The organism is Phormidesmis priestleyi ULC007 (assembly GCF_003003695.1).
Lineage (GTDB): Bacteria > Cyanobacteriota > Cyanobacteriia > Leptolyngbyales > Leptolyngbyaceae > Phormidesmis_A > Phormidesmis_A priestleyi_A.
The window spans coordinates 1-57,006 of record NZ_PVWG01000014.1 but is presented as its reverse complement, the minus strand read 5'-3'; the positions used below and the strand labels follow the sequence as shown (position 1 = coordinate 57,006).

The window sequence follows — 57,006 nt, the reverse complement described above, 5'->3', positions numbered from 1 at the left end:
CGAGATTAGTTTCGACTGAAAATCCTCAAGTTTTACTAGTGGTATTTACGGTGAGTAAATACAATTACTGAGACTCTGCGAATCGGGAAAATGGGTTTCTGTTTATGGATACATCAGTGAAAATGCCAAGAAGACTATTAAAAGCATATAAATTTCTCTTACCCTGTCTCCATCCTGGTTTGCTTGAGGATTGAGTCAATGTTCCGGTTTCGCTGACTGTTCAGCACTTGTCAAAGTCCTCACATTGTTCTCGACTAAACTTATGTACTCAGTATCTCCCCAACAAAATTCTGAAGCGTCCCGTCCTTTTCTAACCTGGCAACGGATTATCGATTGGGCACAAGAACATTATCGGGTGCGCTCTTTCAGCAAAGATGAAAAAATTCCAACCCGTCCAGGGTTGCTTTACCTGGTTCAAAAAGGTGCTGTTCGATTGGTCGGCACTGCCCAAGTCAATGCAACCAGTGCTACGCGGTTGGCTCGCATCAGTCCAGAGGAAGCCTTCTTGGGCTTTGTGGGCACAGGTCAACCCTTTGAGATTGTGGCACAGTCTCCATTTACTTTGCAGAGCTATGCTCACGTCGATCAAACCTCAGTAGTGTGGATGTATTGGCACGATTTAGACAACTGGCCTCACTTCCGCCGCGAAGTGTTAGATGCATTCCGCTATCAGCACCAGCGTAAACTCCTTTGGTTAAGCACTCTGGGGCAGCGTCGCACGATCGACCGTCTCCTGGGCTTCCTCACCTTGCTGATCGAAGAGTATGGTGAGCCAACCGATGAAGGCTATTGTTTACCCTTTCCGCTCACCCACGCTCAGATTGGCAGCGCGATCGGGTCTACGCGAGTTACGGTAACTCGACTGATGGGCAAACTGCGTCAAAAAGGCATGATTCGCACTCAGGGCGATAATTTGCTCTGCTTGCCCACTGACTCGGTTTTAACCACTGGGAATGCTTAGAAAACAGGGGCACGGCGTGCCATGCCCCTACGGGAATTTATGATCAACAAAGAAGGCAGGAGGTAAATGAATACTTCCTGCCTTCTTTGTTGGGATTTTGTTAAGGTCTAGCGAATGGCTGGTGCCTGAACAGGTTCGCTGAAATTCATTGCAACAGGTTTCTGGCTTTGCTGAAGCGCCAGTGTGGGCACCTGATCTCGAAGCCGAGCGGTTAATTGGATCGTTTTAGAATCGTAGATCTGAGTTAATAGCTTAGGATATAAGCCGATTCCGATGATAGGAATCAGCAAACTAGCGATGATGAAGACCTCACGCGGCTCTGCGTCTACTAAAACTTCGTGAGAAGTCAGTTCTTTGTTTTCAGGTCCGTAGAAGATTTCTCGCAGCATTGAGAGCAGATAAATCGGGGTTAGAATCACGCCGATCGCCGCTAAACAAACAATGATGATGCGGAAAGTAAGGCTATAAGCATCACTGGTTGCGAAGCCTACAAACACCATTAATTCAGCTACAAATCCGCTCATTCCCGGCAGTGCCAGAGACGCGAGAGAACAGGCCGTAAACATCGAGAAAATTTTGGGCATTTGTTTGCCGACTCCGCCCATTTCATCCAGCATTAGGGTGTGAGTGCGATCGTAAGTCGCGCCGACTAAGAAGAATAGACTCGCTCCAATCAAGCCATGAGAAACCATTTGCAGCACCGCACCGCTCAAGCCTAAATCGGTAAATGAAGCGATCCCAATCAGCACAAATCCCATATGAGAGATTGAAGAGTAGGCAATTTTACGCTTCAGATTACGTTGAGCAAAAGAGGTTAGCGCGGCATAAATAATGTTCACAACGCCTAAAACCACCAGGGCTGGGGCAAAGGTTGCATGAGCCGCCGGAAGCATTTCGGCATTCATCCGAATCAGGGCATAACCGCCCATTTTGAGCAAAATTCCCGCCAGCAACATATGAACGGGTGCCGTTGCCTCTCCATGAGCATCAGGAAGCCAGGTGTGTAGGGGAATGATCGGCAACTTGACCGCATAGGCAATTAAGAACGCGGCGTAGATCCAAAGCTGGAAAACCAGGGGATAGTCTTTTGCGGCGAGCGATCGAAAGTCAAACGTCACCTCTCCGCCATAGAATGCCATTGCCAGTCCAGCAACTAAAATAAACAGCGATCCCCCCGCTGTGTAGAGAATAAACTTTGTGGCGGCATAGAGACGCTTTTTCCCGCCCCAAATCGACAGCAAAAAGTAGATCGGAACTAGCTCCAACTCCCATGACAGAAAGAACAGCAGCATATCTTGCACCGCGAACACCGCAATTTGTCCGCCATACATAACCAGCATCAAAAAATAGAACAGCTTTGACTTAAAAGTCACGGGCCAAGCCGCCAAAATTGCCAGCGTAGTGATAAACCCCGTCAAAATAATCAGAGGCATCGATAAACCATCTGCCCCGACTGACCAGTTCAAATCGAGTGGCGGCACCCAAGGGTAGCTCTCAACAAGCTGCAAATCTGGGTTAGAAAAATCGTATTGGGTATAGAACGCATAGACGATCAGGGCAAAGTCGAGCAACCCTACCGTTAAGGCGTACCAGCGAACAGTTTTGCCGTCTTTATCTGGAATGATCGGAATCAAGAGAGAGGCTGCGATCGGAAACAAAATGATCGTGGTCAGCCAGGGAAAATCTGCCGTTAGCATTCTAGTTTTTAAGGTTTAGTGATGACTGGTTCAAGAATTTCGCTAATTGTTCTTTGATATAGGTTGAGGGATCAGCGAACCGTTATCGATCGCCGATCCCTCAATCCGTCTTTAAGTTATGCCAGAGAAGACGACCAAACCCAGCACCGCAACGAAGATAATCAGCGCATAAAATTGGGCGCGACCATTTTCAAGATACTTTAGACCTTCACCCGTCAGCAGTGTAGCCAGACCTGCCAAATTGACCACTCCATCTACCACCTTGGAATCGACTTCTAAAACTTGGCGGGCCAAGCGACGACTGCCCTTGACAAAGAGTTCGTTGTAGATCTCGTCGATATACCACTTGTTCTTTGAGAGCTGATAGAGAGAGGGAATTTTCGCAGCGATCGCGCCAGGGTCAATCTTGTGCCGCAAGTACATTAGCGTGGCGATCGAGATCCCAATCAGCGAAATGCCGACTGAGCTACCTGCCATCACATAAAACTCAGATAGCGTTTCTTGTCCGGCTTCTGCGGCAAGCTGCACGGTCTCACCCGGCGCGTGAATAAACGCCTCAAAATAATTGTGGAATGGGGTGCCAACCAGACCAATCAAGGTTGAAGGAACTGCCAAAATCAACAACGGCAGCGTCATGGTCAGGGGTGATTCGTGAGGGTCATGACCGTGATGATCGTCACTGTGAACCTCCTCCTCGTGAGCAGCTTCCATTGTCAACTCTCTAGGGTCCATCGCTCCGGGACCGAATGCCAACCCCATCGCCTGAAGTTGCTCGTTGCGAATCGTCTGCTTGACTGCGGCATCATTGCCCCGAAACTTGCCTTCAAAGGTCATGAAGTACATTCGGAACATATAAAAGGCGGTGATCCCAGCCGTTAGATAGCCAATCAGCCAAAGCACTGGGTTTGCGGCGAATGTGGCTCCTAAAACCTCGTCTTTAGACCAAAAGCCTGCAAACGGCGGAATTCCAGAAATTGCCAGAGTTCCCACTAAAAAGGTTAGAGAGGTGATCGGCATATACTTTCGCAATCCGCCCATCATTCTCATGTCTTGAGCATAAGCAGCATCATGACCTACGGCGCTTTCCATGCCGTGGATCACAGAGCCAGAACCCAAGAACAGCATAGCTTTGAAGTAAGCGTGAGTCATCAGGTGAAATAAACCCGCACTGTAAGCGCCCACGCCCATTGCCATCACCATATAGCCCAGTTGGGACATGGTGGAGTAGGCCAAGCCTTTCTTGATGTCATTTTGGGTGATGGCGATCGAGGCTCCCAAAAATGCCGTAAACGCTCCCGTCCAGGCAATCACCGTCATTGAAGACGGAATGCCTTCAAACATCGGGAACATTCGAGCAATCAGGAAGACTCCAGCCGCCACCATCGTTGCAGCGTGAATCAGAGCCGAAATGGGGGTCGGACCTTCCATCGCATCAGGAAGCCAGACGTGCAAGGGAAACTGCGCCGATTTTGCGACCGGGCCCAAAAAGACCAAAATTGCGAGTAGGGCGGCGATCGCTCCAGGAATGGCACCAGATGCCACCAGATCTTGGAGCCGCGTTCCGACTACATCAAACTCAAAGCTGCGGGTTGCCCAATAAAGTCCCAAAATGCCGAGCAGTAGACCAAAGTCACCGACTCGGTTTGTGACGAACGCTTTTTGACAGGCATCTGCCGCAGCTTTGCGGTTAAACCAGAAGCCAATCAGCAAATAAGAACACATGCCCACCAGTTCCCAGAAGATGTAAACCTGCACCAGATTTGGACTGATCACCAACCCTAGCATTGAGGAACTAAATAGGCTCAGATACGCATAAAAACGAACATAACCGGGATCATGCGCCATGTAGCCATCGGTGTAGACCATCACCAAAAACGCTACAGTTGTCACGATCACGAGCATTAGCGATGCCAAGGGGTCAATGACATAACCCATTGACAAATGAAAATCTCCGGCGGCTGCCCACTCAAACATCTGAGTGTAGGGTTCGTGCCCGTGGAGTTGGCTCCAAAACAAGGCAAAAGAGAGGGTCATCGCGGCACCCAAAAGCGACACGATGAAAATGGAGTTTGCCTGTCGGAGACGGTTGGTGTCTTTGTTAAATGAGATCAGCCCAAGACCAACAATCATCGCGCCTGCTAGGGGCAAGGCGGGAATTAGCCAGGCATACTGATAAATCGGTTCCATCACTCACGCCTAGTTTAAGGTTCTTTACTATCCAGGGTAGTCAATTTAGGAGAAAATGATAAACCCTTCGCCCAAACTTGTAAGGCTGGGTTATGACTCAAGCCTTTACGGGATAGTATTTCCAATTTGTTTATAGACACATCTACAGGAAGACAGGCAAAAGAGTCGGGTTGTCTTAAGAATCTAAAGCGAATTGAACAGAAAAATCTCTGCCGATCGTCGCAGAGTCCCCATAAAAGAGAAGGGAGATCGCGGGTGATCTCCCTTCTCTTTAAAAAATAGTCATCCAATCGACTCAAGTATTGGCTTGTGTCGGAATGACCTCCTGAAGGACGGTTCGCAACTCTTCACGGTTTTGATAGCTGTCTAGCCGATGTAAAAGCTTACCTCCCTGAAACAGTAAAACAGTTGGCAGGGTGGTAATTCTATAGCTGCTTGCTAATTTTAGATTCTCATCTGCATTGATTCCGATGAGCTTAACCTGCTCACCCGAATCCGATCGCAGTTTTGCTAACGCTGGCTCAATTAAACGACACACGCTGCACCAAGGTGCCCAAAAATGAACGAGGACAGGCGATGAGGATTCCAGAACTTCCTCTACAAATACCTGCTCACCAATGACAGATCGCATCATTGTTTAATTAAATAAGTGTTTACTATTGCTTTGGGATCAATCCTACCAGGCTACACGGCTAGTTGCATCAATTAAAGTTGGGTGCGCCCACCAAAGTAGAAAAATAAATGCGGTGACTCCTAAATAAGAAGGGCGAAAAAATTCCTTCCCCTCAAAAGTTTGACGTTTTTGCAGAATTGCCAAGAAAGGAATCGTTGATGTCCGTTCTTTTGCCGCTTCAAAGGCATCACCATAACGGAGCTGCAACCGCCGATCGCCGTGCCAAACCCCAAATAAATGATGCAGGATTAGTCCGATCGAAGTCACGAGTGTAAAAGTCGTTCCCAACCATAGAGTGTGAGCAACGCACCAAATCACCTGCCCAACCATTTGGGGATGTCGAGTCACGCGAATGATTCCCGACTCATAAAGATGGACTTCGGGCTTTTGAATCGCGGCAATTTCTAAAAGGTTGAACGTCGCCGGATAGAGGAAAAAGAACGAGATCGCCGAGAGAACCCACACGATCGCTTCAACACCCGGAACGCCTTTCACATTCCAGAGCGTTAACCCGTCATAGCGATGATTAAAGAAGTAGATAATCATGGGAACGGCGATGCCCAGGCTAACCACAGCAAACACCACTCGATAGAGGCGGGCACCGATGCGTTTTTCAGCCCAGGGACGCAACGCTGCTAGACCACTGTGGGCGATCGCAAACCCAGCTAGCAGCCCAAAGATAATAAAGTGGCTAGGAGTAAGCCAGTCGTAAAACATGGGAAGACAATAGAAACTAGAGTGCTCACTATCAGCTTACAGGCTGCTTAGAGAGGTTTCGGGCTTCAGGAAATCCTTCGATCTCAGAGATTGGTTGAAAATCGATGGTGCAGAGATTTCCTAGCTCTAAAGAACCTGGCTTTCCAGCCTATTCACTAATCTCGCGATCGCACAATATGAAAGGCTTCCTGCAACTAAGTAGACGTTATATTGCATAATTGCGTAGTTTACGTTCCGCATTACTAGGCAAATGCCCAAAGCAATCCAGCCATATTGATGCAGCTTACTGATTCGTTGTCTGAATCTTGGGTTAAAACCTCCGAGGTTTGCGTAAGTCCTAAAAGTATGGTTTTGGCTTTAATGCGATCGTTCGAGCCAAGTTGAAGCTGTTAAATCGACTGAAACAAAGAGAAAATCTCAAGATGAATAGTAGGTCTGAGGAAAGAACTGACGAGATTGTCAGTCACATGATCCAATATTTAGAATCCGTTCTAGAGAAACCCCACTCAATATTTGGAGGACTGCCCATTTGCCCTTTCGCCAAAAGAGCTAGGCTCCAGAACAAAATCCTCTATCAAGTGCTGCCGCTTCGAGCCGTTGAACTAGCGTTTAACGCTGAACTGATGTACATAATTGAAGAATTTTATACTAAAGATTGCCATGAAGTAATGCTGGTTATCTCCCCAGACGTTGCAGCGTTGAGTGTTAATCAGGTTGCTCAGTTGGTTGCAAATCTCAATGAGAGGCTTGCTCCCTTAAAGCTAGTCGTGTTTGGTGGGCATCCCGCAGATGATTTCAACGTTCAGGGAGTTCGGACGCGGCAAGAACCTTACATCAATTTAACGGTGCAGCCAATTAAAGGGTTGAGGGTTGCCTCCAGGCAGTTGAAAGAAACAAACTACTACCAGAACTGGTCTTTAGAAAATCTACAACACGTTGGGTTTGAGAACCGAGATTAGGATTTCCGCAACCGCATTCTAAATATTCACTTTACCGAAAATTAAAGCGCAACGGATGTCACTCAGGAAAGATCGCGATCGCCCATCCATTAGGGCAACGCCCGCAATTCCTGGTAAATTCAGGAAGTATCTGATTTCCTGCTGTTTCATAAATTCTTCACGTTACGTTTTTGTACGATCTGGGTCACATCTTGCATTTAAGGAGATTCTATAAATCGTAACGGTCTGTGCCGTGTACTGACCGCTTCCACGTTCTCTTGACAGTTTGCTCTCTAATCGTTTGCTTTACTGAGCTAATTTTTACTTGAAGCTCTTACACATTTTAGGTTTAGCCGTATGTCTGACCTTCCGTTTACTTTGGATCAGTTACGCATTCTTAAAGCGATTTCCAGCGAAGGAAGCTTTAAGCGTGCGGCTGATAGCCTCTACGTCTCGCAGCCTGCCGTGAGCTTGCAAGTTCAAAATCTAGAACGGCAGCTAGATGTGCCGCTGTTCGATCGTGGCGGACGACGAGCGCAATTGACCGAAGCTGGACATCTGCTCCTCAATTATGGAGAGAAGATTCTCACCCTCTGTCAAGAAACGTGCCGAGCGTTAGAAGATTTGCAAAACCTTCAGGGTGGCTCTCTGATCGTCGGCGCAAGTCAGACGACCGGAACCTATTTGCTGCCGCGCATGATTGGCATGTTCCGGCAACAATATCCTGACGTAGCCGTGCAGTTGCATGTGCATTCGACGCGGCGCACCTCTTGGAGCGTGGCAAATGGTCAGATTGATCTGGCAATCATCGGCGGCGAGATTTCTCCCGAACTGCAAGATTCCTTAGAGATTATTCCTTACGCGGAGGATGAACTCGCCCTGATTCTACCCACGTTGCATCCGTTAGCGCGAACTGAAGTGATTCAAAAAGATGATTTATATCGGCTGCAATTCATCGCTTTAGATTCTCAATCAACGATCCGCAAGGTGATCGATCAGGTGCTGACTCGCTGTGGAATTGAAACCCGCCGCCTCAAGATTGAGATGGAACTCAACTCGATCGAAGCCATCAAAAATGCAGTGCAAGCCGGGTTAGGCGCGTCTTTTGTGTCGGTTTCAGCGATCGAGAAAGAGTTGCAAATGGGAATGCTGCATCGGGCAAAAATTAACGATGTGGTGGTGAAACGCATGCTGTCAGTGATCATTAACCCAAATCGCTATCGATCAAAGGCTGCTGAGGCGTTTTGTCGAGAGATCTTGCCTCGCTTTACCAATCAGCCCGTGAGTTTTGAGCGCAAACAGGCACCCAACCACGTCGAGCCACAAAACCTGAGAGCGCTGCTGCATGCGTCAAACAATCATCGAGTCACCCCTGAAGTTGAGTAGGAATCTCGAAAAATAGCCTGAGTCGGGTAATCATAGGCTAATTTAGATATTAAATGCCCCTCGATCGTATGTATGCAGCTTTATTGCACCCGTCCGGGTTGCTCAAAACCGACTAATTTCTTCACCGATCTAGATAACCTCACCACGCTAAAAACGATCAAGCAGAAGTTTTGCACAAACTGCGGCATGTCGTTAATTTTAGCTGACCGCTATTTGCCCACAAAACTGCTGGGTCAAGGCGGGTTTGGAGCCGCCTTTTTAGCTCGCGATCGCTACACTCCCGGTTTGCGGCAATGCGTAGTGAAGCAGTTTCAGCCGTCGGGTCGGCTCACGCCTGATCAGTTGCAGATGGCTCAAGATCTGTTTGAGCGGGAGGCAGAAGCACTCGAACAGTTGGGCAGACAGCATTCCCAAATTCCTGATTTGTTTGCCTTTTTTGAACTGTCGATTCCTAGCCCTCATCAAGCGACAGAAGACAAATTCTTTTATCTCGTTCAAGAATTTATTGATGGAGAGACGTTAGAAGAAAGGCTGATCCGTCAAGGCAAATTTTCTGAATCAGAGGTGCTAGAAGTGCTGAAAGAAGCGCTCAAGATTCTGCAATTTGTTCATGAAAACGGCTCGATTCATCGCGATATCAAGCCTTCTAACATCATGTGGAATCTCAATAGACGGCTTTATCTACTCGATTTTGGAGCAGTCAAATACGCCACCAAAGCCGCAGGCGGATCGAAAGTCTCCACGAGTATCTATTCGTTAGGGTTTGCTCCCCCAGAGCAGGTTTCGGGCGATGAAGTCTATCCGTCTACCGATTTGTATGCGTTGGCTGTCACCTGCATTATGCTACTGACTGGCAAGCAGCCCCCAGAGCTTTTTAACGCTTACAACAACTCTTGGAAATGGCAGAGCTATGTGCAGACGAGCCAGCTCCTAGCCGATGTGCTTGATAAAATGCTGCTGCCAGTTCCCGATCAACGATTTCAGTCTGCTACAGACGTGTTGGAGGCTCTCGTCGTTCGTTCACCGCTACCACAGCCGTCGTCTCAGCCATTACCCAGCAGCAATACGTCTCCTCCCCCGCCTGTCTCGGTTTCAGGCTCTCAACCGATTCGTCAACGGGCATCTGTGCAGCCGTTTTCTATTTTAGAACTATTGGGTAATGCGGCATTTACAGGATGTGAGGGGGCATTGTTGGCGATCGCGCTCTTCAGTCTACCGATTCCCTCCCCAATCAGTGCAGGGCTTTGGCTCGTGATTGCCTTGGGCTTAGTCGTGGCTCAGTCTCGCCGCATTATCGAGAAAGTTGATCTGGTAATTTTGGCAGGTATCACGTTCGTCGTGATTGGATTTCTTCCGGTGCTTCACGCAGTGGTTGTAGGGCTGTCTTTAGGAAACGGATTCTTGGCGGTTGCAATCTTGGCGGGTTTTGGGGCACTGAGCGCGATCGCCATTACGGCTTTGTTTCGTCTGATTTACAAACTCCTCACCAACCTTCTTTAGAGTCCGCAAATTCCGCAAACAGTCTTGAGGAATTTACGCATAAGCCCGTGAAGTCGTAGTCTATAAGCATTTAGTTAATGTGAGTTCGACAGAAGTGATTGGCTACGATTGTGAATTCGGGAAGCCCCCTAAATCCCCCATTCCGGGGGACTTTGAACCGGAAATCTTGGCTCAAAGTCCCCCAATTTTGGGGGATTTAGGGGGCTGAAGCCGCTCAAAACGAAACGAAAAGCCTCGTCGAACTCACGTTTAGTTAGCAAGGTTGCGATCGCAGCTAAAAACTCAAGTCATAGCTCGCTTCAAAAGGTGGCATCGGCTGTATGGCTAAACGAAATGAATTGCTCGTGCTGGTCTTGGCGCTCCTGATCACAGGGGCACTTTTATTTATGGGTCTGCATTGGGTAGTCGGACAATTTACACCGCAAAATCAAGGCGTTCAACCTGCACAGATGGCGATCGGCGATCGTATTAGTTCAGGCAATCGAGGACTGATCATCGCCAATGAAAGTCAGGCAAAACAAACTGGAATTGAGGCGTTTGCGGCTAAAGATTTTAATCGGGCGATCGAGCAATTCAAAGTGGCAATGCAAGGCAATCGCAACGATCCTGAAGCCTTGATTTATTTGAATAATGCTCAACTCATGCAGAACGCGCGATCGTCGGTGAAGATTGCAGTCAGCGTCCCGATCGGCAGCAATCTGAATGTGGCGCAAGAAATTTTGCGCGGTGTGGCACAAGCCCAAGATGAGGTTAATCGCCGCAGCAACGAAAAGCCTTTAGAAGTCACGATCGCCAATGATGACAACGATCCTGAAATTGCCAAACAAGTGGCGGCTGAATTTGTCAAAGACGGCAAAATTTTAGCGGTGGTTGGGCACAACGCTAGCGATGCCTCGATCGCGGCGGCTCCCATTTATCAAAAAGGGCAGTTGCCGATGATTACGCCAACCAGTTCGGCAGATACGCTGTCTAACGCGGGTAGCTATATCTATCGGGTCGTGCCTAGCACTCGATATACGGCAGATGTGCTGTCTCGCTATGTGGTTAAACGCCTGAATCAAAAGAGTATTGCGATTTGTTTAGACGCAAAATCTCCTGACAGTCAATCGTTTGCAAACAACTTTATCTCTGCTCTTTCATCCGAGGGCGGTCGGTTTATCAACATTGGGTGCGATTTTTCTGCTCCTGACTTTAACCCTGGCACCGTGATTTCTAAAGCGGTAAGCAGTGGGGCAGAGGGGTTGTTATTATCGCCGCAAGTAGACCGAGCAAATTCTGCGATCGACGTTGCCCGCACCAACCAAGGCAAGCTGCAATTGATGGGCAATCAAACGCTCTACACTATCAACACTCTCAAGCTGGGGCAAGCCGACGCAAATGGGTTACTGTTGCCTGTCGTGTGGCATCCGAGTGCGATCGCAAACAATCCTTTTGCCAACAATGCCTCTAACTATTGGGGCGGGCGAGTCAATTGGCGAACCGCGATGGCGTATGATGCGGTGCAGGCGATTTTGACCGGGTTGAAGCAAAACGAAAGCCGAGACGGACTGCAAAAAGCGTTTTCTAACCCAGAGTTTGCCGCAAAAGGGGCAACGGGCACCATCCAATTTTTGCCGTCGGGTGATCGCAATGGGTCAGCGATTCTCGTCCGGGTTCAGCCCAGTTCTCAAGCTGGAATCGGTTATGATTTTGTCCCCGTCTCTCCGTAAGTCTTTTCACCTGGCTGCTTTATGTCTCAGAAAAATGAAACTCCGGTTCTGATTCTGTCACTCTTGATCACGGCTGCACTATTGGGGACAGGCTTTTGGCTGCTGATGCCGCGATCGCCCGTCAAGCCTGATCCGTTAGCCACAACGAGCCAGAATTTATCGACCAACGATCGCCTCAGTCAAGGTGAACGAATTTTAGTTCCTGTAGAAAGTAGGGCAGACAATCCAGCGTTTGCTCAGGCAAAGCAGGCGGGAGTCGCGGCGATCGTGGCTCAACAATATGGTCAAGCTGTGACCCAGTTTGAGTCAGCCCTGCAAAAGTCTCGCAATTCGCCCGAAACGCTGATCTATCTCAACAACGCTCGAATTGGAAGTAACAAATCTTATACGATCGCCGTTGCCGTTCCAGTCAGCGCTGATCCTAACGGCAGCTTAGAGATTTTGCGAGGGGTGGCTCAGGCACAGAGCGAAGTCAATCAGGCAGGCGGCGTAAAAGGTCTTCCGTTAAAGGTGGCGATCGTCAGTGATGATAATAATCCTGAAATCGCTCAACAATTGGCGAATACATTGGTGCAAAAGCCTGAAGTGCTGGGAGTCGTGGGACACTATGCCAGCGATGTGACTCTTGCCGCCGGGAGTGTCTATAACACTGGCGGGCTGGTGTGCATCTCTCCGATTAGCACAACCGTCAAGCTCTCTGGCTTCGGGAAGTATATTTTTCGTACAGTGCCGAGTGACTATATCGCGGCGGGAGCTTTGGCAGACTACACCGTCAAAACCTTACAACAGAAGAATGTAGCGGTATTTTTCAATTCTCAAAGCGCTTACAGTCAATCGCTCAAATCGGAATTTAGTCGCGCGATCGCTCTAACCGGAGGACAGGTGTCAGGCGAATATGATTTGTCGGCCCCCGATTTTAGTGCAGCGACGGCGGTCGATCAGTCGTTAAAACAAGGCGTAAAAGCGCTGATGCTGGCACCTAACACAGGCACCCTCGATAAAGCGCTTCAGGTAGTGCAGGTTAATCAGCGACGGATGACTCTGTTGGCAGGTGATGATGTTTATGCGCCCAAGACTTTAGAGGTTGGCGGACAGCAAGCCGTCGATATGGTGATTTCGGTGCCATGGCATATTAATGGCAATCCCGGTTCTGTCTTTGCCAAGAAGTCGCGATCGCTGTGGGGCGGCGATGTCAACTGGCGCACGGCGATTTCTTACGATGCGGTTCAGGCGCTGGTGGCGGCGCTTCAGCGTGACCCGACTCGATCGGGCGTTCAGCAAGCGCTTTTGTCTCCAGATTTTTCGGCAATGGGTGCAGCAGAGACGGTGCGATTTTTGCCATCGGGCGATCGCAATGTGGGCATTCAGCTTGTGAAAGTGTCGCGGGGCGATCGATTCGGTTCAGGCTTTGATTTTGTTCCAGTCCAACGATGAGAATTATTTTATGTCTCAAAAAAACGAAACGCCCGCGCTGATTCTTTCGCTTTTGGTGACATCTGGATTGTTAGGCGGTGGGTTTTGGTGGTTTACTCAGCGGTCTGGTTTTGATGCAAGCAAGGTAGCTCTGCCCAATCCACAAAATAGCGCTACTCCTTCAGCCAATTCGTCAAGCCAGCCCAATCCGTCGGCAACTAATCTTACTCAACAACCGCTACCTTCTGGACGGTTTAGCTATGGAGGCAGCACGTCTTGGGCAACGATTCGGCTGTCGGTTGACCCAGTTTTGCAAGCGGCTCATCCAGAGTTTCAATTGCGCTATGTCAATCCGATCGGAAGTCCACCGAGTTCGGGTGCTGGCATCAAGATGCTGTTAGACGGGCAGATTGCCTTTGCTCAATCGTCGCGTCCGGTTTCGGATCAAGAATATCAACAAGCGCAGCAGCGAGGATTTAGCCTCAAGCAGATTGCAGTCGCGATCGATGGGTTGGCAGTGGCGGTCAATCCTGGTCTTAACGTTGCCGGGTTAACGATCGACCAGTTAAAAGCCATTTACAGTGGTCAAGTCAAAAATTGGCAAGAAGTCGGCGGATCTAATGTGCCGATCGTGCCGCTGTTTCGATCTTCAAGTACTCAGAATGTATTTGGCGAAACCGTTCTCGCGGGGCAGCAGCCAGGGGGAAACGTGCAAATTGTTTCGACGACGACTCAAGCGCTGCAAAAACTCGCTGCCACTCCTGGAGGAGTTTATTTTGCGTCCGCGCCAGAAGTGGTGCCTCAATGCACCGTCAAGCCGTTAGCGATCGGAAAATCGCCCGGTCAGTTTGTGCCTCCTTATCAAGCGCCTTTAGTGACGAATTGCCCGACTCAACGCAATCAGTTAAATATTCAGGCGTTTCAGAATGGCAGCTACCCGATCACCCGCAATTTGTTTGTAGTGGTGAAGCAAAACGGCGGCACTGAACAACAGGCAGGAGAGGCGTATGCGAATTTGCTGCTGTCAGATCAGGGGCAGGATGCGATCGCTAAAGCAGGGTTTGTGAGAGTTCGGTAAACGTAGGTTTAAGCTTTGTGCAAAGTGCTAATTGCATCAACGAGTTGCTCTAGATCAATCGGTTTTGACAGATGGAGTTGAAAGCCTGCTGCCAACGCCTGCTGCTGATTGGAGTCTCCCGCGTAAGCAGTCAGGGCGATCGCTGGAACATTCCCCCCTTGCTCTGATAACCGCGATCGAATCTGCTGCATCAGTTTATAGCCGTCCATTTCGGGCATACCAATGTCACTGATTAACACATCGGGTTGAAACGATTCCAGGCAGGCTAACCCTTCAGCAGCGGAGGCAGCGGCCAAAACCTCTGCGCCATATTGAGTCAGTACTGCTGTGAGCAATTCACGAGTATCCGGTTCATCATCCACAATCAGGACGTGAATGCCCGTCAGATCGAGTTCCGGCGCGGGTGATTTATCGGACTGGCTCCCTTCTGGCTCAGCATCCAGCAAAGGCAACCAAACGGTAAACGTTGCTCCTTGCCCTTCACCCTGGCTATCAGCAGCGATCGTGCCACCGTGCGCCTCAACCAACTGACGAACGATCGCTAACCCTAACCCCAGTCCGCCATACTGACGAGTTGTTGAAGCATCTTCCTGGCGAAATGAGTCAAAGACATGCGGCAGAAAGTCGGGGTTGATGCCTTTGCCCGTATCGCTGACTGTTATTTGTGCCTGGTTAGCGCTGCGCTCTAGCCGAATGTCTACCCGTCCATGATTAGAAGTGAATTTGATCGCGTTAGACAGTAGATTCCAAACAATTTGCTGGAGCCGCCCTGAATCGCCCGACACTCGCCCAATCTGAGGTAGCACCGAATGTAACAAAATTGATTTGGCAACGGCGGCGGTTCTAACCGTCTCGATCGCCGACTCAATGACAAACACCAGATCGACGGGAGCGACATTCATATTGAGCTTGCCGCGAAGGATTTTTGCGATATCAAGCAGGTCATCAATCAGTTGACACTGCAATTTGGCATTGCGTTCAATGGTTGCCAGAGCCTCAGATGTTCTAGCCGCATCCCATTTTCGGCTTTGCATCAGTTTTGCCCAGCCCAAAATCGGGTTGAGGGGCGATCGCAACTCATGCGAGAGAACTGCCAGGAATTCATCTTTGAGCCGATTGGCACGTTCAGCTTCGACTCTGGCGAAGCGCTCTTGTTCTAGCAAGCGTTTGCGATCGGTGATGTCTTGCACGTTGCCCAGCATTCGGACTGCATTACCCGCCGCATCATAAAACACCTGACCTCTAGACGCGATCCAGCGATCGCCCTCCGGATGCAGAATTCGATAATCCGACTCATAGTAACCTTGCTGCTGCTGGACAGCACAACTCACTGCTTCGGTAGCGGCGGCGAGATCGTCCGGGTGCAAATAAGTTTTCCACTGCTCATAGCTGGCTTCTGGGGTGGCTGGGTCAAGTCCAAACAGTTGGCAGTACTCTTCCGATACCTGTGCCTTATTTTGGATCATGTCCCAATCCCACAGACCTGAGCGCGTTGCTTTGTGCGCTAACCTCAAGCGGTTAGTACTCTCCTGCAAGGCTTGTTCTGCCTGTTTGCGATCGGTAATGTCTTCGGCAATCCCAGCAAACCGATAGATCTCACCAGCTTCATTTTGCAAGGGAAAACACCGATCGTGCACCCAGCAAATGCGACCGTCGTCTAAAACAATCCGGTACTCTTCGTCAAATTGCCCCGCCGCCGCTTTTGCTGCAAACGCTTTGTCAACCCATTCGCGATCAGCGGGATGAATATAACTGACCCAGACTTGTTGATCGGCGTATATCGCTTGCGGGTTAAGCCCCCACAGGCGATCATAGGCAGGGCTGACGTAAGAAACTCGGTTAGCGGGCATCTCTTTGATCCAGAAGACTGCATCAATATTTTCGGCAAGCTGGCGGAAGCGGGTTTCACTCTCTTGCAACGCTTCCACGTCTCGTTTACGTTCGGTGATATCGAGATCAATCCCCGCCATCCGCACGGGCTGACCGTTTAGATCATAAAAGACTCTGGCCTGAGTCAAGGCCCAGCGCACCCCCCCCTGCGGATGCAGTGCCCGAAATTCGAGGTTATAGTCTTCTCCGGTCGTGATTGCCCGATCGATCGCGGACAGCACTCGCTCACGATCGTCTGGGTGCAGGAGGGAGTTAAACATCTCAAAGGAGCCGTCAAACCCGCCGGGTTCTAACCCAAACAGGGCTTCCAGGTTATCAGACCAGGTAATTGTTCCAGTCTGAATATCCCAGTCCCAGGTGCCCATACACGAGGCTTGCATCGCCAACCGCAAGCGTTCTTCGCTCTTTCGCAGTTCCGCTTCGACCTGGTTGCGTTCCGCCAACTCATCTTGTGCCTGCTGATATAGTTCTGCCTGTCGCAAGGCAATGCTGACCTGAATTGCCAGTTCTTTGAGCAGATCGACTTCTAAGGCTTGCCACGATCGCGGTGCCGCACAGTGATGTGCAATCAGCAAGCCCCAAAAATGGTCGTCGTGCAAAATCGGCACTACCAAGTTTGCCTGCACTTGAAACTGAGCCAACAATCTAATGTGGCACGGGTCAATATTGCTGCTGTGAATATCTGGGATCGCCGTTACATTTCCTTGGCGATAGCGTTTGACGTAATCCTCGGCAAAGGCGACATCGTGAGTCACCGATTCGGGGCGGCTAAAGCGAAGGTAGTTTTCGGCAAGGCAGGGATCATATATGGACAAGTCCAGCAGCGATCGCCACTCTGCCACCACCGATTCGGCAACCACAGTGCCGTTGCCATCGGGTTGCAACTGAAAAATCAGCACGCGATCGGTATGCAGAAATTGCCGCACCGTGGCGGCCGTGGTTTGGAGGATCTCATCCAGATTGAGGGATTGATGAATTTTCTGGGTAATCTGCCAGACGACCTGTTCTCGTTCGATCCGCTGTTGCAGTTGGGTGTGTAGCCGCACCGTGGCGATCGCTCCATTCACCGCCAGATACAAGCCTTCGGGGGTAATTTGCTCCTTCACCAGATAATCTTGAGCGCCCGCTTTCATTGCTCGCACCGCGATCGCCTCATTCCCCTGCCCCGTCACTACAACCACTGGCAGACAAGGTTGGGGCGTGGGGGAGGGCAATTGCGCCAGAAACTCCAGCCCATCGAGATCGGGCAAGCGATAATCGAGCAATACCGCATCCGGTCGGTGCTGCCGCCAAAGCTCCAGCCCTTGCTGCCCTAGCGATGCTTCTAGAATGGTGTAGGAATAGTCCGGGTCGTGCAGCAAATAGCGCTGGTAGAGTTCTCGATCTTCCGGCGAGTCATCGACAATTAGAATCGTGCGCGAGATCACATTCATGGTTTAATCTTCAAATCAATTGGGGAGCGTGGTCACTTCAAACCAGTAATCAACCAGCAGTTGCACATCTCGCTTTAGTTGAGCAAAATTAATTGGCTTAACGATGTAGCTATTGACTCCAAATTGATAGCAGTCTTCAATGTCTTTTGGGTTGCTAGACGTGGTGAACACGACAACCGGAATGCTTTTCAGGTTTTTATTTTGTTTAATTTGGCGTAACACTTCTCGTCCATCGGTTCCCGGCAGATTCAAATCCAGCACAATTAGACCAGGACGGGGGGTAATTTGATCGATATAATCGCCTGTTCGATTGAGGAACGCAAGTGCCTGTTCGCCGCTGATACAGCGCTGAATGGAAATTGGAGTGGACGATCGGCGCAAAAATCGTTGCAGTGCCTCAAAATCTTCATTGCTGTCTTCCACAATTAACAACGGGGTGGGTCTGGCAATCATGCGTCTGCCTCCGCTGCCAGGGTGAAGTAAAACGTGCTGCCTTCAGCCGGAATTGATTTTACCCAAATTCTGCCGCCGTGCCGTTCCGCGATTTTGCGGGCGATCGTCAGCCCTGCCCCTGTGCCGCCGCCAAAGTCGTCCCGTCCATGCAGACGGCGAAAGATCTGGAAGATTTTGTCGAGGTGCTCTGGCGGAATGCCAATGCCGTTATCACCCACATAAAATGTGATCGGAGAAACGTTTCCTGCCCCTGCAATTTCTCCTTCCTGTCCTGCCAGATAGCCAATTTCTATCCATTTTTCTGCTTTGTTGTTGTATTTAATCGCGTTGCTAATCAAGTTGGTGAACAGTTCATTCACCTGAGCGCGATCGCATTTAACCTCCGGCAGGAAACGAGGAATGCGAAACTCGACTTCATTTTGCGGTCGGGCGATTGTCAGGGTGGCGATCGTTTGATGGACTAACTCATCGAGGTTCACCGTTTGGCGCATCAATTCGGCGCGTCCCAATCGAGAGAAATGCAGCAGCGAATTGATCAGGTCTTCCATACGTTGCGTCAGCCGCACCATCGTTTGCAGTTTTGCAACGCCATCGCCATCTAATGCCGTTGCATAATCTTCCATCAAGAAGTTGGCATAGTTGTGAATGCCCCGCAGTGGTTCTTTCAAATCGTGGGAGGCGATGTAAGCAAACGAATCGAGTTCTTCATTGCTCCGCTGCAATTCAAAATTCATTAGCGCCAATTCGTCTGCCTGCCGCAACACCACGCCCACCAGCAAACTTCGCAGTTCAATCACGGCTTCAATTTCGCAAGGTTTCCAGGGCAGCGCAGAAGCCCGCACTGTTTCCTGCCACAAATCAAACGATCGCCGCGGAGACATTCGCAAACTGTTGTCTGCTAAAACTTCGACGGGTTTGTTGGGGTTGCCGCCCCAATTTACGGTTTGAACCACCTCCGGGCGAAACCAGAGAATGTAGTTGTGGTGAACTTTGGAAATTTCCAGCGCTAGCACCCCACTGGCGATCGCCTTGAACGACTCGGCAGCGGGATAATTTTGGGAGAGCGATCGCGTTTCAAATAAGCTTTGATGAAAGTGAGGTTTCATCCAGTTGAGTAAGGCACGAACGTCCGCTTCAGCAGGGGTTTCACCCACGCAGATGCATTGGCTGGCGCTACAGATCACGGCTCCGGTTGCATTCACCAGTTGCAAAAGTTCAGGTTCCAGTTGCACCATGCCATCCAGGAAATACTCAGTCTGAGATAACGCTTCAATGAACTGGGCTTGTAATGTCTTTAACTGCACTTTGTAGGCTGTGTCTTCGTTGGTGACTTTATTTGCCAGTTCTGCCGACATCACCTGCCCAATAAACTCGCAAACTGTGCGGATATTGTAGGAAACATATTTGGGAGACAAATGATGGCAGGCAATCAATCCCCACAGCTTTTGATCCTGCATCAGCGAAATGGACATGGAAGCAGTCACGCCCATATTTTGCAGATATTCCAGGTGAAGGGGAGACACACTTCGCAACACGGACAAACTCAGATCAAGCGGTTGCTGAGTGACAGGATTGTTTGTCGGAGTTAACGCGACAGGCTGGTAGCTGACATCGGGAATTAGCCGCAGCCAGTTAAGGGTATACAGGTGTCGAGCTTGCTGGGGAATGTCGGAAGACGGATAGCGTAAGCCCAGAAGGCGTTTTCTGGTTGGTATCTTCTGCGATCACGCTGCCTGATTCCTCCGCATCAAACTGATAGACCATGACGCGATCGAAGCCAGTAATTCGCCGGACTTCTTTGACAACCTCTTGACACATTTCCAGCAGCGTCGGTGCTTTTTGAATGCGGGTAATCGTGCCTTTCACTTGATGATAAAAGTCGAAAAAGTTGGCATGACTCTCGATGGTATTCGGCTCTAATTCCAGCACAATGAACGAATCTAGGCGATGCACAATGCCATCAAACGCGATGGATTGATGCTGCCGCTCGATCGATAAATTGAGCGGATTAACGCTCTCAAAATCCTCTGTCAAACATTGCTGAATTAGCTTAACCTGCTCGTCACCCAATAAATCTGCCAACGGCTGACCTAGCAATTCCTCGGCAGAGCGATTGAGCAGTTCAAACGTGTTGCGGCTTACCTGAAGGATTTCTAGATTGGAACCGTGCAAAACTAGCAGCACCCCATGAGGTTGAACCAGTCCTGGAATGTGGATCGGTTCGCGATCGCAGTTAGTTAAATCGATTGTCAAATCCAGCGTTTCGTCAGACATTATTTAGATTCTTAAATTTCTCGTTGATTTGGCAGTGCTTCTGGAAAATGGCGATCGAGTAACTGTTGACACTGCTGCGATCGCTCTGCTTCAAGAGTGGTGCTTATCTCTTTCAGCATGGCTTTAATCTGTTTTAGTGCCAGGGGAGAGGGTTGCATATGGGTATTTTCCCATCGATTAACGGTGCTGTAAGTCACACCTAAAGCAGCGGCAAATTGTTCTTGGGTCAATCCAGTTAATTGCCGAAGTTCACGAATTAACCGACTAATTTCAGGTTGCTTCAGCATATTTACCTTCAGCACGAAATTCTAGTGTTTTTTGTGTAAAGCACTATGGCAAACGCTACAGAAAATTGTACCTTAGCCTATGAATTCACTTCTTTGTCTTCTAAAAGATTTAATAAGTTGGGTTTTAACGCAATGGTTGAAACTGAGATCGGAGCGGTTGGGTTGAATCGACATGATCAGTATTAGATGCTCATTTCTAGCATTCTTTGAATTGGACGTAGGGCAGCGAGGCGAGTCTGTTCAGGCAAGGTGATTTCTGGCGATCGAGTCTTCATTGCCAGATACAACTTTTCTAATGTGTTGAGTCGCATATGAGGACACTCGTTGCAAGCACAGTTGTTCACTGGCGGAGCGGCGATGAATTGCTTGTTAGGGGCAGCTTTCTGCATTTGATGAAGAATCCCCGCTTCGGTTGCCACAATAAAAGACTCGCTTGAGCTTTTCTGGCAATAGTTCAACAAAGCCGTTGTCGAACCGATGTAGTCGGCGTGGCGCAACACCGCAGGTTCACATTCTGGGTGAGCGATCACCTCAGCTTCAGGATGCTGAATCTTGAGTTGCACCATTTTCTTCTCAGAAAACGTTTCGTGCACCATGCAGCTTCCTTGCCAGAGCACCATTTCTCGCCCAGTTTGTTCGCTGACATACTTACCGAGGTTGCGATCGGGCGCAAAAATAATTGGCTGATCGGCAGGAATTTGACGGACGATCGACACTGCATTCGCGCTGGTGCAAATAATGTCACTCATTGCCTTAATGTCTGCTGTGCAATTTATGTAAGAAATTACCAAATGATCGGGATGTTTTGCCTTAAATTGGGCAAAGGCATCGGGCGGACAACTATCGGCAAGAGAACAACCCGCGTCTAAGTCTGGCAGCAACACCAGTTTGTTAGGATTGAGAATCTTCGCGGTTTCTGCCATAAAATGCACGCCTGCGAAAACAATTACGTCGGCCTCAGTTTTAGCAGCTTGTTGCGAAAGCCCCAAAGAGTCGCCTAAATAATCGGCAACGTCTTGAATATCAGGATCTTGGTAGTAGTGCGCCAAAACCACCGCATTGAGTTCGCGCTTGAGGTCAGCGATCGCACCAAACAAATCACGAGGCAAGCCGACTTTGGGAGAAGAAAGAGTAGTAAACACAATGGCAACCCGAAAACGATGAACCTCTATTCTAGTATTTATAGTTTAATTTACCAAAAATATCAAGACAAGTTTTAGCAGAAGCTACCACTTAAAAAATGAGATCTATCCCTTGTCAGATTCACTCCCCATTCTTCCTCCCGCATCCTTCTAGAATGGGATTAGTAGCCTTTACCGAAACTTTCAAGCTTTGATCCAATCGGAGACTTTAGAACTATTGGAGTGGTCGCGCCTTTGTCAGCACTTAGCGACATTTGCAGCGACGAAATTAGGTGCGATCGCCGCCCGTCGGCTCAAAATTCCGGCTCGTCAAGCAGACACGCTGACGCTGTTAGCGCAAACTCAAGAAGTCTATAGCTTAGAGAGTCGGTTGCCCAGTGGGTTGCGCTTTGACGGCATTGACGATATTGGTGAAGCGATCGAACGTGCCGCCCTGCAAGGCATTTTGTCAGGAGCCGAACTGCTGGCGATCGCCAAGACATTATCAGGTGCTAGAACGCTGCGACGGACGATCGACAACCAAGACGAGATTCCCGTCTTGAGTGTTCTCGTGTCTGAGCTACGAACCTATCCTGAAATTGAGCAGGAAATTTATCGCTGTATTAACGACGACGGTAAGGTGAGTGAGCGGGCGAGTCCTAAACTGGCTGAGATTCGGGCAAAGCAGAAACAACTGCGCGATCGCATTTACGATTTGCTGCAACGACTTATGCAGCGTCAGGCAAACGCCATTCAAGAGCAACTGATCACACAACGCGACGGGCGATATGTTGTTCCGGTGAAAGCGCCTCAAAAAGATGCCGTTCCGGGCATTGTTCACGATACGTCGATGAGCGGGGCAACGCTTTATGTCGAGCCAAACTCAACGATTCAGTTCAACAATCAACTTCGACAGCTCCAGCGTCAAGAACAGGTTGAAGAAGAAGCCGTTCGACGAGTCTTGACAGAACAGGTTGCTGCGGTTCAAGACGACTTAGAAAGACTGCTCGTGATCTGCACCACGCTGGATCTGGCGACGGCTCGGGCCCGCTATAGCCTTTGGTTAGAAGCCAATCCGCCGCGGTTTATCAACTATGTGGCTAGAGAAAATGTGTCTCCTGAAGTCGTGACGCTGCGTCAACTTCGCCATCCGCTGCTCGTTTGGCAACAGCGGCATGAACAGGGTCGATCGGTGATTCCGATCGATTTGTTCATTCAGCCTCAGATTAAAGTTGTGGCGATTACAGGGCCCAATACTGGAGGAAAAACCGTCACGCTCAAGACTTTCGGATTAGCGATTTTGATGGCAAAAGTCGGATTGTTTATCCCGGCTCGTGAGCCTGTAGAGTTGCCCTGGTTTGATCAAGTTCTTGCCGATATTGGCGATGAGCAATCGTTAGAGCAAAGCCTTTCAACGTTTTCGGGTCATATCCGGCGGATTAGTCGCATCTTGAATGCGCTGACAGTTGATGAAGACTCAACGCAGTCAGAGAATTCTGATTTAAAACTCGTCTCAAATTCTCTCGTTTTATTAGATGAAGTCGGAGCCGGAACCGATCCGACCGAAGGTAGTGCGCTTGCGATCGCGCTGCTCAAATATCTCGCCGATCACGCAGCACTGACGATCGCCACAACCCACTTTGGCGAACTTAAAGCGCTTAAATATGAAGACGATCGCTTTGAGAATGCCTCGGTTGAGTTTGATGATGTCTCTTTGTCTCCCACTTATCGCTTGCTGTGGGGCATTCCTGGACGATCGAATGCGCTGACGATCGCGCGTCGCCTCGGACTCAAAGAAGACATCATTCAAAGCGCTCAAGAACAGGTAGGCGGTGCCTCTGAAGATGTCAACCAGGTAATTGCAGGATTAGAATCTCAACGGCGACGACAAGAAACCAAAGCCCAAGAAGCGGCAAAAATCCTGGAGAGTGCCGAAAAACTGTATCGGCAAGTCTCCGACAAAGCTGCCAATCTCCAAGAACGGGAGCGATCGCTGCAACAGGCGCAAGAAAAAGCTGTTCAGGACGCGATCGTTGAGGCAAAGTCTGAAATTGCGAAAGTCATTCGCCAACTGCAAAAGGGCAATGTCACCGCTCAAGATGCCCAACAAGCCACTGATGCCTTAAACCGCATTGCTGAAAAACAGCTTCCTTCTCGCCAACCTGCCAAACCTAAACCGGGATTTCGTCCGCAGGTGGGTGATAAAGTCCGCATTCCTCGATTGGGGCAAACTGCGGAAGTGATCAGTGTTTCAGACGATGAAGAACTGGTCGTGCGGTTTGGTTTAATGAAGATGACCGTTCCTTTGCAGGATGTTGAGTCTTTGACGGGCGAAAAACCTGCCAAGCGAGAAGAGCGCAAATCCGACGATCGTAAATCTGAGGAAAAAACTCCGCCACCTCCCACGCCAGCAATTCGCACGTCTCGCAACACCATTGACATTCGTGGCAATCGGGTTGCCGATGCTGAAATTTTGCTCGATCGAGCGATTTCTGAAGTCGGTGGAGCGATTTGGATTATTCACGGTCACGGCACGGGGAAACTGCGGCAAGGCGTTCATGCATTCTTGCAGCAACATCCGCGCATCCAGCGATTTGAGTTGGCTCCTCCAGAAGACGGTGGTTCTGGAGTAACGATCGCCTATCCGATTTAGTGAAGTTTTACAGAAATCTCAGTTCAACAGATTTACGGATAATGACTAGACGCTCAAACTTTAGCTTCCAGTGATTTGAGAAATTCGGTATTAACGCCTGATTCACGGGTCAGCGCGATTTTGCCTGTGCGAGCGATTTCGCGGATTCCAAACTTATTTAGCACCTGAACGATCGCGACCATCTTCCCTGGATCGCCTACTACTTCCAACGTCAGCGAGTCTTCTGACACATCCACAACTCGTGCGCGGAAAATTTTAGCGAGTTCGACAATTTCCGACCGATTCGTGCTTCCGGCGTTCACTTTCAGCAACATCAACTCCCGCTCCACACAGGGAACTTCGGTAATGTCTTGCACCTTGATCACATTAATCAGCTTGTAGAGTTGTTTGGTCAACTGCTCAATGGTGCGATCGTCTCCCGGCACCACCATTGTGATTCGTGAAACGCCCATTTGCTCGGCTGGGCCTACCGCGAGACTTTCGATATTAAACCCCCGACGGGCAAACAATCCAGCAATCCGAGTCAAAACCCCGGCTTCGTCTTCAACCAGAACAGAAAGGGTGTGCTTCATCGCCGTATTGGTCAACAGAAAAATCAAGTTTTCCTATTCTATCGTGCAACTTCACGAATACTATTGTGTTTGCCCAAACAGCTTTATATCCTCTCGATCGGATATTATTCTCGCTGTAGGTAGATGCGCTGTGGTGCTCTAACCGTTCTAATTAATTGTGTAGATTTTACGTGGAGCAAAGGCTTTTATGGGTTGGTTACAAAGACTGTTCGGGCAAGAAAAACCCCCAGATCCTCAGCAGGCAATTAGTGGGCAGCCAGTGGCTCAAGCCCCAATGGATGCCTCTGCTGGTTCCCCGGCTGCTGAAGCAATTCCGCCTGAAAGAGTCGGTTTAAATGGCGAATATGACCAAAGCGGGTTAGCAAAACGAGTTGCTCTGGCGTTTGATCAAGATTCTGAAGTCGCTGACCTAGATCACGTTTATGTGGCTCAAACAGGCACCACTGTGGTGCTTAAAGGTAAAGCACCCAGCCAAGAAATCGTCAATAAGCTGGTTGAAATTGCCAACAATGTCAACGGTGCATCGGCGGTTAGTACCGATCAGGTTGAGATTGGCTAATTCACCAAGCTTTTCTAATCTCGATATGTAGCTTGTGCAAACGGGCTACATTTTTTTGACTTGCTCTACCGCCCTGGTACAGGGTATCGAGCGAATGCCAATCGCTTAAACCCGAAACTGAAAGGTTGGCGCGATCGCGGTCGGTGAGCCACCTACTAAGGATGGTTTATCGCCCACGGCTCTCGATACTTCTATGCCGTTCTGTTCTAAAATCACGACCGGATCAGAGCCACCGTTGACTTCAATTCGCTTGACCAAAATTTGTCCGTTTGAGAGACGTTGACCTGCTCTGACATAGCGGGTCGTTGCCTCATTCGGCGCTTTGACGATCGCTTGTGGAACACCCCCTACTACCACAACCCCTGAAACTTCTACGGCTCTCGCTAGAGTTGGTTCTGGGAGCGGCGGTAGGGCAGTAATGGTGGGCGTAGAGGGTTTAGACGCAACGGAGGGAGTAGACGATCGAGAAATCTGTCTTCGAGAAATTGATCTTTGAGCGGGGGGAGTAGGCGACCTTCCAGAAGCGACTGACTGAGGAGCCTGACGAGAACTCGGGAGTTGAGGAGGGCTTGCAGTTTGATCGCCTGTTCCTGACCCGGATGTGTCATTTCCTGCGGGTGTGCCAGAGGTTCCCGCAGGGGTCTTAAAAGTGATTAGTGGAGCTAGACTTGCAAAGGGATCATTCTGGTTTTTCTTGACGTTAATCCCAGCTTGAACTTGACGTGCGCGCTCAGCTGGATCGGTCGATTGCAGCAGACCTGGGATTCGAGCGGCCGCTAGATTTGCTTTCTTGTCACCCGCCTTTTCAGAAACCAAAGGCCTTGAGAAGGGCTGCACCGCTGCTGGAGACGGACTTGCAGGAGGATTATTCGATTGCTCTGAGGCACAACCGCCAACCAATATAGAGAACGCTCCCACACAGGCAATCAAAGACTTCTTCTGCATTTCCTCTCCTCAAGAATTCCGCGCCGATAGGTTTCCAGCCCTGCCTGTTAAATAAAATTAAGTCAATCGCATCTACAAATGATTTTGTACTTCTGCAAAATGCTTAGTTTTGACTTTAACGGGAGAAACTTTGAATATCCCTAGTATGCCCTAAACTTTTGGCGATCGATACACTTTGTTTCACCCAAATAAAGCTGTTCGCTCGGAAGAATTGAAACGGCTGATGATGAAATACTCTCTAGTCTTCAAGTCCTACCATCAATTTTTGAAGTGATTCCAAGCCTTTTTTCACGCGACGGGAGACGGTGACAGCACTGATGCCCATGCGTTCTGCCGTTTCTTTTTGAGTCAAATCATGTAAAAAGACAAACTCTAGAACTTGTCGGGTTCTCATTTCTAGTTGAACAAGCGCCTGCTGCAAACGAATTTGATCTTCTTGAGCAAGTTGAAAGCTTCGATATTGATTATCCGGCACCAAATCACCGATCGTAGCGTTGCCGTTGTCTTCATCTCGAATAGGCGCATCTAAACTCAAAAGTGCCCGGTTTTGACAAGCTACTTTGATTTCTTGCCACTCATTCAAAGGGATTTCTAAGACGGCTGCCAATTCGGCATCAGTAGGATTGCGATGTAAGGTCGCTTGCAGATCGCGAATCACCCATACTGACTGACGCTGAAGCGCTTGCCATCGTCGCGGAATCCGCATTGAGGGGCTTTTGTCGCGTAAATAGTGCTGAATTTCGCCTCGGATATAGGGAATCGCAAATGAGCTAAAGGCGTGACCTTTAGACATATCAAATCGCTCGATCGACCGGATCAAACCAATGCAACCGACTTGCAGCAAATCTTCATAGCTTTCAGTGCATTGGTTGATCCAATGATGGGCTTCTTTTCTAACCAGTCCAAAATTTAGCTCGACAAGCTGATTGCGGGTTTGTGAAGAAGGAGACTTCTGATACTCCCGCAAAAGTTGCAAGCTTTCACTCCTCAGTTCATTGGCGATGAGAGTTGACATGACGAAGTTCAGTTGGTAGAGCGGGTCAATAAATACGCTAGACTCAGTTCTCAGAATTTCTTTAGAAACTGCTGTCATCGTTAACACCACTTTCAGAAGGCTACAGGAATTTGAAAGCGTTGAAAAGATCTAACCTGACGGAGTGATAAACCTTTAACTTCTCTATTTAGCGGACAAGGGTTGTCTACTAATTCCCTAACACGTACTTTCTGAAGTGATGGATTAAACCTATTCTTTATGTCTGATTACTTACTAGAGCATTTCTACTGAATCTAGTTTTTTGGATTTTTTCTCATTACTGCTAACCCTGTCATATCGGAGCGGGAATTTTTTTTGTAAACACGTAGTGGTTTTTTTGACTTATGGAGAGTTCCCTAAAAAGATTGTTTGCAATAAAAAAGGGGCATAGCCCCTCGAAATTAGTGATTTTAAGGCTGGGTCAGAATTAGGAACTTCATAGAAGCTTTATAAAATCTGACCCATTGAATTACGCATTAGGTGCAACTCGTGCGTAGAAAAGTCCACGAATCTTTACCTCACTCGGTTCGCGGGAACCCATGTCTGTATCAGAGGGCTGTAAGCTCTCAAAAGTTCCTGCAATTTCGCCCGTCGTGCCGTCAATTTTGGCAACGCTGAGAGCAATTTTGCCTTTGTCTAGCTGGAATTGCTTGACGTTTTCCTTCCGAAGTTCTTCACTATCCGCCTGACCCGGTAGACCAACCGCGTTGTCATAACCTGTGGTTAGACCGCGACCCTTAGGATCTAAAAAGTTAGAAGTCCGGTAGGATGGAACGCGGAACTCGCCTACTAAGTCAGTAGAGGTGCTGACGCTGTTCTGCCCCGGTTGGCTGTTGGCAACGAGTCCTTTAATGGTGAACAGGAAAGGCACCCGTTCGCCACCCGGAAGCTGGACGGTGGTTGCCTGAAAGTCAATGCCATCTTCTTCTTTAAAGGTCAGGCTGCCGTCTGCATTTGCAGTGAGCGCGCCTGAAACAGCATCGATCGAAGACGTATAGCGAGTCATGAGCTTGGTTGGCACAAACTCGGCTTCCTTGCGCTTGTTGGTCGGCTCTTCTTTGACAAAGAAAGCAGTCGGCTGCAAGCAAAGGCTATTGATAGAGTAGGATTTGCCGTTTTCGAGGGGAATGACTCCACGAGACGTTTCTTCAAGCTGAGGGCAACTGTTAGCTAAACCAGTTCCTACAATTTGGTCATAAGTCAGGGCTTCAGTGCTGCTGGCCGGAGCCTCACTGCAAGCGGTTAACACACTCATGCATAGTGCCAAAAGTGTGACGATTAAAGCGCGATACCTCATGTCAACCTCAAAGTCAATGTAAAAAATCCTGCCAGCGCAATTTCAAATTGACTAGCGTGGAAGACTGCTCTGAGAGCTAACTGCCACAACGGTCAAGAAAGCGCGCTGAACTGCTGCCACGTCAAATCGAAATTTCTATAATTTCTGGAGTGGTTCGGGCGGAACCTCTCAGAGTATTTTACAGACTTTAGTTAACTTTTTAAGAATCCTCTAAGGGATAGATCTTAGTTAAGTCAAAAATTACTGCATCTGAATTGATTAGGAGGGGCGATCGTGAAGCTGAAATGATATCTCCTGATTAAGCTGTTAAGAGTGGGTATGCTTGACCAGGCAGCGTGTGGAGTTTTGAGGGATAGGATTGGGATGGGTAGTGATGTGAATTTTGAGTCAGAATCGCCTGAGTTTGAGCAGATTGCAAATTCAATTAAGAAGCTGGCTGAAGCGTCAAAAGGAGATAGCGTCGGGCTTCTTGCCTTGCTCAGGCTGCTAGAAAGCTTGCACCGAGAAGTTTGTGAGGGGCTTTTTCAAGAGTCTTTGCCAGACAATCGACAGGCACTTTATGCACTCTTGAGAGACATCGAAGCGAAGGGTGGTTGGCCCTATATTCGACGGATGGGGCTGCAATCTTTTCTGATCAATTTGTGTCCAGATGCTTTTGATGGAGATTCCGAGGCTACGGTTTCTGAAACAAATTCTGAGACTGAAGCTTCATAAATCGTAATAGTTGAGCTACGTTCTCATAATTTTAAGAAAGGCGCAGAACGATCGTTCTGCGCCTTTCTTAAAATGGACATAACCAATTGAAACTTGCTGTTATTTATCCGACTGACGGCTGGCGGTTTGGATATAAAGAATCAGCAAAAACACGCTGGGAACCAGCACAAACAGAAGGCTTGCAATAAACCCCAAATCATTAACTTGCATAAAGCCCAGTTCCTATATCAATCTCGGCATTAACACTCTTTAGAATACCACTAAGGCTTAGTTTTAACGCTGACAGCCCCGTGAACTAAAGCTTGGCAAGCCAGCCGATAGGTGGCGGGCTTTTTTTTAAGTTTGCGGTTCTCAAAATCAGTGCGAGGAGAGAGATTGTCTGCGCCTTCTACAATCTCTACAATGCAGGTTCCACACTGACCGTAGCCTCCACAGTTCATCATTTTTCCGCCGAAGGTGTAGAGGTCGATACCCGTCTCGATCGCCTTAATTCTTAAATTTGCCCCGTCGGATGCGATCGCCTCTTTACCTTCCTTAACAAACGTAATGCTGACTGATTGAAACAGTGGCTTTGCGGGGTTGCTCACTGTTTCTGGCTCAATGGCTGGACTCTCATTGGGGTTGATCGACTGGATATTTTCTGCTGGCTGGATATCTGTGTCTGCTGACTGCATGGCTTCTACGCTCCTAACTGAATTCTTTGCGGCTGATTTAGTTTGAAAAACTGCCCATTTGATCTGTAACTTAATCTATCAACAAATTAAGAATTGTTAACGGTCTCTAGCTGAGAATTTGTCCTCTTCTCAGGTATCTGTAATTTGCTTGCAATAGGCTCTAACACTGGTTACACTTCGTTATACACTTTCATTTTTACAGTAACAGTTGTCAAACTATCCACGCTCTTCTTTTTAGGGGTTGCGGGGCATGATTGCAAAGTGAGAAGTCGCCCTTAATCTGGTAGATTTACCAGTACATGGCACTTTAACAAAATGCTGAAAAGAGCGTTGCAGTAGACACAATTTATTAGGAGGAGCGTAGTCAATGGGACTACCCTGGTATAGAGTCCATACCGTCTTGGTGAACGATCCAGGGCGGTTAATCGCTACTCACCTGATGCACACTGCCTTAGTTGCAGGCTGGGCGGGTTCAATGGCGCTGTATGAACTGGCGATCTTTGACCCAAGCGATCCAATCTTGAATCCGATGTGGCGACAAGGCATGTTTGTGTTGCCCTTCATGACCCGCTTAGGCGTATCTTCTTCGTGGGCAGGTTGGAGCATCACGGGCGAGTCAGGCATCGACCCCGGTTTTTGGTCGTTTGAGGGCGTTGCGATCGCCCACATCGTGCTATCTGGTTTGCTATTTTTAGCAGCTTGCTGGCACTGGGTTTATTGGGATTTAGAACTGTTTAGAGATCCTCGCACGGGCGAGCCTGCTCTAGACTTGCCGAAAATGTTCGGGATTCACTTGTTTTTATCTGGCTTACTTTGCTTTGGCTTTGGTGCTTTCCACCTCACAGGGCTATTTGGTCCTGGGATGTGGGTATCTGATGCCTACGGGATTACAGGCAGCGTTCAACCCGTTGCGCCAGAATGGGGGCCAGCAGGATTCAACCCGTTTAATCCGGGTGGAATTGTTGCTCACCACATTGCAGCGGGCATCGTCGGCATTATTGCAGGTCTGTTTCACTTAAGTGTTCGTCCACCTGAGCGACTTTATAAGGCGCTGCGGATGGGCAACATTGAAACCGTTCTAGCCAGTAGTATCGCGGCGGTGTTCTTTGCGGCGTTTATCGTGGCAGGAACCATGTGGTATGGAAATGCGACGACCCCGATCGAGCTATTTGGCCCCACTCGCTATCAGTGGGATGCGGGCTATTTTAAGCAAGAGATCAATCGTCGCGTTCAGACCAGCATCGCCAACGGCACCAGCCCTGAAGCGGCTTGGGGAGAAATTCCTGAGAAGCTGGCGTTCTATGACTATGTAGGTAACAGCCCTGCGAAAGGTGGCTTGTTCCGCACGGGTCAGATGGACAAGGGTGATGGCATCGCTCAAGCTTGGTTAGGGCACCCGGTCTTTAAAGACAGCGAAGGCAGAGAACTCTCAGTTCGTCGCTTGCCCAACTTCTTTGAGAACTTCCCGGTGGTGCTGGCAGATGCCGATGGCGTGGTTCGAGCCGACATTCCGTTTAGAAAGGCTGAATCTAGATACAGCTTTGAACAAGCAGGTGTCACGGCTACCTTCTATGGCGGTATGTTGGGTGGTCAAACCATCACTGACCCTGCTCAGGTGAAGCGCTATGCGCGGGCGGCTCAGTTGGGCGAACCCTTTGAGTTCGATCGGGCAACGCTAAACTCTGACGGGGTGTTCCGCACCAGTCCTAGAGGCTGGTTTACCTTTGGTCATGCAGTCTTCGCTCTGCTGTTCTTCTTTGGTCACATCTGGCACGGCTCTCGCACCATCTTTCGGGATGTGTTTGCAGGGGTTGACCCAGATCTGGCTGAAGAGCAAGTCGAGTGGGGGTTCTTCCAGAAGGTGGGTGACAAGAGCACTCGCAACCAGACTCAGACTTAAGCAATTTGGGTTTGGCGGTTTCCGATTTAGAGAATTGTCAAACCCAAATTGTCGCTTGATTCGCTGGAATACACTCACAACTCAGGACATTCAGATATGGAAAGCGTCGCTTACATTTTGATTCTTGCTCTCGCGATCGGTGTGCTATTTTTTGCGATCGCCTTCCGCGAACCTCCTCGGATTGGCAAATAGCACCCAAAATTCTTGAACCGACACCTGTCTAGCGCTTTACCTTTGGCTAGGCAGGTATTTTTATGTCAAAAAAGCACCCATCTGGTTGAGACAAATTGTGCGACTCAACTCTAGCTACTCTTCAAGCATTCTAGAAAAATCTCTAAATCTGCTAGAATCATAGAGTGTTGAGCCTGACCTACACCTACCGAATCTACCCAGACCTGAACCAGGAACTCGAAATGTTGTTCTGGTTGGAGCAATGCCGCAAGGTCTATAACTATGCTTTGCGCGAACGCAAGGACTGGATTAACTCACGTAAATGTGCCGTCAATGCTTGTAGCCTCAGCCAGGAATACATCATTCCAGCAGACGTACTGTACCCCGACTACTACACTCAAAAGAAAGCCCTGACTCAAGCCAAGAAAGACCTTCCAGACCTTCAGCGCGTCGATGCCCAAGTGTTGCAAGACACGCTGAAACGACTGGACAGATCCTTTAAGTTTATGAAAGAGCGACAATTTGGGTTTCCAAGGTTCAAGAAGTTTGGGCAGATTCGATCGGTTGTGTTTCCGCAATTCAAGGCAAGTCCCCTCAGAGGCACTCAAATCAAGTTGCCGAAAGTGGGGTTGATGCCGATTAACCTGCATCGTCCTGTCCCAGAAGGATTTGACATCAAGCAAGTGCGGGTGGTTCGTAAAGCATCGGGCTGGTATGCTCAACTGATTCTGCAATGTGATGTCTTGGTGCCCGATATCTTGCCGCACGGGGAAGCCATCGGCATTGATTTGGGACTGGAAAAGTTCCTGGCGGTTTCGACCGGACAGTTGATTCAACGACCCCGCTTTTTGTAGACTTGCAAGGCAAGCTGAAATGGCTGCAACGCAAACTGAGAAACAAAAAGAAAGGGTCTGCCAACTACCGGACAGTGCAAGCTAAGATTCGACTGCTGCATGAACGCATTCACACGATTCGCAGAGAGTTTCACTTTCAAACGGCTCATCAACTTTGTAATGACGTTGGTATGATCTTCGCCGAAGACCTCAACCTCAAAATGATGAGTCGCGGGATGTTGGCAAAGCATTGTCTTGATGCCGCGTGGGGTAACTTTCTGGATATCCTGAAATGGGTCTGTTGGAAGCGCGGAGTGTTTTTTGCCAAGGTAGACCCAAACGGGACAAGTCAAACTTGCCCGCAGTGCGGAGCGCATACCGGAAAGAAAGAACTGAGTCAGCGTGTGCATGAATGCGATGAATGTGGCTATATCACAGATAGAGATGTGGCTGCTGCCCAAGTGGTGATGCAGCGTGGACTTGTAGCGGTGGGACACACCGTGATACTGCCTGTGGAGGAAGGTTGCTTGGCACCCCGATGAAGCAGGAAACCTCAAAGGCGACTTTGAGAAGCCCACTTCATATCGCCTAGCGGTTGGTGTGGGAAGATGTCACGATGGTCTGTATTGCCTAACCGATTGGTTGTGAACACACCCTCTTCACCTCGCGAAAAAGACCCATCAGGGCAGTCATCAGGTTCTCCACGCTTTCTGATTCGTCCTGTCGAGCAGCAAGACTTATCTGAAATTGCTGGGATTTTGGCTAAAAGTTTTCATCTGCAACCAGAGTTTATGCGCTGGCTGATTCCCGTGATGAGAATGGGAATTTATGAAGATTTGCGGAACAGATTGAAGTCGGCTCCTCCGCACTATAGCTGTCTGGTGGCGCTCGATCAGGATGACCTGATAGGCACTGTGGAAGTTGGGCTGCGATCGTTCAACCCGTGGCAGCCGCGCACCAGTCAATATGCTTATTTATCAAATCTAGCGGTCAGATCAGAGTGTCGGCGCAAGGGAGCCGCGATGCAGTTATTAGAAGCTTGCGATCGCGTCGTCTTGTCTTGGGGATTTGAAGATATTTATCTGCATGTGTTGGAGAATAACCAGTCGGCAAAGCACCTTTATGAAAAAAGTGGGTATCGGCTGCAAGACACGGATGCGGGCTTGACGACTTGGCTATTAGGTCAGCCTAGACGACTCTTTTTGCACAAGCGTTTGGCATCGATTTCTAAAGCGAATATTCTGACTAATCAGTAACGTTACTGTAAGTTAGGACTAAAGTTTGATCGCGAATGGTCGATCGTTCCTATGCTGTTTGACTCTAATCACTATTGGCTGATAAATGCCCACATTCCGCCCTCTTTGATTGTGAGCGGAGCGAAGTGGACTAGCAAAAATGCCGACGATCCGCTGCTTGCCGTCGATCTAGAGATTATAGATGGCATGATTGCGACGATCGTCGCTTCGGGAACCTATGACACTTACCGCGATCCCTCGATCGATCTGAAAGGTGGCATGGTGTGGTCGTGCTTTGTGGATATGCACACTCATTTGGATAAAGGACACATCTGGAACCGCGCCCCAAACCCAGACGGAACCTTTAATAGCGCACTCACCGCCGTTCAAACAGACGCGGCTAAACATTGGGACGAGACAGATGTCTACCGTCGCATGGAGTTTGGACTTAAATGTAGCTATGCCCACGGGACAAAAGCCATTCGGACTCATATTGATGCGTTTGGTGAGCAGGGAGAAATTGGCTTTCAGGTTTTTAAAGAGTTGCGCGATCGCTGGGCAAACAAACTGATTCTTCAAGCCGTCTCGCTCGTGACTTTAGACTACTTTCTGACACCTGAAGGAGAGAGATTAGCAGACTTAGTGGCAGATGTGGGTGGAGTGTTAGGCGGCGTTGTTTATACGAACCCGGACATCGACGCTCAACTCGATCGCGTCTTTGCTCTCGCCAAGGAACGCAAGTTAAATTTAGACTTCCACACTGACGAAAACGACGATCCTACTTCCATGACACTGAGGCACGTTGCCCAAGCCGCGATTCGGCAGAAATATAAAGGGCGCATTGTTTGTGGGCACTGCTGTAGTTTGTCAGTGCAGGAAGAAACCGAAGCCAATAAAACCATTCGACTCGTTAAAAAAGCGGGCATTGGCGTAGTCAGTCTGCCGATGTGCAATCTTTATCTGCAAGGTCGAAAATCGGGTGCAACTCCTCGGTGGCGCGGAGTGACCCTACTGCACGAATTGAAGCGGCAACGGGTGTCGGTGGCGATCGCCAGTGATAATTGCCGCGATCCGTTCTTTGCGTTTGGCGATCACGATGCGATGGAAGTCTTTAATCTCTCCGTTCGCATCGCTCATCTCGATCATCCCTACAGCGATTGGGCAAACGCTATTACACTCACGCCTGCCGATCTGATGGGTTTGCCCCAAGTCGGCAGAATTGGCGTTGGACTTCCCGCCGATCTCGTTTTATTCAAGGCACGAAGTTATAGCGAATTGTTATCTCGCTCACAGCACGATCGGATTGTTCTACGAGACGGTCAATCGATTGATACAACCTTACCCGATTATGCTGAGTTGGATGATCTCTTCTGCTCGTCCTAAACAGTTGTCAATTCTGACTTAGGATATTGCTACGGAAAGTTTTGATACTAATTTCCCTTCAGAATCGACCTAAGATGCAGAAGAAATGTTCACACAGAACGTCTGATGACTTCGACAAAATCTAGACCTACTAATCTGAATCCGTTGATCACCGATCTAGCAGGACTAGACCTGATCACGGATGCGAATCAGATCGCCAAATTATCTCAAGACTATTACACCTTTAGTCCGGTGCTACAGCCTTTGTTAGCAGACAAAACGGGTGATTTAGTCGTGCGTCCCGTCAACGAAGCCGAAGTTCTCAAAGTGGCAGCAGCGTGTGTGAAATTTAAAGTGCCCCTCACCGTGCGCGGAGCCGGAACCGGAAATTATGGGCAGTGTGTGCCCCTCGAAGGCGGTGTCATTCTTGATATGACTCGAATGAACGCCATTCACTGGGTCAAACCCGGACTCGCCTGTGTCGAACCGGGACTCAAAATGGCGGCAATGGACAAGCAAACGCGCGAAACTGGCTGGGAAGTTCGCATGGCTCCCTCGACTTATCGCACCGCGACGATCGGCGGCTTTATCGGCGGTGGCAGTGGAGGCATCGGCTCAGTCACTTATGGACAACTGCGCGATCGTGGCAACCTTCAAGCAGTTCGCGTCGTGACGATGGAAGATCAGCCGCGCGTGATTGAACTTCGAGGCGACGATGTTTATAAAGTTGCTCACGCTTACGGCACCAACGGCATTATCACCGAATTAGAAATTCCGCTTGCTCCGGTTTATCCCTGGGCAGAAGTCATTGTCACGTTTTCAGACTTTATGACGGCTGCCAGATTTGGACTCGCTCTCAGCAATTCTGACGGATTGATCAAAAAACTGGTCTGTGGGTGCGCTGCGCCCATCCCTACTTACTTTGCCGCCCTGCGTAGCTACATCCCCGATGGCGCTCACTGTGTTCTGCTGATGATCGCTGAAAGCAGTTTAGAACCCTTGGGCGAATTGATTAAAGAATTTGGCGGCACGATCGGCTATCAAAAAACCGCTCAAGAAGCCAGCAAAGGCATCACCCTCGCTGAGTATTCTTGGAATCACACAACGCTTCACGCTCGCAGTGTTGATTCGTCGCTGACTTACTTACAAACGCTACTGCCTGACGACAATCTTGCCTTGCTTGAGCATCTCTATCACCACTTTAAAGACGAAGTGATGCTGCACTTAGAATTTTTGCGCGTAGCTGGCTCTGCCCGTCCTGCGGCTTTGCAAGTCGTCCGCTATACGACCGAAGAACGTCTCAACCAGATCATTGCCTATCACGAATCTAAAGGCGCTTTCATCTTTAATCCGCACACATACATTCTTGAAGATGGCGGCATGAAAGCGATCGACATTGAGCAACTCAAATTTAAAGAAATGGTTGATCCTTATGGGTTGCTCAACCCTGGCAAAATGAGAGCTTGGCTAGAGCGATCAAGGCTATAGTTTCACAAACACTTCATAGTCAAGCATTCGATCCTACAAAAGGCTATAACACTAAAGAACTGTCCTCAAATAACATCCAGCAGATTTGGCAGAGGCTTGATGAGGATCGCTTAAATAGTGCTGATTTTTAGCAACAACCTCTGTAGTGAACAAGGAACGCACAAGTTAGGGAGTGAAATTTCAGCCTGATGTTTGATTGTATTATCGTAGGTGCCGGGCCCGCCGGGGGAACTGCTGCCTATCATTTAGCAAAACGTGGGCGCTCAGTATTAGTGCTGGAACGAGAAGCCCTGCCTCGGTATAAAGCCTGTAGCGGTGGGGTGTCTCCTGCGATCGCCCAATGGTTTGATTTTGACTTTTCCCCCGCTATTTCGCTCAAGGTCGATTCGATCCGTTACACCTGGAAGCTCGGCGATCCGGTCGAGGCAACGCTCAACACTCCAGAGCCGATGTGGATGGTCAAACGGGATGTGTTTGATCACTTCCTGATTCAACAAGCCCAGCAAAAAGGGGCAGAACTGCGCGATCAAACGGCGGTTACAGGGATTGAATTTAAGGGCGATCACTGGATAGTCAACACGTCCAGTGGTGCGTTAGAAGCCCGCTATTTGATTGCCGCAGACGGGGCAAAAGGCCCGATGGCTAAATGGTTAGGCTTTAAGGAACGCAAAACTCGGATGGGTGCTGTGATGGAAGCCCCGCGATCGAACTCCGATGATCGAGCCCAATTCGATTTTGGCATCGTCAAAAACGGCTTTATCTGGAATCTTCCTAAAGCTGACGGTTACTCGATCGGAACCAGCACTTTTAGAGGTGGAGACTCTGAAGATCTGAAGGCTGACTTAGCTGAATATGCCGCTCTCGCTGGCATTGATGCCAAAAACAGCCAGGTCTATCTCCATCCAATCTGCACCTGGGACGGCGATCAAACACTGCACACCCAAAACGCGGTGCTGGCTGGAGAAACGGCTTGTGTCGTTGATCCCTTTACCGGAGAAGGTATTCGTCCTTCAGTGTTTAGTGGCATGAAGGCAGCAGAGGCGATCGATCAGGCATTATCTGGCGATCGCGCTGCCCTAGCAAACTACACCTCAGTCATTCAGAAAGAATGGGGGGTGGATATGGTCTGGGCACAGCGGCTAGCAGGCGTGTTCTACCGCATTCCGGGCATTGGCTATAAAGTTGGCGTGAAGCGACCTACTGCCACCGATCGCTTGGGCAAAATTATGTGCGGCGAAATGCGCTATGCCGACGTAGCAACTCGTGCATTAAAACGTTTAAGCGGCAGCTTGATTCCGGGGATGGGGGGTTAGACTGTCTTCTCAAATCGATACAAACCAGCCTTTGACTTCAATACGCTATCAGCCTTAATATGCTGAGACGGGTTTTTATTAAGGTCAGTGTGGTCAGCGCCTAGCGGTCTGTGGTGTAATTTCAACCCAGCACAGATCGTTGAAAAATAGTCACATCTTCAACAAAAAACAAACATGAGGACAACATTACAAAATGTTGCGAACTGACTAGGATGGTGAACACAATGCCGCAAAATAATTGCGGAAGGCAGTTAAGTCAAACCGCCTGCGTAGCTAGGATTACCGATCGGTGCCTTGGATTTATTCAACCATTTCCAGCCCAGATGTCAGATTCAAAGATTCCCATCAATGAACTGAGCAACTAGCTCCAAGCAGACTTAACCCAACCCTGACGGAACTCTCGTTTAAACATATTCGGTTACGTTACTTTTGGAGGAATCCATCAATGAGTATTGTCACGAAGTCAATCGTGAATGCTGACGCTGAAGCTCGTTACCTCAGCCCCGGCGAACTAGATCGGATCAAAGGCTTTGTCACCACTGGTGAGCGTCGCCTCCGCATCGCTCAAACCCTGACCGATTCTCGCGAGCGCATCGTCAAGCAGGCTGGCGATCAACTGTTCCAAAAGCGCCCTGACGTGGTTTCCCCTGGTGGAAATGCTTACGGCGAAGAAATGACCGCAACTTGCCTGCGTGACCTCGACTATTACCTCCGCCTCGTGACCTACGGAGTGGTTGCAGGGGATGTGACTCCGATCGAAGAAATCGGCATCGTCGGCGTTCGTGAGATGTACAACTCCCTAGGCACCCCGATTCCTGCGGTTGCTGAAGGCGTTCGTGCGATGAAGAGCGTCGCTGCTTCCTTGCTGTCTTCTGAAGATGCCTCTGAAGCTGGCTCCTACTTCGACTATGTAATCGGTGCAATGCAGTAATCACTGCCTCCGATTTCTCACGCATTCACATTAAGCTCACGCGACTTACGGGAATTAAATCATGCAAGACGCAATTACCTCGGTTATCAACACTTCTGACGTTCAGGGCAAATACCTGGATACTTCTTCACTCGAAAAGCTCAAAGGCTACTTTGCAACTGGTGAACTGCGCGTTCGTGCAGCAACTGCGATCAGCGCTAACGCGGCAGCGATCGTTAAAGAAGCAGTCGCTAAGTCCTTGCTCTATTCGGACATCACCCGTCCCGGCGGCAATATGTACACGACTCGTCGTTACGCTGCTTGCATCCGTGACCTCGACTACTACCTGCGTTACTCCACCTACGCAATGTTGGCTGGCGACCCTTCCATTCTCGACGAGCGCGTGCTCAACGGCTTGAAGGAAACCTACAACTCTTTGGGCGTACCTGTGGGTGCAACTGTGCAAGCCATCCAAGCGATGAAAGAAGTCACTGCTGGTTTGGTCGGTGCTGACGCTGGTAAAGAAATGGGCGTTTACTTCGACTATATTTCCTCTGGCTTAAGCTAGTTCTGAAAGGTGTCAGGGATAGGGTGACTCAGTTCAGATCTTTCTGAAACCTGAAACCCGAAACCTAAAACCTCTTTTGTGAGGCGTTGGAAGTCTGGAATGAGTGTTAGCTCGTCAAAGGCTAGTCTGAGAAATGGTTTTAGCGATCTAACATTGATTCTCGACTTCCAACCTTCCCACTATCAATCTTTGTTTACTATTCAAAAGATTTGCGATCGCTCTCTAAGGTCTGCACCTGCGCCGATCGGCGTTGACATCAAGAGATGCTGGGTCGCTAGCTTTTTGAGAATTTCTCACAGCCCACTAGAGTTTTGAATTGTGATATGAGTTCGTGAACTCAAAACTCAAAACTCAACACCCATCCTCAGCCTACTCAGGAGATTATAAGACCCATGAGAATGTTCAAGGTTACTGCCTGCGTTCCTAGTTTGACCCGCACCCGCACTCAACGGGAACTGCAAAATACTTATTTCACCAAGCTGGTTCCTTATGACAACTGGTTCCGTGAGCAGCAACGGATTCAAAAGATGGGTGGCAAGATTGTCAAGGTTGAATTGGCGACAGGCAAAGCTGGCGCGAACACGGGCATCGCATAAAGCCTGAGTTGAGTCTGATTAAATCTTCAATGTTTGCTAACTCTGAGCATTAGCTGTGGAGGTCAATAAGACCTCCTTTTTATTATCTAAATACAATCTTTTAATACCAGTTAAGAGGGCCTGGCAGTGCCGTGCCCCTACGAGGATCTGTCGCATTCATTGATGAAATTGATATAAATCAATTTATCCCTGCTATACGCCAGAAAAAATACTTTTCACGGTGGCGGAAATGCGATCGAGGTCTTCATTCAGCAACGGCGGACAGTCTGACTGTTGCTCAAGCCTCGCTTCAAACAGTCGTCTGCCTTCGCTAGAGATTAGATAAAGTGCGTAGGAGAGATCACGATCAAGAACTTTTTTTCCTTTCAACGCCTCAAATATGACTTTAAGTGACAGCAAAATCGATGTGACCTGACCCGGAATTGGCGGTTGACCTTGCTGCAATCGCACCAAAAAGGTATCAGAATTTAGGGTTGTTTCGCTGCTTTGATCGATTAGCAAGCGGCGAGCCGTTTCATAATCCACGATCGAGACGTTCTAGAAATGTTGACTGTTAAACTCTAGCCTAATCTTTGAAAACGACAACTGTTTCCAGGTTCTTCTCAAAAAAAAGGGAGAGAACTGAAATTTGTTCTCTCCCTGATTGCCTTCAGGCTCTAAGCCTTCTTGGAGTTTTTTGCGTAGCATTTGAGTTTGCTTTTTGAGTTGTCGTTGACGGGCAGAGCCGCCTTTGCCTTTGTGGTTGCGCCCCTCACGGCGAGGAGACTCCCAGCGTTTGAGCATACGCGCCATATTTAGTTTCCTCGTGGTCTGATCTTATTGAACCAATTTGTCTTTGAAGTGAGGGCAGAAGTATTCCTGCCCTCGTTGACTTATTCTACTTCGGCAGTCTCATCATTGTCATCAACGTCATTAACATCATCAATGTCAGCAGCGATCGTATCCTCATCTTCTAGAGCCGCCTCGGTTGCCACGACCTCGATCGTGTCGTCTCCAGGAACGCCAGCCGGAACCACTTCTTCTTCACCTGTGAGCGGCACGATCGCAACGGCAGCGATCGCGTCGTCTTCATCGAGTCGCTGAACTCGCACTCCCGTTGCCGTACGCGACTGAGATGAAATCGCATCGACCGCTTGCCGAATGATGATGCCTCGGTTGGTGATCATCATCAACTCAGCCCCTTCGTTGACAATGTGCAAAGCCGCCAGCGTGTCGCCTTTCTTGCGGAACTTTGTCACCACAATGCCCATTCCGGCACGATTTTGGAGGCGGAACTGAGTTACCGGAACGCGCTTTCCATAGCCGCCTGTCGTGACGACCAAAATCCAAGGACCTTCGGGAGTTTTGAGTTCTGAAGCGTCGAGTTCAGATGACTCTTCGTTGAGAATGACCTCTTCATCATTGAGTTCGACATCTTCATCGATCAATCCGGCTGCTTGTGCTTGGGCAACGTTTTCCACAATTTGACCAGGCAGAATTGCCATGCCGACCAGACTGTCACCTTTGCGGAGCGCCATCGATCGCACCCCACGAGTCGCCCTTCCTAACGGACGCAGTTGCTCATGGTTGACGCGGAAGTGAATCGATCGACCCAAACTTGAGCCGATGATGATGCTGTCTTCAACACACGCCAACCGCACCCAACGCAGTTGATCGCCTTCTTCGAGCGAGATCGCAATTAGCCCGTTTGAGCGAATGTTGCCAAATGCCGAGAGCGCTGTTTTTTTGATGTAGCCTTTGTTGGTCAACATCACCAAAAACACATTGTCACTGAATTCTGAAACGGGAATAATCGACGTGATTTTCTCATTGTGAGGAATCGGTAGCAGTTGCACGATCGGCATTCCTCGTGCCGTTCTGGATGCAGTGTGAATCTGGTAGGCTTTAGCGTGATAGACAACGCCGCGATCGCTAAAAAATAGAATACTGTCGTGATCACAGCAGGTGAGGAAGTGCTCGACGGCATCATCTTCTTTGATGCGCGCACCCGATTTGCCACGAGTGGCTCGACTTTGCGAATCAAACGCATCCACGGGCATCCGCTTGATATAACCCTGCTCGGTGAGCAAAATTACGGCTTTTTCATTCGCGATCAAATCGATGTCGCCGAGTTCGTCTTCAGACTGCTCGATCACCGTGCGGCGAGGAGTCGCTTGAGTGGCGCGTAGCTCTGTGATTTCGGTTTGAATGATTTCGAGAACCCGCTCACGTCGAGCCAGAATATCTTGAAGATCAGCGATCTGAATCTGTAAGTCTTCGTGCTCTTGCTGAATTTTTTCGGCTTCTAGAGCCGTGAGTCGGCGCAGTTGCATTTGCAAAATTGCGTCGGCTTGTGACTCTGATAACTCATAGGATTCAATCAGTTCTTGCTTGGCGGTCGGTGCATCGGCTGCTCCGCGAATGGTCGCGATGATGCGATCGAGATGAGACAGCGCAATCAGCAGACCTTGCAGCAGATGATCGCGTTCTTCGGCTTTGCGAAGCTGATAGCGAGTCCGGCGTTCGATCGTCTCAATGCGGAAGTTTAAGAAAACTTCGAGAAAATATTTAATGGTCAACAACTGTGGCTCGTTGTTCACCAGTGCCAACATATTCGCCCCAAAGTTTGCCTGAATCGGGGTTTGCTTGTAGAGGTTGTTGAGCACCACACGCGGATAAGCATCGCGCCGCAGCTCGATCACGATTCGCATTCCGTCGCGATCGCTCTCATCGCGCACGTCAGAAATGCCGTCAATCTTGTGGTCATTAACCAGTTCGGCAATCTTCTCGATCAGCGATGCTTTATTGGTTTGATAAGGTAGCTCGGTGATGATAATGGCTTCGCGATCGGGTCTGCCGCGATGCTCGATGGTTTCGATCGAGGCGACTCCGCGCATGGTGATCGAGCCGCGCCCGGTCAGGTAGGCATCGCGAATACCCGTTCGTCCCAAGATCTGTCCACCCGTAGGAAAGTCAGGGCCGGGGATATATTGCATCAACTCCAGTTCGGTCAGATCTGGGTTGTGAATCAGCGCCGTTAACCCGTCGATCAATTCGCCCAGATTATGCGGCGGAATGTTGGTAGCCATGCCAACCGCGATCCCCGATGAGCCGTTGAGCAATAGCTGAGGAAGCCGCGCGGGTAAAACGGTTGGCTCTTGCTGAGAACCATCAAAGTTATCGGCAAAATCAACGGTTTCAGATTCAATGTCTCGCAGCAGAGCATTGCTGGTGAGCGTGGTCAAGCGACATTCGGTATATCGCATAGCGGCAGGCGGATCGTTGTCGATCGAGCCAAAGTTGCCGTGACCATTGATCAGGGGCGATCGCATTGAGAAGTCTTGTGCCATTCGCACCAGGGCATCATAGACTGCGGTGTCGCCGTGAGGGTGATATTTACCTAGCACTTCGCCGACCACACGCGCACATTTACGGAAGGGACGCTCAGGGGTTAAGCCTAATTCGTGCATGGCATAGAGAATGCGACGATGCACTGGCTTTAAGCCATCTCTGGCATCTGGCAGTGCCCGACCCACGATCACGCTCATGGCGTATTCCAGGTACGATCGCTGCATCTCGCCTCGGAGATCGGTGGGAACGATCCGTTCTGTAGGTATCTCCTGGGAGAAGGTCATAGGGTGAAAAACTCCGAAAATGCAAGCATGGATTTGACGATCGACACAGATAGCTAAAACTCAATAATTAAGCGCTTTAAACTAGTGTCGATTATTACTAGGATTTTAACATATCGTGGCATTGGTCGGAGTAGCTGAGTATCATCAGATACATAGAACTATCTCTGGTCGAAAGATTCGATTCTAGAGGCTAAAATTCGGTTTGAAAAAGTTATTTTTGTACAGAGATTCAGTCCTCAGAATAAAGCCTGTATCCTTTTTCTATCAAGCGATTGCTCAATTGGATGATCAGGAGTTGTGTGGTTACTAATTCAATCCACAAGATTTACTAGAATATATTTTTTGATCGACGACCGATTCAAGAGTTTCAACGGTCAAAATAGAAAGGATTTTTAGCCCTTATTTTAGCGATCGCTCGACCCAAATTTTATGACGTTCCCTATCATTTACTCCGATCAATTCTTGCTCCATGAAACGGGCTATTTTCACCCCGAAAAACCGGAGCGGTTGAGGGCAATTCAGCAGGCGCTTAAAGCAGCACCTTGGGCAGATCTGTTGGACTGGCGAAAACCGACTTCAGTTGAGGCACGATCGCCGCTGGCTTTTGTGCATCAAGCTCACGATCGCCGCTATATAGAAGCCGTTCGGCAGTTAGCAAATCGGGGTGGCGGTCACATTGATGGTGATACGCCTGTCTCTCCGCGCAGTTTTGAAGTGGCGCTGCTGGCAGTCAACGCTTGGATCGATGGGGTAATTTTAACCCTGACCACAGGAGAGCCGAGCTTTGTGTTAATGCGCCCGCCCGGCCATCATGCCGTTTCTGATTTGGGTATGGGATTTTGTTTGTTGAGCAATGCTGCGATCGCGGCGCTCTATGCTCTCGATCATGGCGCAAATCGCGTTGCCATTCTCGATTGGGATGTGCATCACGGCAATGGCACTCAAGCGATCGTCGAAACTAATCCCAATATCGCCTTTTGTTCACTACACGAGTCGCCACAATACCCTGGCACGGGCAGCGCGAACGAGCGAGGGTTTCACGACAACGTGCTAAATTTGCCGATGGCAGCGGGGAGTACGATCGTCGATTATCAGCCCCTATTTGAGTCGAAAATTATGCCGTTTTTAACTGACTTTCAGCCTGATTTGCTGATTGTTAGTGCAGGTTACGATGCCAATCACGACGACCCGTTAGCCAATATTTCGCTGAAGCCTCAAGACTATGGCGTGTTTACAGATTATTGCTTGGCGCTAACTCGGCGAATTGTCTTTGGGTTAGAGGGAGGCTATGACTTAGATGCGCTGGCGCGATCGGTGGTGGCAACCGTCGATCGGTGCCTGATCTAGAGACAAATTTATGAGCAATACCTTGATCTTGAGATAGACGCGTAGAAGCAGAATTGGAACTAAGCTACTAACACCAACGACAAAGATCTTTGAATGCTAAAAAGTCCAGCAGAATAAATATTATGCAACTCCAAATTGAATGCAATAACCTGCTCCACAGCCAGGAACTCTGCTGTCTATGTGAACAATCTTTTGAATGCAAAGAAGCACGAGTGATTGTTTGCAACGATCAAGGATCAGGATGTGGAAATGCCTGCCCTGAGTGCATTAGTCAAGGCTTTAGCTGGATTAAAACTCAGTTTGAGCAATCGAACCGCTCTCAGAGAACAGGGCGGGATTATCAGAGAAAGACACAAGGAGTTGCGATCGGTGCATAGTCACAAATTCTATCAATCAAGGATTAACCTGACACTCAAAACCTGTCTTCACTCTTTGATGATCAGATGGTTTTGAGCGTCTACCACGATCGTTCCTTGCTGCTGAAGTTTGCCTAAAAGACGAGTGACTGTGACTCGCGTTGTGCAGCAAGCACTGGCAAAATCTTGATGAGTTAGCCGCACTCTTAGTCGGGTTCCTTGGGCGACGGGTTGCCCGATTTCCTGCTTGAGCAGTGACAGCAACCGATTCAAACGGTCTTGCACCCGAAGCTGCCCATAAATTGTCAAAAAGCTCTCTGTTTGTCTGAGACGCTGATTCATTGACGGCAGCAGCGCTTGAGCGAGACGAGGTGATTGAGAAACCTCGGTCAGGGGAATTGACACAAGTTGCACGGTGGCCAGCGCGATCGCTTGATAAGTCTGAAGTGAGGTAAAGCTCGACCCAAACACCATGCCATCGGTGGCCAGCCCCACCAGCATCTCATCGCCACTGTCAGATAACGTCGTCAGTTTCACCAAGCCTTGCGCCACCAGCCATAAGGCTTGCGTATCTAGCGGAATCACTTCGCCCTTTGTGTAAGTCTGCATCGGTCGGTCTTGAAAGGGCGTATAGTCACCTTGTTCTAAGGCAGCTTCTGCTCGCTTGCGTTCGGTGATGTCGCGCACGAGCCAGCGCAAAAGAGGTGCATTTTCGGGGTAGCGAATTACGTCAACGGTGAGCATCGCATCAAACACTTCATTTGAGTGCCGTTGCAGCCGCACATAAGCATCTACATGGTCACGCTGTGCAAGCTGAGAGAGTTTGGCTCTAAACAACGGACGATCGTCGATCGCGACTACACTAACTAGAAGTTTGCCGACTAAAAACCGCTGCTGTCTCGAAAGCAGTGCCACCGCAGCGCGGTTTGCCTCGCGGATGTTGCCCCCCAAGTCGGTGACGAGATAAGCATCAGGCGCAAACTCAAACAAGTTTTGATAGCGCTGGCGTTCAGCTTCGGTGCGATTGCGGGCGACTAGAAGTTCTTCATTTTGGCGAGTTAGCTCCTCCATTGCAACTTGCAATTCTTCGGAGGCGACTCCTAATTCTTTGAGAGCAACAGGCAATAATTCGGGTGATGGAATCGGAGTCGCGTTTGCATCGTGACAGAGAATCGACAAACGACCATACATCGTCTCAACTTGCTGGCTCAAGAGATTGATGTTCATTCTTGCCTGCTCAACTTTTAATCTTGGTAGGATAGACAACTTGAACTAGCGACACAAGTAACCGAAATGATGATCTTAAGAATCTTTGTGTTGGAAATCACACTCTGACTTCATAAGAATTTTGCCGCTATTTCACGACTGACTCCTCGAAATTAACACCAATTTTAAAAACAATTGCGATCGTTCCAAACGATCGCGTCAGGGCGGTTTTGGGGGTGTGGCATCGCCGTGCCCTCTTGCAGGATTTGTGTAAATAAAAACCTCTAGAGGTTTAGCGCTAGAGGTCGGACAGTTAAATGCTGAATCCTAGATACACAGCCGATTGTTTCGATTTCGGAAAAGTTCAAATATTTGTTTTGCAGCTTGGTTAGTCAGCATCGCAAGGCTTGACTTTCTCTAGCAGTGCAATCACGGCTAACTCTTCCGATCGCAGCGCATACGCATCTTCTGCCACTACATCGACAAATTGCTGCATCACCTCATGCAAAGACGCATCCATATAAGCCTCTAAAACGGCGGGATGCACATAATATTTTCGACAGGTTGCCGGACGGTTGCCTAAGTGAGCCGCGACGGTTTTAAGCGCTTGTGTGATGTTCTTTTTGGCAGCCGTTTGCGAGGTGAAGATCCCGATTTCGACCAGGTGGGATGCTGCTAAAACGGTGCCTGCCCAGGTGCGAAAGTCTTTTGCTGTAAAGTCATGACCCGTGATTTCTCGCAGATAATCATTGACATCGGTTGACGTAATGTCTTGAGGGTGCCCGTCTTCGGCGATGTATTGAAACAACTCTTGACCCGGAATTTCTTGACAGCGCTTGACGATTTTTGCCAGCCGTCGATCGCTCACTTCAATGTCATGATCAACGCCACTCTTACCCCGAAACTGAAACTGAATTTTAGACCCATGAATCTGCACATGCTCATCGTGCAGCGTCGTCATGCCATAAGAATGATTGGTCTTGGCATACTCTTCGTTGCCCACGCGAATGCGAGTTAGCTCCATCAACTTCACGATCGCCGCCAGCACTTTAGATTTAGGCAACCCCGACTGCGATAAATCGTGATCCAATCGTCTGCGAATCTCAGGCAACGATTGGCTAAACGCAATCATGCGCGTAAATTTTGTCTGATCGCGAACCGATCGCCACAAAGGATGATAGCGATATTGCTTGCGTCCTTTTGCGTCGCGCCCCGTCGCCTGCAAGTGACCATTCTTAAACGGACAAATCCACACATGATGGTAGGCAGGCGGAATTGCCAGCGATTCAATCCGCCGGATTTCGTCAGGGTCACGCACCGTCTTGCCATCTGCCCCCACATAAGTGAAGCCTTTTTTGCCCGATCGCTTCCGTTCAATTCCAGGAATGTCATCTGTGACATACCGCAACCCGACCGCCTCAGCCGACTCTATGGGGTTGGTCAGAATCTCAGCAGAAATCGCGATTTCGCGCTCGTCTTCTACATGCTGATTAAGTTTAAGCTGCATGAATGGTTTAGTTAAGAAACTATAGTGCCCTATACATTCACCCTAAGCAATCTGAGATAATCTAAAATCTGCACAGCAGCATAGGTGTCAAAAATGATGGGGCAGAATCTTGACCTGCGATCGCACTTGTTAAATGGCAATGATTGTTTGCGATGTGCCCTCCTAATGTGATCAAAGACTATGCAAATTAATCTTCCTGACGTTTTGGCAGAAGTGACCGCCGCCTTTGAGCGCTATGAAGCGGCTCTGGTAGATAACGATGTCACCACGCTGCATGAAATGTTTCTCAAGAGTTCTCACACGATTCGCTATGGCGTGGCTGAAAACCTGTATGGATATGACGCGATCGCCGCGTTTCGCGATGCTCGTTCTCCGGTCAATCTCGATCGGATTTTACGAAACACCGTCATCACTACCTACGGGCAAGATTTTGCGACTGCCAATACAGAGTTTCAGCGCAAAGGCTCTGGGTTAATCGGACGGCAAAGTCAAACCTGGGTGAAGGCTCCTGAAGGATGGCGCATCACATCTGCCCACGTTTCACTGATGGCCTAATCGTGAAGTAGGGTTGTTGATGAATTTGTTCAAAGCCCCATATCAGTGTTTTAGTCCATTTCAATGGACTTCTGCTATTAGCCCGGAACTTAAGTTCCGGGTGGGCTTTCGAGTCAACTAGGCACCGACCACAGCCCGCTTCTTCGCAGGCTTTTCGACAGGCTTTTCTTGAAGCACCTGATAATAGAGTTTGCTCAGTTGAGCCGCTACCCCATTCCAGCTAAAATGCTCTTCGACGCGCTGACGGCCGGTTTGACCTAATTGATCGCGCCACTTTGAGTCAGACAAAATTCGGTCGATCGCCACCGCAAACGCCGCCTCATCTTTTGCCGGAGCCAGCAATCCCGTCTCTTCAGGAACTACAGTGAACTGCAACCCACCCACATCACTGGCGACGACTGGTGTATTGCTGGCCATCGCTTCGATCGCAACCAATCCAAATGGCTCATAGTGGCTGGGCACGACTGAAACATCTGCCGCCGCGTAATAGAGATGTAGGTTATCTTCACCCAAACGACCGGGGAATAAGGTCATTTCTTGCAGTCCCAACTCGGCAACAATGCCTTCAATGCGCTCTCGCTCAATGCCATCACTTTGACCCGGACGGCTGCCGCCCCCAATCACTAGCTTAAGATTTCCTTCACCTCGCAGCTTTGATTGACCGACTGCCCGCACCAGCGTTTCGATGCCCTTACGACGATCGAATCGCCCTACATAAAGCACGACTTTATCTTCAGGTGAGAACCCTAATAGCTGACGTGCCCTGGTTTGAGAAATCGAGCCAAATCGACAGATATCAGTGCCGCATGGAATCACGTCAATATTGCCGTGGGGTGAAACCAGCGATCGCATATGTGCCATCTCTTGAGGACTGGTGGCTACAATCCTATCAGCAGTTTCGAGACAGGTTTTCTCACTGGCAAGCCGCGTTTTAGCCACTAAAGGAATCGTCGAAATCGACTGATATTTCACAGCGCCCAAAGAGTGATAGGTGTGAAGCTGCTTGAGCGGTTGCAGTTTCTTCAACTCCATGGCGATCCAGCCTGACATCCAATAGTGAGTGTGCACTAAATCGTATTCGATGCCATTTTCGGCTTGAAAGCGTCGGAACGATTGTACAAACTCTGGCATATAAGGAAACAAATCATCTCTAGGAATGAATGCTTCTGGACCTGCGGTCAAACGAATCGTGCGGCAGTGACGGCTGTGCTCAACAATTTTAGGTTGTGTGGCATCAGACTGCCGGGTAAACATATCAACTTCCCAGCCTTGACGGGCAAGGGCTTCACCCACTTGGCGAACGTAGACATTTTGTCCACCTGCTTCTTCTTTGCCGATTTCAATGGCAGGGTCGCCATGTTCAGAAATTAGTGCAATTCTCTGCCTTTGACCTAGAAATAGCATAGTTTTATTTACCAAAATTCGGTGAATAGAAGGGCGTTAAAAACTCTGATCAATCGCGTATGCAAAACTTAATTGACTCTTAAGTTACAGCCAAACCGCGATCGAGCAAATCAGTCATGGGAAAGAACTATCGAACGATTTCAAGTGGCTTTAAGGATGAGAAAGCCTCAAAGTGCCTCACACCAGCTACGACTTTTGCTCACGTTTTGCATCAAAAAATCTTTACGACTAACCAAACAGATGGCTAATCAACAACCTCGTCCTATCCTTCCTTATTGCTAAACTTCAATTAGATTCATCGGCTACAAGTTATACAGAAGCTCGATCTCAGGTCAAGCTTTGACGTTTCAGGAAACTCAGTAACTAGATGCGATCGCACGTTGAACTAATAAGATTGCTGATTGTGAAGTCGGTTGACTAAAGAATATCCTACTTGAGGCAATTTTGCAAAATTACTCAAATTAATCAGTTGTTTAAACCACTTTTATGAATAAGTCCACTCACAACATTTGACTAGAAGACAGATTTGCGAAGTGCCTAAAACGAACGATCGACAAATCACATCTAACTTTTTGTAGATTTACCAAACTCTAAAGTTGTCACAAAAAATGGGGCAGATCTCTCTACCCCAAGGCAAAAAACAAGGCTGAATTAACGTCAGTTCAACGGGGTTTTCGCTTCGTTCTCAGCAGCTTCTGTCCCCTAAATCCCCCATTCTGGGGGACTTTGAACCGGAAATTTTGGCTTGAAGTCCCCCAATTTTGGGGGATTTAGGGGGCAGCCCGGATTGGCAACCGTAGCGAAAAGCTTCATCGAATTCACGTTGAATTAGTACAGACGACTCAAAACATAATCGGCTAACTTGGTTAGCGCTTGACGAGACTCAGAGATTGGCAGATCTGACAGATGCTCGATCGCGGCCTTAGCGTGATGTGCCGCTAAAGCACGCGATCGCTCAATGCCACGACTATCTTTAATCAGCGCCAACGCTTGCTCTAAATCACCTGCTTGAGCAAACTCTCGCTCAATCAAGACTTCTAGATAGGGTTTTTCTTCAAGTGCGTAGAGAACCGGAGCCGTCAAATTGCCACTTTTGAGGTCAGACCCCGCAGGCTTGCCCAAACTATCGATCGAGCCTGTGAAATCTAAAATATCGTCTACAATCTGAAACGCCAACCCAAAATCACGACCATAGCCATAAAGATGTTGGGTCTGGGCTTCGGGTAAGTCACTCAGCACAGCCGCCGCCTTAGCACTATTAGCAATTAAAGAAGCCGTTTTGTAATAGCTTTTTTCAAGATAGGCCTCGATCGACATGATAGAAAATCGGTTTAGCCCCTGCTGAATCTCGCCTTCTGCAAAATCTTTGATCACTTCTGACAGCAGTTTGACGACCTGCAAGTTGTCAAGATTTGCGAGATACCAAGACGATTGAGCAAACAGAAAATCTCCTGCCAACACTGCAACTCGGCTACCAAAACTGCTGTGAACGGTCGGAATGCCCCGCCGGACTTCCGATTCATCTACCACATCATCATGCACGAGGCTTGCAGTGTGAATCATTTCAGTGATTTCAGCAAGTCGCCGATGGCGTTCGGTCATTCCTTGATTAGGCATTGTTGCCCGTGCCACTAGGAAAACGATCGCGGGGCGAACCCGTTTCCCCCTGGCTCCAAAGAGGTGTTCTGCGGCAGCATAGAGAATGGGATGACGAGCACCAATTAACTGTTTAAGGTTCTCCGTCAGCACACAGAGGTCTGCTTCAACCGGGGAAAATAGGGAGGTTGCTGAGGTCATGAATAAGCCAGCGAAGGGGCGACATGGTTAAGAAACTTTACAAGTCCTGACTTTATTTTAAGATAAGCACTGGGTTCGTGGAATATCAAGGCAGAAAAAGTTTGAGATTAGCAGCCAGTTTAGTCAAAAAACGTAAATTTGATGAGATCCCTCGCTGCGGTTGCACCTCTGGAACGCCCCCTAAATCTCCCACAAGTGAGGGACTTTGAACTGAAAATTGGGTCTGAAGTCCCCCAGAATGGAGGATTTAGGGGGCAGAAGCACTTTACAACAGAGCGAACATCCTCATTGAACTGACGTTAAAAAAAGCTGTTCGAGATGCTTTAGCCAACCGATTAATGTCGGACGATCGGTCTTGCAGGTTGCTTCGCGAGGTCAAGGCTGACGTGAGTGGAATTATTTGGGTTCTTCAGACTTCCCAATCACTTCTCTGACTCGATAAATGGGTCTGCCCTGCGATTCGTGATAGGTTCTCATCGACAACTCAGCTAACAGCCCAAAACTAAATAGCTGTAGCCCTGACAAAAATAGCAAGACCGCCAAGATCAGCAGTGGACGTTGCCCAATACTCTCCCCAAAGGCGAACTTAACATAGGCTAAATACAAGCCTAATACGGTGCCTGAGATCAGTGCTAGCAGACCAAACAAGCCAAACACGTGCATCGGACGAGTCAAAAACTTCCGCATGAAGAAGATCGTGAACAGATCCATAATCACGCGGAAGGTGCGGTCTAAGCCATATTTGCTTTGCCCATAGCGACGAGCATGGTGACGCACTGAAATCTCGGTGATTCTCGCGCCTTCGATAAAAGCAAGCGCGGGCAGAAATCGATGTAGCTCTCCGTAAAGATTCATATCGGCAACCAGTTCTGCACGATAAGCTTTGAGCGAACAGCCATAATCGTGGACACGCACCCCGGTGACTCGTCCGATTAGCCAGTTGGCGATCTTAGAGGGCAAGACTCGCGTGAGAGAAGCATCTTGTCGATTTTTGCGCCAACCGCTCACCAGGTCGTAGCCTTCTTCTAATTTCGCCATCAAAATGGGAATGTCTGCGGGGTCGTTCTGTAAATCACCATCTAAAGTAATGATGATTTTGCCTGTAGCGTGGCTAAACCCGGCGGCGATCGCGGCCGTCTGTCCATAATTGCGTCGCAAAATCACGGCTCGTAAATCTGTTCGAGTTTGAGCTTGCTGTTTGAGAAGCGCATCGGAACCATCTTGAGAGCCATCATCGACACAGATAATTTCGTAGTGAATCTGCTCGGCAATCAGGCTGGTGGCGATCGCGTCTAACAATAATGGAATGCTCTCGACCTCGTTATAGATGGGCACCACCACTGAGAGGTCTGGCGATTGAGACGCTCGATCGGGAGCTTGAATTCCATTCGTGGCGAGAGACAGATTCATGAGTGGCTCGGCTCTAGAGATGCAGAACAGGAGAGAGCGATGGCTCAAACTTGAAGAGTCTAGCTTATCAGTTAAAGATGGGTTTGCAGAAGTCTACGGTGCGATCGGGTGGGGGCGATCGCGTCAAAAACTGAGTGCAGCAGTCAAAGCATAGGTCGTATTTTTAGGTAGGTGTGCTAGTTGGTTGAGGCAGTTGTTCATAGCCTAAGTATGCTCCTCAACATTGGGTGTTCCAGTACTAACTTAGCTCTAGAAAAGGTAGTATTGAAAAGCTAAAAGGCGATCATCTCTAAACAATGATTATTTCTCACTTAATTTTGAAAAACTGGAGAAACTTCCGGCACATTGAAGTTGACCTTAGAGATAGAGTCTTCCTAGTTGGTCCTAACGCCTCTGGTAAATCTAATTTTCTTGATGCCCTAAGATTTTTACGAGATCTCGCAAAAGATGGCGGCGGTCTGCAAAAGGCTGTTAGAGATCGCGGAGGACTATCTAAAATTAGATGTCTATATGCAAGACGATATCCAGATGTTGAAATAGAGGTACATTTGTCAGAGAACGAACTACAGCCACCTACTTGGAAGTACGGCATCGGAATTAAACAAAGAAAAGGTGGGCAGAACGACCCTGTTCTCTCATATGAGAAAGTTTGGAAGAATGAGAAGCAATTAGTCAACCGTCCAAACGATGAAGATGAGAAAGATAATTTGCGTTTAACTCAAACTTATTTAGAACAAATTAACGCAAATGCAGAGTTTCGAGAAGTCCCAAAGTTTCTTGAATCGATCTTATACTTGCATTTAGTGCCTCAACTATTACGTCATCCTGAAGCTTTTAGTGGGCCAGGAGTTCAAGAAGATCCTTTTGGCAGAAATTTCTTGGAGCGAGTTACTAAGACTCCAGAGAAAACCCGGCGGTCTCGTCTAAAAAAGATTGAAGATGCTCTAAGGATTGCAGTTCCTCAGCTAAAGCAGTTGACTGATATTAAAGATGAAATGGGCATTCCTCATCTTGAAGCAGTCTACGAACATTGGCGACCTGGAGCAGGTAAGCAGCGTGAAGATCAATTTTCAGATGGAACAATACGTCTTATTGGTTTGCTATGGTCTCTTCTTGAAAGCGATTCTCTTCTGTTGCTTGAAGAACCAGAATTATCTCTAAATGCTGGTATCACTGCTAAACTTCCCTCGTTAATCTATCGACTGCAAAAGGCGAAAAAGCGACAAGTTATGCTTAGCACTCACAGTGCCGATCTGCTATCAGATGGGGGCATTGGTGGCGAGGAAGTTTTAATGTTGACACCAACTGCCGAAGGTACAAAAGCTGAATTAGCTTCTTCAATCGAAGAAGTCAGCAGTCTTCTTGATGCGGGTTTAACTGTTGCTGATGCAGCTTTACCTAGAGCAACTCCTAAACAGATTGAGCAACTGAGCTTACTTAGATGACTGATATTCCAATTAATTTAGCGGTTGAGGATGATCTAAGCGAGGCAGTATTGAAGGAAATACTGAAGCAGTCCAAAAGACCATTTTCTGTTGGAACTTGCTTGAAGCGACAGGGCTATGGTTATCTCAAAAAAAATCTTCCAGGTATAAACAAGGCTGCAAAAGGATTACCGTATTTAGTGTTGACAGATTTGGATAAAGCCGAGTGTCCACTAGCCTTAATCTCAGAATGGCTATCTCAACCAAAGCATCCGAATCTAATTTTTCGAGTTGCAGTCACAGAAGTAGAAGCTTGGCTTTTGGCGCATCGTGAAGCGTATGCAAAATTCCTTGGTATTTCAGTAAGTTTGATTCCTGATAATGTCGATGCAGTGCCTGACCCTAAGCAGTTACTAATTGATTTGACTAGAAGATCGAGAAAGCGCACTCTCCGCGACGCAATCGTACCTGCACCAAAAAGTAGTGCCAAAATCGGTAGAGACTATAACGGTCAGCTTATTCAGTTTGTTCAGCAGAACTGGAAAGTTGAGCTTGCAAAGACTCATTCTCCAAGTTTGGAAAGAGCAGTAAATGCAATAGTCAATTTTGAGCCTATCTGGAAAACTTAAAAAAGAATTCTTGGTGTGTTCGCTTTCCTTTTATCAATAGCCACTAACGCCAACTAGTCCAATAACGCAGCGCGGCCATTTGTATAGATTTTCTTCGCTGAGTTCGAGGTCTACCCTCCCTTTGGCTGATAGCTCTCTACAACTCGTCCCGCGCCTCTCATTTGTGCGTAATAAGTCCGACTCACCGCATCGCCTCGATCGGATAGTTCATCAATCCCATTGCGTCCTTGATCTTTGCCGGAACTGTGGATGTAGCGATCGCTGCCTAAATGTTCAAAATGTTTAGCAATCGATCGGGCAAAGAACTTACCCGATCGATTGTTAAACAGTTCCCCAACGCCCAACTTTCTAGAGTTGAATGGTGACTTTGTTGTGCAACTCCTCCACTTGAATCAATGAACCGTTACCCACGACGATGTTGAATCTCGCCAGCGATCGCTCAATTTGATATCCCGGCAACACTCGGACGATTTGATATTCAGTCGTCAAGTCACTCGTGCCATCCCATTTGAACAATGCCAGTTGATTGGATGCAATCTCACTCAGTTGTGAAACAAACTCTTCAATGCTGTCGCTCACATTCACGAGAATGCCAGACGAAAGGAAGATGTAACGCTCTTGCAAATCCAAAGTCACACTAACTCGATAACGTTTTTCGGTTGAGCATCGCAACTCAACGGTGAACGAAATCGAGCTAGGAATCACAGTCCTAACTCCCATATTATTTTGTCCTCTCGGTTAGTTCAAAGAGGACAAGAACCCTGATTTCTCAGACATTCTATAGGGATGAAAAGGATATGCAGGATCTTGATTCCAGCCTTTCAAGATCCCATAGCAAAGCCGACGGTGTACAATCATGAACGCCTCCTGAGTTAGTTACGTTAACTAGGGATGGAAGTCCTCGGAGTCTGATCTTGCACATCAGATTTCCGGGGCACAACTTCATCACTGCGATGTATTCTACAGGAGTTTTTTGTTTTTTGGAATGCTGAGTTTTTGAGAGGGAAGCGATCGTTTCTTTGGGGAGGTGGGGAGCGATCGTTGCTTTAAGATCTCTGATGAAAAGTGAGGGGAAATACACAGAAAGTTTCGGGGTATCTGCCTAAATCAGGGAGATATACGGAAAGTTTCCGTATAATCAATAGTTAGACGTGCGACTCGAAGTCGTTCGGGGGAGTTGGAAGGACTTCAAAAGCCCTTCCCTGTCAGTGTTCAGG

54 protein-coding genes are annotated in these 57,006 nt (G+C 48.7%); 27 read left to right on the top strand and 27 right to left on the bottom strand.

The window, feature by feature from the left end; genetic code table 11:
• The first annotated feature begins 262 nt into the window (after positions 1 to 262).
• Positions 263 to 961, top strand: a complete 699-nt coding sequence (locus C7B65_RS13810; RefSeq protein WP_073073626.1) for a Crp/Fnr family transcriptional regulator — start codon at positions 263 to 265, stop codon at positions 959 to 961.
• A gap of 107 nt (positions 962 to 1,068) precedes the next feature.
• Here C7B65_RS13810 and C7B65_RS13805 read toward each other — a convergent pair whose 3' ends face one another.
• The 4 genes from C7B65_RS13805 to C7B65_RS13790 form a co-directional block, all read right to left on the bottom strand.
• On the bottom strand, positions 1,069 to 2,658 hold the full coding sequence (locus C7B65_RS13805) for an NAD(P)H-quinone oxidoreductase subunit 4 (protein WP_073073628.1): 1,590 nt from the start codon (positions 2,656 to 2,658) through the stop codon (positions 1,069 to 1,071).
• Positions 2,659 to 2,769: 111 nt separating this feature from the next.
• Positions 2,770 to 4,845, bottom strand: a complete 2,076-nt coding sequence (locus tag C7B65_RS13800) for an NAD(P)H-quinone oxidoreductase subunit 5 (RefSeq protein ID WP_073073629.1) — start codon at positions 4,843 to 4,845, stop codon at positions 2,770 to 2,772.
• Between the two features lie 295 nt (positions 4,846 to 5,140).
• On the bottom strand, positions 5,141 to 5,479 hold the full coding sequence (locus tag C7B65_RS13795) for a thioredoxin family protein (RefSeq protein WP_223257425.1): 339 nt from the start codon (positions 5,477 to 5,479) through the stop codon (positions 5,141 to 5,143).
• Between the two features lie 42 nt (positions 5,480 to 5,521).
• Entirely contained in the window at positions 5,522 to 6,235 is a 714-nt protein-coding gene (locus C7B65_RS13790; protein WP_073073633.1) for an NnrU family protein, read from the bottom strand.
• Positions 6,236 to 6,657: 422 nt separating this feature from the next.
• Here C7B65_RS13790 and C7B65_RS13785 point away from each other — a divergent pair, with 422 nt between their 5' ends.
• Positions 6,658 to 7,194 (top strand): hypothetical protein, encoded by a 537-nt coding sequence (locus C7B65_RS13785; protein WP_073073634.1) that lies wholly within the window; start codon positions 6,658 to 6,660, stop codon positions 7,192 to 7,194.
• An 18-nt stretch (positions 7,195 to 7,212) separates the two neighbouring features.
• Here C7B65_RS13785 and C7B65_RS29275 read toward each other — a convergent pair whose 3' ends face one another.
• Complete coding sequence (locus tag C7B65_RS29275; protein ID WP_280523181.1) at positions 7,213 to 7,344, bottom strand: hypothetical protein; 132 nt, start codon at positions 7,342 to 7,344, stop codon at positions 7,213 to 7,215.
• Positions 7,345 to 7,530: 186 nt separating this feature from the next.
• On the opposite strand from C7B65_RS29275, the gene C7B65_RS13780 reads away from it, so the two are divergent.
• The 5 genes from C7B65_RS13780 to C7B65_RS13760 all read left to right on the top strand — a co-directional run bounded on the left by C7B65_RS13780 (position 7,531) and on the right by C7B65_RS13760 (position 14,259).
• Complete coding sequence (locus tag C7B65_RS13780; protein ID WP_073073636.1) at positions 7,531 to 8,559, top strand: LysR family transcriptional regulator; 1,029 nt, start codon at positions 7,531 to 7,533, stop codon at positions 8,557 to 8,559.
• Positions 8,560 to 8,631: 72 nt separating this feature from the next.
• Complete coding sequence (locus C7B65_RS13775) at positions 8,632 to 10,059, top strand: serine/threonine-protein kinase (RefSeq protein ID WP_073073638.1); 1,428 nt, start codon at positions 8,632 to 8,634, stop codon at positions 10,057 to 10,059.
• 320 nt (positions 10,060 to 10,379) lie between these two features.
• The gene (locus C7B65_RS13770) at positions 10,380 to 11,768 is read left to right on the top strand and encodes an ABC transporter substrate-binding protein (RefSeq protein ID WP_073073640.1); all 1,389 of its coding nucleotides are present in this window, start codon (positions 10,380 to 10,382) and stop codon (positions 11,766 to 11,768) included.
• 21 nt (positions 11,769 to 11,789) lie between these two features.
• The gene (locus C7B65_RS13765) at positions 11,790 to 13,202 is read left to right on the top strand and encodes an ABC transporter substrate-binding protein (RefSeq protein WP_073073642.1); all 1,413 of its coding nucleotides are present in this window, start codon (positions 11,790 to 11,792) and stop codon (positions 13,200 to 13,202) included.
• A 10-nt stretch (positions 13,203 to 13,212) separates the two neighbouring features.
• Positions 13,213 to 14,259 (top strand): PstS family phosphate ABC transporter substrate-binding protein, encoded by a 1,047-nt coding sequence (locus C7B65_RS13760; RefSeq protein ID WP_073073644.1) that lies wholly within the window; start codon positions 13,213 to 13,215, stop codon positions 14,257 to 14,259.
• Positions 14,260 to 14,267: 8 nt separating this feature from the next.
• Here the strand turns inward: C7B65_RS13760 and C7B65_RS13755 are convergent, their stop codons facing one another.
• The 6 genes from C7B65_RS13755 to nadA all read right to left on the bottom strand — a co-directional run bounded on the left by C7B65_RS13755 (position 14,268) and on the right by nadA (position 21,738).
• A complete protein-coding gene (locus tag C7B65_RS13755; RefSeq protein ID WP_073073646.1) occupies positions 14,268 to 17,582 on the bottom strand; it encodes a PAS domain-containing protein in 3,315 nt (1,104 codons plus the stop codon).
• Positions 17,583 to 17,597: 15 nt separating this feature from the next.
• Complete coding sequence (locus C7B65_RS13750; protein ID WP_073073648.1) at positions 17,598 to 18,035, bottom strand: response regulator; 438 nt, start codon at positions 18,033 to 18,035, stop codon at positions 17,598 to 17,600.
• Positions 18,032 to 19,654, bottom strand: a complete 1,623-nt coding sequence (locus C7B65_RS13745) for an ATP-binding protein (protein ID WP_342353004.1) — start codon at positions 19,652 to 19,654, stop codon at positions 18,032 to 18,034. Before C7B65_RS13745 ends, C7B65_RS13750 begins: the two co-directional genes overlap by 4 nt.
• Before the next feature lie 13 nt (positions 19,655 to 19,667).
• On the bottom strand, positions 19,668 to 20,309 hold the full coding sequence (locus C7B65_RS28785) for a hypothetical protein (protein WP_223257426.1): 642 nt from the start codon (positions 20,307 to 20,309) through the stop codon (positions 19,668 to 19,670).
• A gap of 11 nt (positions 20,310 to 20,320) precedes the next feature.
• Positions 20,321 to 20,596: a helix-turn-helix domain-containing protein gene (locus tag C7B65_RS13740; RefSeq protein ID WP_073073650.1), complete on the bottom strand. Its 276-nt coding sequence runs from the start codon at positions 20,594 to 20,596 to the stop codon at positions 20,321 to 20,323.
• 182 nt (positions 20,597 to 20,778) lie between these two features.
• Positions 20,779 to 21,738, bottom strand: coding sequence for a quinolinate synthase NadA (gene nadA, locus C7B65_RS13735; protein ID WP_073073652.1), 960 nt, complete (start codon positions 21,736 to 21,738; stop codon positions 20,779 to 20,781).
• 190 nt (positions 21,739 to 21,928) lie between these two features.
• Here nadA and C7B65_RS13730 point away from each other — a divergent pair, with 190 nt between their 5' ends.
• On the top strand, positions 21,929 to 24,370 hold the full coding sequence (locus C7B65_RS13730) for an endonuclease MutS2 (protein ID WP_073073654.1): 2,442 nt from the start codon (positions 21,929 to 21,931) through the stop codon (positions 24,368 to 24,370).
• A gap of 53 nt (positions 24,371 to 24,423) precedes the next feature.
• On the opposite strand, the gene ilvN is transcribed toward C7B65_RS13730, so the two are convergent.
• Positions 24,424 to 24,969, bottom strand: coding sequence for an acetolactate synthase small subunit (gene ilvN, locus C7B65_RS13725; protein ID WP_425320467.1), 546 nt, complete (start codon positions 24,967 to 24,969; stop codon positions 24,424 to 24,426).
• Positions 24,970 to 25,129: 160 nt separating this feature from the next.
• Here ilvN and C7B65_RS13720 point away from each other — a divergent pair, with 160 nt between their 5' ends.
• The gene (locus tag C7B65_RS13720; RefSeq protein ID WP_073073655.1) at positions 25,130 to 25,501 is read left to right on the top strand and encodes a BON domain-containing protein; all 372 of its coding nucleotides are present in this window, start codon (positions 25,130 to 25,132) and stop codon (positions 25,499 to 25,501) included.
• A 105-nt stretch (positions 25,502 to 25,606) separates the two neighbouring features.
• Here C7B65_RS13720 and C7B65_RS13715 read toward each other — a convergent pair whose 3' ends face one another.
• The 3 genes from C7B65_RS13715 to psbO form a co-directional block, all read right to left on the bottom strand.
• Positions 25,607 to 26,446 carry a hypothetical protein gene (locus C7B65_RS13715; RefSeq protein WP_073073657.1) on the bottom strand — a complete coding sequence of 280 codons (840 nt, stop codon included), beginning with the start codon at positions 26,444 to 26,446 and terminating at the stop codon, positions 25,607 to 25,609.
• 238 nt (positions 26,447 to 26,684) lie between these two features.
• Positions 26,685 to 27,539 carry an RNA polymerase sigma factor SigF gene (locus C7B65_RS13710; protein WP_397428402.1) on the bottom strand — a complete coding sequence of 285 codons (855 nt, stop codon included), beginning with the start codon at positions 27,537 to 27,539 and terminating at the stop codon, positions 26,685 to 26,687.
• 409 nt (positions 27,540 to 27,948) lie between these two features.
• Positions 27,949 to 28,776, bottom strand: coding sequence for a photosystem II manganese-stabilizing polypeptide (gene psbO / locus C7B65_RS13705; protein WP_073073659.1), 828 nt, complete (start codon positions 28,774 to 28,776; stop codon positions 27,949 to 27,951).
• Positions 28,777 to 29,094: 318 nt separating this feature from the next.
• On the opposite strand from psbO, the gene C7B65_RS13700 reads away from it, so the two are divergent.
• The gene (locus C7B65_RS13700) at positions 29,095 to 29,490 is read left to right on the top strand and encodes a hypothetical protein (RefSeq protein WP_244913204.1); all 396 of its coding nucleotides are present in this window, start codon (positions 29,095 to 29,097) and stop codon (positions 29,488 to 29,490) included.
• Between the two features lie 99 nt (positions 29,491 to 29,589).
• Here the strand turns inward: C7B65_RS13700 and psbM are convergent, their stop codons facing one another.
• The gene (gene psbM, locus C7B65_RS13695) at positions 29,590 to 29,700 is read right to left on the bottom strand and encodes a photosystem II reaction center protein PsbM (protein ID WP_068816372.1); all 111 of its coding nucleotides are present in this window, start codon (positions 29,698 to 29,700) and stop codon (positions 29,590 to 29,592) included.
• A gap of 50 nt (positions 29,701 to 29,750) precedes the next feature.
• The gene (locus tag C7B65_RS13690) at positions 29,751 to 30,164 is read right to left on the bottom strand and encodes a 2Fe-2S iron-sulfur cluster-binding protein (RefSeq protein ID WP_083583050.1); all 414 of its coding nucleotides are present in this window, start codon (positions 30,162 to 30,164) and stop codon (positions 29,751 to 29,753) included.
• A 367-nt stretch (positions 30,165 to 30,531) separates the two neighbouring features.
• Between C7B65_RS13690 and psbB the strand changes: the two genes are divergently transcribed.
• The 11 genes from psbB to C7B65_RS13640 all read left to right on the top strand — a co-directional run bounded on the left by psbB (position 30,532) and on the right by C7B65_RS13640 (position 40,540).
• On the top strand, positions 30,532 to 32,064 hold the full coding sequence (gene psbB, locus C7B65_RS13685; protein ID WP_073073662.1) for a photosystem II chlorophyll-binding protein CP47: 1,533 nt from the start codon (positions 30,532 to 30,534) through the stop codon (positions 32,062 to 32,064).
• Positions 32,065 to 32,160: 96 nt separating this feature from the next.
• Positions 32,161 to 32,256, top strand: coding sequence for a photosystem II reaction center protein T (locus C7B65_RS13680; protein WP_006635641.1), 96 nt, complete (start codon positions 32,161 to 32,163; stop codon positions 32,254 to 32,256).
• Positions 32,257 to 32,420: 164 nt separating this feature from the next.
• Entirely contained in the window at positions 32,421 to 33,089 is a 669-nt protein-coding gene (locus tag C7B65_RS29270) for an RNA-guided endonuclease InsQ/TnpB family protein (RefSeq protein ID WP_223257427.1), read from the top strand.
• A 2-nt stretch (positions 33,090 to 33,091) separates the two neighbouring features.
• Positions 33,092 to 33,610: an RNA-guided endonuclease InsQ/TnpB family protein gene (locus C7B65_RS29265; RefSeq protein ID WP_223257428.1), complete on the top strand. Its 519-nt coding sequence runs from the start codon at positions 33,092 to 33,094 to the stop codon at positions 33,608 to 33,610.
• Between the two features lie 66 nt (positions 33,611 to 33,676).
• Positions 33,677 to 34,324 (top strand): GNAT family N-acetyltransferase, encoded by a 648-nt coding sequence (locus C7B65_RS13670; protein WP_073073664.1) that lies wholly within the window; start codon positions 33,677 to 33,679, stop codon positions 34,322 to 34,324.
• 51 nt (positions 34,325 to 34,375) lie between these two features.
• Entirely contained in the window at positions 34,376 to 35,686 is a 1,311-nt protein-coding gene (locus C7B65_RS13665) for a cytosine deaminase (RefSeq protein ID WP_073073666.1), read from the top strand.
• 105 nt (positions 35,687 to 35,791) lie between these two features.
• On the top strand, positions 35,792 to 37,153 hold the full coding sequence (locus C7B65_RS13660) for an FAD-binding oxidoreductase (protein ID WP_073073667.1): 1,362 nt from the start codon (positions 35,792 to 35,794) through the stop codon (positions 37,151 to 37,153).
• Between the two features lie 188 nt (positions 37,154 to 37,341).
• Positions 37,342 to 38,466, top strand: coding sequence for a geranylgeranyl reductase family protein (locus C7B65_RS13655; RefSeq protein WP_073073668.1), 1,125 nt, complete (start codon positions 37,342 to 37,344; stop codon positions 38,464 to 38,466).
• 445 nt (positions 38,467 to 38,911) lie between these two features.
• A complete protein-coding gene (gene apcA / locus C7B65_RS13650; protein WP_073073669.1) occupies positions 38,912 to 39,397 on the top strand; it encodes an allophycocyanin subunit alpha in 486 nt (161 codons plus the stop codon).
• 61 nt (positions 39,398 to 39,458) lie between these two features.
• Positions 39,459 to 39,944: an allophycocyanin subunit beta gene (gene apcB, locus C7B65_RS13645; protein ID WP_073073670.1), complete on the top strand. Its 486-nt coding sequence runs from the start codon at positions 39,459 to 39,461 to the stop codon at positions 39,942 to 39,944.
• Positions 39,945 to 40,336: 392 nt separating this feature from the next.
• Positions 40,337 to 40,540: a phycobilisome linker polypeptide gene (locus C7B65_RS13640; protein WP_068817512.1), complete on the top strand. Its 204-nt coding sequence runs from the start codon at positions 40,337 to 40,339 to the stop codon at positions 40,538 to 40,540.
• A gap of 192 nt (positions 40,541 to 40,732) precedes the next feature.
• Here C7B65_RS13640 and C7B65_RS13635 read toward each other — a convergent pair whose 3' ends face one another.
• The 3 genes from C7B65_RS13635 to gyrA form a co-directional block, all read right to left on the bottom strand.
• On the bottom strand, positions 40,733 to 41,065 hold the full coding sequence (locus C7B65_RS13635) for a Dethiobiotin synthetase (RefSeq protein ID WP_073073671.1): 333 nt from the start codon (positions 41,063 to 41,065) through the stop codon (positions 40,733 to 40,735).
• A gap of 12 nt (positions 41,066 to 41,077) precedes the next feature.
• Positions 41,078 to 41,332, bottom strand: coding sequence for a hypothetical protein (locus C7B65_RS13630; protein WP_106254008.1), 255 nt, complete (start codon positions 41,330 to 41,332; stop codon positions 41,078 to 41,080).
• A gap of 80 nt (positions 41,333 to 41,412) precedes the next feature.
• The gene (gene gyrA / locus C7B65_RS13625) at positions 41,413 to 44,154 is read right to left on the bottom strand and encodes a DNA topoisomerase (ATP-hydrolyzing) subunit A (protein ID WP_073073673.1); all 2,742 of its coding nucleotides are present in this window, start codon (positions 44,152 to 44,154) and stop codon (positions 41,413 to 41,415) included.
• 429 nt (positions 44,155 to 44,583) lie between these two features.
• On the opposite strand from gyrA, the gene C7B65_RS13620 reads away from it, so the two are divergent.
• Entirely contained in the window at positions 44,584 to 45,501 is a 918-nt protein-coding gene (locus C7B65_RS13620; protein ID WP_073073674.1) for a histone deacetylase family protein, read from the top strand.
• 122 nt (positions 45,502 to 45,623) lie between these two features.
• Positions 45,624 to 45,878 (top strand): hypothetical protein, encoded by a 255-nt coding sequence (locus C7B65_RS13615; protein WP_073073715.1) that lies wholly within the window; start codon positions 45,624 to 45,626, stop codon positions 45,876 to 45,878.
• A 48-nt stretch (positions 45,879 to 45,926) separates the two neighbouring features.
• Here C7B65_RS13615 and C7B65_RS13610 read toward each other — a convergent pair whose 3' ends face one another.
• Together C7B65_RS13610 and C7B65_RS13605 are read right to left on the bottom strand one after the other, a co-directional pair.
• Positions 45,927 to 47,084, bottom strand: a complete 1,158-nt coding sequence (locus C7B65_RS13610; RefSeq protein ID WP_073073717.1) for a PAS domain S-box protein — start codon at positions 47,082 to 47,084, stop codon at positions 45,927 to 45,929.
• A gap of 367 nt (positions 47,085 to 47,451) precedes the next feature.
• Positions 47,452 to 48,570 carry a DNA topoisomerase IB gene (locus tag C7B65_RS13605; RefSeq protein WP_073073719.1) on the bottom strand — a complete coding sequence of 373 codons (1,119 nt, stop codon included), beginning with the start codon at positions 48,568 to 48,570 and terminating at the stop codon, positions 47,452 to 47,454.
• Between the two features lie 180 nt (positions 48,571 to 48,750).
• Here C7B65_RS13605 and hpxZ point away from each other — a divergent pair, with 180 nt between their 5' ends.
• Entirely contained in the window at positions 48,751 to 49,125 is a 375-nt protein-coding gene (hpxZ, locus tag C7B65_RS13600; protein ID WP_073073721.1) for an oxalurate catabolism protein HpxZ, read from the top strand.
• A 117-nt stretch (positions 49,126 to 49,242) separates the two neighbouring features.
• On the opposite strand, the gene C7B65_RS13595 is transcribed toward hpxZ, so the two are convergent.
• From C7B65_RS13595 to C7B65_RS13585, 3 genes are all read right to left on the bottom strand, one after another.
• Complete coding sequence (locus tag C7B65_RS13595; protein ID WP_073073723.1) at positions 49,243 to 50,529, bottom strand: glycosyltransferase family 4 protein; 1,287 nt, start codon at positions 50,527 to 50,529, stop codon at positions 49,243 to 49,245.
• An 828-nt stretch (positions 50,530 to 51,357) separates the two neighbouring features.
• Positions 51,358 to 52,326 carry a solanesyl diphosphate synthase gene (sds, locus tag C7B65_RS13590; protein WP_073073725.1) on the bottom strand — a complete coding sequence of 323 codons (969 nt, stop codon included), beginning with the start codon at positions 52,324 to 52,326 and terminating at the stop codon, positions 51,358 to 51,360.
• 396 nt (positions 52,327 to 52,722) lie between these two features.
• Positions 52,723 to 53,736, bottom strand: coding sequence for a glycosyltransferase family 2 protein (locus C7B65_RS13585; RefSeq protein WP_073073727.1), 1,014 nt, complete (start codon positions 53,734 to 53,736; stop codon positions 52,723 to 52,725).
• On the opposite strand from C7B65_RS13585, the gene C7B65_RS27820 reads away from it, so the two are divergent.
• The 3 genes from C7B65_RS27820 (at position 53,735) to C7B65_RS13575 (ending at position 55,789) form a co-directional block, all read left to right on the top strand.
• On the top strand, positions 53,735 to 53,890 hold the full coding sequence (locus tag C7B65_RS27820) for a hypothetical protein (RefSeq protein ID WP_181314393.1): 156 nt from the start codon (positions 53,735 to 53,737) through the stop codon (positions 53,888 to 53,890). The two genes, C7B65_RS13585 and C7B65_RS27820, sit on opposite strands and share 2 nt — an antisense overlap.
• A 142-nt stretch (positions 53,891 to 54,032) precedes the next feature.
• Complete coding sequence (locus C7B65_RS13580; protein WP_073073729.1) at positions 54,033 to 55,181, top strand: AAA family ATPase; 1,149 nt, start codon at positions 54,033 to 54,035, stop codon at positions 55,179 to 55,181.
• Positions 55,178 to 55,789, top strand: a complete 612-nt coding sequence (locus C7B65_RS13575) for a hypothetical protein (RefSeq protein ID WP_073073731.1) — start codon at positions 55,178 to 55,180, stop codon at positions 55,787 to 55,789. Before C7B65_RS13580 ends, C7B65_RS13575 begins: the two co-directional genes overlap by 4 nt.
• A gap of 110 nt (positions 55,790 to 55,899) precedes the next feature.
• Here the strand turns inward: C7B65_RS13575 and C7B65_RS13570 are convergent, their stop codons facing one another.
• Positions 55,900 to 56,133: a hypothetical protein gene (locus C7B65_RS13570; protein ID WP_073073732.1), complete on the bottom strand. Its 234-nt coding sequence runs from the start codon at positions 56,131 to 56,133 to the stop codon at positions 55,900 to 55,902.
• A gap of 4 nt (positions 56,134 to 56,137) precedes the next feature.
• Complete coding sequence (locus tag C7B65_RS13565) at positions 56,138 to 56,509, bottom strand: hypothetical protein (RefSeq protein ID WP_073073734.1); 372 nt, start codon at positions 56,507 to 56,509, stop codon at positions 56,138 to 56,140.
• Positions 56,510 to 57,006: the final 497 nt, after the last annotated feature.

What these genes read in the sequence shown, in the direction of transcription:
- C7B65_RS13810 (WP_073073626.1), top strand. Translation starts at nt 263, where the DNA reads ATGTACTCAGTATCTCCCCAACAAAATTCTGAAGCGTCCCGTCCTTTT.
- C7B65_RS13805 (WP_073073628.1), bottom strand. Translation starts at nt 2,658, where the DNA reads ATGCTAACGGCAGATTTTCCCTGGCTGACCACGATCATTTTGTTTCCG.
- C7B65_RS13800 (WP_073073629.1), bottom strand. Translation starts at nt 4,845, where the DNA reads ATGGAACCGATTTATCAGTATGCCTGGCTAATTCCCGCCTTGCCCCTA.
- C7B65_RS13795 (WP_223257425.1), bottom strand. Translation starts at nt 5,479, where the DNA reads ATGATGCGATCTGTCATTGGTGAGCAGGTATTTGTAGAGGAAGTTCTG.
- C7B65_RS13790 (WP_073073633.1), bottom strand. Translation starts at nt 6,235, where the DNA reads ATGTTTTACGACTGGCTTACTCCTAGCCACTTTATTATCTTTGGGCTG.
- C7B65_RS13785 (WP_073073634.1), top strand. Translation starts at nt 6,658, where the DNA reads ATGAATAGTAGGTCTGAGGAAAGAACTGACGAGATTGTCAGTCACATG.
- C7B65_RS29275 (WP_280523181.1), bottom strand. Translation starts at nt 7,344, where the DNA reads ATGAAACAGCAGGAAATCAGATACTTCCTGAATTTACCAGGAATTGCG.
- C7B65_RS13780 (WP_073073636.1), top strand. Translation starts at nt 7,531, where the DNA reads ATGTCTGACCTTCCGTTTACTTTGGATCAGTTACGCATTCTTAAAGCG.
- C7B65_RS13775 (WP_073073638.1), top strand. Translation starts at nt 8,632, where the DNA reads ATGCAGCTTTATTGCACCCGTCCGGGTTGCTCAAAACCGACTAATTTC.
- C7B65_RS13770 (WP_073073640.1), top strand. Translation starts at nt 10,380, where the DNA reads ATGGCTAAACGAAATGAATTGCTCGTGCTGGTCTTGGCGCTCCTGATC.
- C7B65_RS13765 (WP_073073642.1), top strand. Translation starts at nt 11,790, where the DNA reads ATGTCTCAGAAAAATGAAACTCCGGTTCTGATTCTGTCACTCTTGATC.
- C7B65_RS13760 (WP_073073644.1), top strand. Translation starts at nt 13,213, where the DNA reads ATGTCTCAAAAAAACGAAACGCCCGCGCTGATTCTTTCGCTTTTGGTG.
- C7B65_RS13755 (WP_073073646.1), bottom strand. Translation starts at nt 17,582, where the DNA reads ATGAATGTGATCTCGCGCACGATTCTAATTGTCGATGACTCGCCGGAA.
- C7B65_RS13750 (WP_073073648.1), bottom strand. Translation starts at nt 18,035, where the DNA reads ATGATTGCCAGACCCACCCCGTTGTTAATTGTGGAAGACAGCAATGAA.
- C7B65_RS28785 (WP_223257426.1), bottom strand. Translation starts at nt 20,309, where the DNA reads ATGTCTGACGAAACGCTGGATTTGACAATCGATTTAACTAACTGCGAT.
- C7B65_RS13740 (WP_073073650.1), bottom strand. Translation starts at nt 20,596, where the DNA reads ATGCTGAAGCAACCTGAAATTAGTCGGTTAATTCGTGAACTTCGGCAA.
- C7B65_RS13720 (WP_073073655.1), top strand. Translation starts at nt 25,130, where the DNA reads ATGGGTTGGTTACAAAGACTGTTCGGGCAAGAAAAACCCCCAGATCCT.
- C7B65_RS13715 (WP_073073657.1), bottom strand. Translation starts at nt 26,446, where the DNA reads ATGCAGAAGAAGTCTTTGATTGCCTGTGTGGGAGCGTTCTCTATATTG.
- C7B65_RS13710 (WP_397428402.1), bottom strand. Translation starts at nt 27,539, where the DNA reads ATGACAGCAGTTTCTAAAGAAATTCTGAGAACTGAGTCTAGCGTATTT.
- psbO (WP_073073659.1), bottom strand. Translation starts at nt 28,776, where the DNA reads ATGAGGTATCGCGCTTTAATCGTCACACTTTTGGCACTATGCATGAGT.
- C7B65_RS13700 (WP_244913204.1), top strand. Translation starts at nt 29,095, where the DNA reads ATGCTTGACCAGGCAGCGTGTGGAGTTTTGAGGGATAGGATTGGGATG.
- psbM (WP_068816372.1), bottom strand. Translation starts at nt 29,700, where the DNA reads ATGCAAGTTAATGATTTGGGGTTTATTGCAAGCCTTCTGTTTGTGCTG.
- C7B65_RS13690 (WP_083583050.1), bottom strand. Translation starts at nt 30,164, where the DNA reads ATGCAGTCAGCAGACACAGATATCCAGCCAGCAGAAAATATCCAGTCG.
- psbB (WP_073073662.1), top strand. Translation starts at nt 30,532, where the DNA reads ATGGGACTACCCTGGTATAGAGTCCATACCGTCTTGGTGAACGATCCA.
- C7B65_RS13680 (WP_006635641.1), top strand. Translation starts at nt 32,161, where the DNA reads ATGGAAAGCGTCGCTTACATTTTGATTCTTGCTCTCGCGATCGGTGTG.
- C7B65_RS13670 (WP_073073664.1), top strand. Translation starts at nt 33,677, where the DNA reads ATGTCACGATGGTCTGTATTGCCTAACCGATTGGTTGTGAACACACCC.
- C7B65_RS13665 (WP_073073666.1), top strand. Translation starts at nt 34,376, where the DNA reads ATGCTGTTTGACTCTAATCACTATTGGCTGATAAATGCCCACATTCCG.
- C7B65_RS13660 (WP_073073667.1), top strand. Translation starts at nt 35,792, where the DNA reads ATGACTTCGACAAAATCTAGACCTACTAATCTGAATCCGTTGATCACC.
- C7B65_RS13655 (WP_073073668.1), top strand. Translation starts at nt 37,342, where the DNA reads ATGTTTGATTGTATTATCGTAGGTGCCGGGCCCGCCGGGGGAACTGCT.
- apcA (WP_073073669.1), top strand. Translation starts at nt 38,912, where the DNA reads ATGAGTATTGTCACGAAGTCAATCGTGAATGCTGACGCTGAAGCTCGT.
- apcB (WP_073073670.1), top strand. Translation starts at nt 39,459, where the DNA reads ATGCAAGACGCAATTACCTCGGTTATCAACACTTCTGACGTTCAGGGC.
- C7B65_RS13640 (WP_068817512.1), top strand. Translation starts at nt 40,337, where the DNA reads ATGAGAATGTTCAAGGTTACTGCCTGCGTTCCTAGTTTGACCCGCACC.
- C7B65_RS13630 (WP_106254008.1), bottom strand. Translation starts at nt 41,332, where the DNA reads ATGGCGCGTATGCTCAAACGCTGGGAGTCTCCTCGCCGTGAGGGGCGC.
- gyrA (WP_073073673.1), bottom strand. Translation starts at nt 44,154, where the DNA reads ATGACCTTCTCCCAGGAGATACCTACAGAACGGATCGTTCCCACCGAT.
- C7B65_RS13620 (WP_073073674.1), top strand. Translation starts at nt 44,584, where the DNA reads ATGACGTTCCCTATCATTTACTCCGATCAATTCTTGCTCCATGAAACG.
- C7B65_RS13615 (WP_073073715.1), top strand. Translation starts at nt 45,624, where the DNA reads ATGCAACTCCAAATTGAATGCAATAACCTGCTCCACAGCCAGGAACTC.
- C7B65_RS13610 (WP_073073717.1), bottom strand. Translation starts at nt 47,084, where the DNA reads ATGAACATCAATCTCTTGAGCCAGCAAGTTGAGACGATGTATGGTCGT.
- C7B65_RS13605 (WP_073073719.1), bottom strand. Translation starts at nt 48,570, where the DNA reads ATGCAGCTTAAACTTAATCAGCATGTAGAAGACGAGCGCGAAATCGCG.
- hpxZ (WP_073073721.1), top strand. Translation starts at nt 48,751, where the DNA reads ATGCAAATTAATCTTCCTGACGTTTTGGCAGAAGTGACCGCCGCCTTT.
- C7B65_RS13595 (WP_073073723.1), bottom strand. Translation starts at nt 50,529, where the DNA reads ATGCTATTTCTAGGTCAAAGGCAGAGAATTGCACTAATTTCTGAACAT.
- sds (WP_073073725.1), bottom strand. Translation starts at nt 52,326, where the DNA reads ATGACCTCAGCAACCTCCCTATTTTCCCCGGTTGAAGCAGACCTCTGT.
- C7B65_RS27820 (WP_181314393.1), top strand. Translation starts at nt 53,735, where the DNA reads ATGAGTGGCTCGGCTCTAGAGATGCAGAACAGGAGAGAGCGATGGCTC.
- C7B65_RS13585 (WP_073073727.1), bottom strand. Translation starts at nt 53,736, where the DNA reads ATGAATCTGTCTCTCGCCACGAATGGAATTCAAGCTCCCGATCGAGCG.
- C7B65_RS13580 (WP_073073729.1), top strand. Translation starts at nt 54,033, where the DNA reads ATGATTATTTCTCACTTAATTTTGAAAAACTGGAGAAACTTCCGGCAC.
- C7B65_RS13575 (WP_073073731.1), top strand. Translation starts at nt 55,178, where the DNA reads ATGACTGATATTCCAATTAATTTAGCGGTTGAGGATGATCTAAGCGAG.
- C7B65_RS13565 (WP_073073734.1), bottom strand. Translation starts at nt 56,509, where the DNA reads ATGGGAGTTAGGACTGTGATTCCTAGCTCGATTTCGTTCACCGTTGAG.